The following is a 57671-nucleotide window of genomic DNA, read 5'->3' as shown; positions in this document are numbered from 1 at the left end:
TATCGCCGGCCCCCCTCAAGCCACGGCAGGAGGAATGAACTCCAACCATGGCCTGCAACCGAGCGATCTAGCGACCCGCGCCCAGAGCATCGCGGGTCAAGCGCAACGCCAATGCCTGCAACTCGGCTTCACGCGACTGCTTCAACGATTTGGCCTCGGCCAGGTACTCCAGGTCGGTCAGCCCGTCCCTGCGGTCGTCGAGTGCCGACATCTGATCGTCCGAGGGTTCTTCGATGGCCGCAAACTGTGCAGGCTCGGTTGTTCGCAAGTAATCGAGCCAGAAGTCGCGTTCGCTGATGAATTGGGCCAGCTCGTCACTGGCCTCGGCTTCACGTACCCGTGCCGCCGCGGCATCGAGATCCGCGCGGGTCACGCCGGCAATCGTCTCGAACTGCAGGCTCCGAGCCTGACCGGGAAGGTCCAGGTCGCGGGCCAACCCCACCCGATAGGCCAGACTCACCTCGACCTCATCGACCCCGGCCCCATCCGCGACTCGCTGCATCATGTCGGCACGGGCGTACTGCTCGACCCTGTCGAGACGAAACAGCCTGCGCCCCAGCATCAGTCGGGTACTTTGCGCTTGCGCTGCGGGCACATCGCGCAAACCGCTGGCAACGAACGCCCGGACCTGCAGGGCGCTGAAGCAGGAAGCCACGCTGTCGACGCAAGTGGTAGGGTTTGCTGCAAGGTTGAAGATGTCTTCACGCAGTTGCGTATCGCCCTGTATCGCGTCCAGCAGCGTCCAGACACGCTGTTCGAGGTTGGTTCGGGCCAAGCGGAAGTCGCTGCTCTGCACCAAACGCCCGAGCAACGCGAACAGTTCCTCACTGCCGTCCTCCTCGAGCAGCCGGTCCCACTGTGCCGCGCGACGCTCACGCTCGGTATCCTCGAAGTGTTCAAGCCAGAGCGTGCGAGCATCCAGAGCCGACGCCCCGGCCTGGCTCTGTGCTCCCAATAGAAGTTGGGAGTAATCGTCGGGCAAGGGGTTGCCTTCAAGCCGCAAAGCCTGGCGCAGCACAGTGGGCGCTTGCAGCACGCCATCGGGGAGTGCGCTGATTTCGTTGTCACGCAAATCGGCACTCTCCAGCAATTCGGCCTGCTCCAGCCCCGCAGGAAACACCGTCAGCTGGGTCGCACGCAGATCGAGCTCGTGAAGCCGCTGCAAGGAGCGCAGCGACAGGGCGAACGACCCTAGCGGATTACGGCTGAGGTCCAGGACGCGCAGATGCCGCAGCCCCCCCAGCGCCCCGTACGCCGACGCCCCCAACCGCAAGTTGTTGCGTGACAGGTTGAGAATGCGCAAGCTGCTCAAACGCTCCAACTCCCCCGGCAGACTGGAGAGTGAATTGTTAGCGAGGTTGAGGCTGCGCAGTCGGCCAAAATACCTGAGGAACCCTGCAGGCAATGAAGAGAGTCGCAGGTTGACCAGGTCCAACTCCTGGACATGCCGGAAATTGGTATTCACTGGTAAGGTCGGCAGCTCACCGACCGGTACTCCAACCAGGCTCAAACGCATGCCTGCATCGCCCCCGTGGTGTACGACCGGGCCTTCTGTACGCCAGATCCGCAGCAGCTCATCGGCTACCACCTGTCGTGCCGCCCTCGCCGGGGCCAGCCCCGGGACTTGAATCCAGGTTCGCAAGGCTCGGTCCAAGCGTCGAAACTCCAGCTCCTCGCCAAGCAGGGTTGCGAATGCGGAACCCTGGCCCTCGAGCAGCTCGGCATAGGTTTCAACCTGCTGGTCGCTGAAGCCCGGATACAGTGCCCGTATACGGGTGCGCAAGGTTCGCGCCGCCGGCGAGCCAGCGCTGCCGCGACCACTGAGCGGATAACCAAAACGACCATCCGGCATGCGTCTGCCAGGACGAAACCTGGGACGAATAGCCGTCATTCCCAACAGGGTCGCCACCTCGTCATGCGAGGCAGGCAACCAGCCGAGCAGATCGGTGCGCATGACTGTGGTCCCGGTCTCGCCAGACCATCCCAGGCGCTCGAGGTGCTCGCCGGGCAGGAAGGCCAGGAGGCTGGCAAACAGATCGCTGGGCGGCTCAGGTGCCCCGTCCGCGTCGATGCCATCCTGGTAGACACGCAGCGTCCCCTCTTTCCAGACCAGCGTCCTCAGTTCACCCGTCGCAGCGGAGGGAAACAGGCGACTGGTCAAGCGGCCGAAGGCGCTGCCCTCACGCACTTCGAAGTTGATCTGCATAGGCCACCCTGCATGGCGACGCAGCAGGCCAAACACCAGCTCAGGCAAATCATCGCTGTAGCTGTTGCCGAGCACCAGTGCCTCGATCGCCCGGGCAATACGTGCCGACTGCAAGGCTTCACGCGCCTGCTCGGCGAGAGCCAGCGGAATGCGCTTGCGGCTGTTCATCTGCTCGACGAGCGCGGCATTTTCCTGAGACAGCAGATCGAGCGCATAGGCCTCGGGCAATCCGGGAAAGTCACGTCGGATCAGGCTCAGGTCTGCACCGTCCGGCAACGCTGGCGTAGACAGGTGCGTCATCAGCGCCTGACGCAGCCGCGGCGCATCGTCGATCATCTGTCCAGCATGTTTCTCGACGTCCAGCGCCGGATCCGCCAATTGCTCCAGGCAGTAGTCGAACAACGACGTGTCCGCGCCGTGTGCGACATCTTGCTCGAGCGCATTGAAGAACGTATCGATGCGTGCACTGGCCGTGAAGCGCAGCAACGTATCGCGAAGCACAGCGGGCAGAGGTCGCCGCTCCACGGCGAACCCTCGCAAAGCGGCCTCGTCGATACCGCAGATCCGCAGAACCTGCGCGGTCTTCAGGTCATCGAGCTCCACTGCCCAAGGCCACAAGTGCGTCAGCAGGGTGCGCGCCCCCTGCCACTCTCTTGGTCGTTGCCAAGCCAGGTGCCAGGCGCCTTTGCCATTACCGAACAGCGAAGGTGCAAAACCCGCATGACCATCGATACGGCGCAGTTGCCACTCACCGAGCGTTTCGGGCTGATGCACTGAATGGAAGTATCCCTCCTGCTGCCACCAGTGATTCACCCCATCGCTGTACAGACCGTTCTCGCCCAGCACCGCCCCGGCGGGTAACGTCTGCACTCGAAAAGGTGACAGATCTTCATGCCACAGGCGGTGGGTGCCCGCCTGGGTAGACACCGGCACCAGCTCATCGACGAAAGCGCTGCGGCTGAAGGTCCGCGCGACGTAATGCCCCGCACCCGCCAGCGCGGCATTGACCGCCACGCTTTCGACCACCCCGAACAGGTGCTCCAGTGCCTCATGCTGGTGACCGCGTGTCCAGTCATCGACACCTTCGAACACCTCCTCGAGCACTTGCACCACCAGTGCGCCGATCAACACCGCATTGAGCGCCGGAACCAACAACCCCGCCAACTGCACAAAGGTTTCACCCACGCGCTCCAGGGCTCGGAGCTTGGCCCATTTGCGATCGTCATTGACGTGCTGGGTCGGAACCGCAAGATAGCGCGCATCGCTGCGCAGCCTGTTCACCTGCGCGTCGGCCAGGGCGACGAAGACATTGCCTGTCAGTAGCTCGCCCTTGGGCTCCAGGTCGGGTTTGGCATCTTTCAGACGGACACTCAGGCGTTGCTGACAACTCGCCCGATCCTTGAGGGCCATGCGTTCGATGAGCTTCGCCTGGATCGTGGGGCTCTGCAGGCGCGTCACCAGTGCATCCTGCAATGCACGCCAAGAGTCGAATCGGCATAGCGGCTGGTCTGGCAGGTACAGCAACACAGCCTCGACGCGCAAGCTCGCCGGCACCACCCGTGGCGGCCAGACGTTGCCCAATTCGACGGTCAAGGCTCCCTCCAGCGGGTAGCCGAGCAATGCCAATTGCCGCACCTTGACGATGTCGTAGCTGACGTGAAAAACGGGCTTGCCGGCACTGACCAAGCGCAGTAGATCCAGGTCGGCTCGCACCAATGATTTTTTCAACGCGGCAATTTCGATGGCGAGGTCGAAGCGCTGGCGCTTGTCTTCGACCAACAGCGCAAGGGTGGACGGGTCGAACACCTCCGTCAGGTGGGCCTGATAGCGTTTGCCGATGTCCAAGCGGTTGCAAGCCTGAGCCACTCCCTTGGCGTCAGCGAACAACAGCGGGACATTGCGGTCGTCGGACTGCTTGGCGACGAACCCACTGCCCTCGCCAAACTCGGCATCGTCGGGAAAATTCTGCAACAAGTGGTAGAGGGCCGGGTGATGAGACTGGTAGGTATCGAACGCCTGGTTTCCCGGCAACGAAAACTTGGTCCAACGCTCACGCCACAACACCGACAGCAGGTCGATCTTCAGGCCCAGATCGCGCTCCAGTGCCTGCTGCAGCAATGGCAGGGCAAACGCTTGCAGAGGCACCAGGCGCTGCAAGGCTGTTGCCAGGCCTTGCTCGGTTCGACGATGGGCGGCGAAACCCTCTCGCAGAGCCGTGATCCGCGCCGGCGGCGCCTTGCTTAGCCATTCGGGCAGGTTTTCGCCGATGAACTCATCGACAGGGTCTGCTTTGGGTGCCGCCAGAGGGGTGGTCATCGAAGGTGTCCTCATGTTGGGAACCTCCACCTTGGTGCAGGCGACACCCGGTATTCAGCCGGAATCCTTGCCTTGTACCTGCGCGCCCCCCAATACGAAGGCTCGATACCCGCCAGGATTGCAGCCAAACCATTTACGAAACGCGCGATAGAACGAACTGGCGTCGGCAAACCCCAGGCGTTCGGCAATATCGCTCATCGCCAGCGAGCCCTCGCTCAGCCAGTCGATCGCCAGCTGTCGGCGTACGCTATCCTTGAGCCCCTGATAAGTCTGCCCTTCCTCTGCCAAACGACGGCGTAAGGTCGATAACGACAGGCACAAGTCGCGGGCCATGCGTTCGGCGTCGGGCCACTGGCCGGGGTCGAGCTGGCCCAGGATGCGACGCACGCGCCGGGCGAGGCTTTCAGGGTCACGGTATTTGACCAGGATGTTGCCCGGAGCCTCGGCGAGAAACTTCTGCAATTCCTCGGGCGTGCGCCTGAGGGGCAGGTCAAGGCAATCGGCGGCAATGATCATGCGCGTGCGCGGGCGCTCGAACTGCAGGTTCTCGGAAAACATCACCCGATAGTCGTCGCAGAACGGCGGCTCGGCACAGCGCAGGTCGATGGCGAGGATGGGGATGCGGCGGCCCGCCAGCCAGCAGGCGACGCCATGGACGATCATCCAGAACGTGAAATAGGTGAAGGCACGCCGGGGCTCATCGCGCGGTTCGTTGATCGCGATCTCGGCCAGGCTCTGCTGGCGCACCAACCCCGGCTGCAGGTCTTCGAGCATCAACGAGAGAAACCCCAAGGCAGTCTCCAGCCCGGCGCCGAGCGTGGGCTGCGCCATGCTTGCCCGACAGAGGAAGGCCAGGCTGCCGCTGCGCAGGCCACGCGGGTCCATGGCGAAGAACTCATCGTTGCAGCGCCGCGCCAGCAGGCGCCACAGGCGCGCATAGGCGTCGGCACCGACCCGAGCATGAGGCTGGTCGAGTTGCTGCGGGTCGATGCCAGCACGCGCCAGCAACACAGGATCGCCCATGCCCTGCGGGCAGGTCTGCAAGAGTGCTTCGCGCACCAGTTGCATGGAGATGGTGTCTTTCTCGGTCATCAGTTGTCCCGGGCTCGCCCAGCGGCCATCTTAGGCCGCCAGGCGAAAAACGCCAGTGCCGGGCGCCACTCAGTTTGCCAGCCGGGCCAGAGCCTCGCGGGTCAGGCGCTTGGCCTCGCCGATCACGACCTGCTCACGCTCGCTCGCAAGCTTGCTGACATTCGTCAGGTACGTCTGGTCGTCCATGGTACTTCGCTGGGCATCCAGCGCTTCCATGCGCTCCCAGAACGGCGTCTCGAGCGCGTCGAAGCTATCGCTATGTTGCTGGCGCAGATAGCGGGACCAGAAGTCCCGTTCACTGATGTAGGTGATCAGCGCCTCGCCTGCCTCGGACTCCTGGACCGCCGCACGTGCAGCAGCCAGATCGCTCTCTGACACTCCAGCGACCGTTTCGAACTGCATACTGCTCGGCTGTCCCGGCAGATCCAACGCACTCGCCAGGCCAACCCGGTAGGCAAGGCTGACCTCCACCTCATCGACATCGCGCCCATCGTTGCGGCGGCGCTGCATATCTTCGCGGGCATAGGCCTCGACGCGGTCCAGACGAAACAGGCGGCGAGCCAGACTCAACAATTGCGCCTCGCCAACGTTGGTCATATCACTCACGGCCGTGGAGGACAGTGCAAGCACTTCCAAGGCCCCGAACGAGGAAATGACGCTGTCGACGCAGGAGCGCGGCAGGCTTGCCAATTCGAACAACTCCCTTCGTAGCGCTGTGTTCTGCTCCAGCGCATCGAACACCGACCAGACCCTCTCCTGCAGATTCGAGCGCGCCACGCGAAAATCACTGGTACGCGCCAAATCATGCAGCAACTGGAAAAAATCGCCGCTGCCCGGCTCGTCGCTCAATCTGTCCCACTGTATGGCGCGAGACACACGCTCAGGCCCCAAGAGTCCATCCTGCCAGACCTGCATCGAGCCAGGCTCGCCCTCCAGGCTCGCATCGCTTTCAGAGGGGGTCTGGATTCCCAACCAACGCTGCTGGTAGTCCAGCGGCAATGGATTGCCATGCAAGGCAAGCCCACGACGCAACGAAATACGGGAGTCGCCCAGCCCTTGTGGCAAGGTATCGATCAAGTTGTCGCGTAGATCGACATAGTCTAACGAGACCCCCAGGCCCAGCGATTCGGGGATCTCAGTCAACGAGGTGTCGCGCAAGCCAAGCTGACGCAGGCGCGGCAGGCCTGCCAGGCCGAGAGAGAACGTCGACAACGGGTTGTTGCCAAGGTCCAGGACGCGCAACTGCTGCAGGCCGGCCAGCGTCGTGTAGTCATCCGCAGTGAGTTGCAAGCGGTTGCCGGCCATGGTCAGTTCACGCAGTTGTCCCAGATGCGCAAGCCCGCTCGGCAAGGTCGTCAGGTTGTTGTTGTCCAGGTTCAAGGTCAATAGCTCGCCAAACGGTCGTAGGAACTCGGCAGGCACCGTCTGCAACTGCATGTTCACCAGCGTCATTTCGGTTATATGGAGAAAACCCATCTGTGTCGCCAGCGCAGGGAGCTCCCGCACGCCGAGGCCGGTCAGCACCAGCGCCATACCTGGCTGGCCATCTGCACGGTTGCGAGCCACCACACCCTGCCTGCGCCAACAACGACGCAGTTCATCGGCAACGACGCGACGAATCGGCCTTTGCACCGCACTGCTCGCTGCCTCGGACCAGATATTCAGTGTCTGGTCGAGCTGGCGAAAGCTTTCCTCCTCACGCAGCAAAGCACTGAACGTCGAACCGGGCTGACGCTCCAGCGAGCTCAAGTGAGCCATGAGCTGTTGGGCATCGAAGCCTGGGTACAAGCTGCGCAAACGGTCCTGTAGCGTGCGCTCGACAAGACGGCTGGCATCGCCCCGGCCACTGAGCAGATAACCGAAGCGCCCCCCTGACACGCGCCGCGGCGCTGTGAAACGGGGCTTCGTGGTGCTGATACCCATCATCGCCAGCAGGTGGCCGCGGCCTTCTGGCAGGCGGGCCTGCAGATCGGCGCGCATCTTGGCGATGGCCTCGCTGCCGGTCCAGCCCAAGCGCTCGCATTCGGTTTTGGGAAGGAAGTGCAGCAAGGTCTCCAGCAGGCCGCCAGGCGCCGGCTGCCCGTCGGTGAACAGACGACGGCCACCCTCGTACACCTGCATCTGGCCAAGGTGGTGGACCAGAACCTTAGGCGGGTAGGCAGGGTCGAGGGTGTGCATGCGACTGAGCACATGCCCGCTCAGCGAGTCGCGGCGCACTTCGAAATTGGTCCGCGACGGCCATGTCGTGACACGTCGCAATAACGCGAACACCAGATCCGGCAAGTGGTCGGAATAGGCATTCTTCAGATACAGGCCCTGCAGCATTCGGCAAACACGCGACGTTACCAGCGCTTGTCGCGCCTGCTCGGACAATGCCAGCGGCAAGGCGAGCTTCAACGCCATGTGTTGCCGCTGGTCGACGCTTGCCTGCTGCACGATGTCGTGGGCATAGACATCGGGCAACCGCGGGAAATCCTTGGTCACGATCACCATCAAGGCGTCGCGCTGCAGATAATCGCCAGAAAGCTTGTCCATCACCCAGGCACGCAACTCGTGCTCCCGGTCCAGAATGGACTGCCGACGACGTGCAGCCACTCGGTCCTCGGCAGGCAGCTGATCGATACACGCCTGCATCAGCGCTTCGTCACCTGCCGGCTGATTCTTGTGCAGGGCCGCGAAGAAGGTGTCTATACGTTTATCCAGCACATAGCGCTCGAGGGTATCGCGTAGCGCCACCGGGAGCCGCTGCTGCTGCGCGACACGCTCGTACAAGCCGTCCTCGTCGATGTCGGCGATGGTCAGGACCTGTGAACACTGTTGTGCATCCAACTCCGAGGCTTGAGGCCACAGGTGCTCCAGCAGCACCCGCGCGCCCTGCCATTGCTGCGGCTTTTGCCAGGCAAGCCGCCAGCCACACTCGCCATTCCACTGCAGGCCAGGGTTGAACCTGCGGTTGCCGGCACGGTGCACCATATGCCACTGCGCGCGCTGAGGATCGTTGCGCACTTCATAATCGTGGTTCTGATACCGCCACCACGCACGGTCACCATGGCGATACAGACCGTCGTGACCGCACTTGGTGTTCGCCGGTTTGTCTGTACTGCGATAGGGCTCCAGATCCTGTACCCAAAGACGCCCACCGGCGCTGGTTTGAACAGGCACCATCGCTTCAACGAAGGCGCTGCGCTTGAAACCCTGTGCCACTGCCTTACCGCCAGCGACGAGGACGGCGTTGACCGCCACCGTCTCGGCGACCCCGAGCAAGTGCTCGAGCGCTTCGTGCTGATGCCCCCGATGCCAATCCGTGACGCCTTCATAGGCCTCCGTCAGGGTTTCGACCACCATCTGCGCCAGCAGCAATTCGTTGAGTCCAGGCACGAAGAAGCTGGCCATTTGCAGCAAGCTGCTACCCACCGACTCCAAGGTATCCAAGCGCGACCGCTTGTTGTTTTCATCCGCAGTAGCGTTCGATACCAGCAGGTACGCCGAATCGGCCCGTAACTGTGCGATATGCAATGAGGTCAGGTCGTTGAACAACCCATTGCTCAGGGCATGGCCTGTCACTTCGAGGTCGGGCTTGGGATCTTTCAGACGTTTGCGCAACAAGGTCAGGAAGGAGGCACGATCCTTCATCTGAAGGCTGTACAGTATCTGTGTCAGGCCCTGTGGGTCTGCCAGCAATTGTTGGCAGTAGGTATTGAGGTCGCCCCACGAGGCGAACCGCTGCAGGGGCCGATGGGCCAAGTACAGAATGATGCCAACGGTGCGCGTAGCATCGGCAGGCAAACTGCCCGGCGGGGTGCCTAGCAACTCGAACGTCACGCCCGTGGCCAAGCTGCAACCCAGTATCCGCAAGCGTTTCACACTTACTGAAGCGCTGTCGGGATGGGAAGGTGACACACCAGCCAGCACCTGGCGCAGCATGGCCACGTCTGCGGCGCTCAACTGTTTCTTGACGACGGCAAGCGCCACTGCAAGCGCCAACCGTTGGCGCTTTTCTTCGCGCAGTTCCAGGCTGAGCGCACCGTCCACGACCTTGTCGAGGAGTGCCTGGTAGTGTTTGCCAACGTCTACGCTGCGGCAAATACCTGACAGGATCTTGCTGTCGATCAACAATGGCGCCGTGTCAAGGGGCTGACCCGGCGCGGCGTGGATCAGTCCGCTGTGGCCATCGAAGGATTGATTCTCGACGAAATTCTGCATCAGGTGATCAAGCGCCGGTTCGAAGCTGTGGTGAACGATCAGTTCCTCACCGCCCAGAAGGCTGTAGTTCTGCCAGCGCTCCCGCCACAGCGCATGGTCCAGATCTAGCGTCTTTCCGGTACGCTCCCTGATTGCATCCTGCAGCAACGTCTTGGCGAATGTATGGGGTGGCTGCACATCGGCAAAGGACTGGACCAGCAACTCTTCGCTGGCCCGGTGCTCTGCGTAGGCTGCGCGCAGCGCAGTGATCTCCTCCACAGACGCCTTGCTTAGCCAATCAGGAAGGTTTTCCGCGATGAATTCGTCGAGCATATCGACGCTCTGTTCAGCAGCAGGCATGGGCATGACTCCTTGGATAATGGCCATACCATCGACAAGACGCCACTCAAGGTTCAGCAGGAAAAGCTACCGCAAATGCTCGTCCTCAAATCGCTACGGCCAATCCTAGAAATGCCTGAATCAGGCGCAACTCACGGCGACGCTCCAGACAGCCGATCATGTGCCGGTTGAGCAGTCCCTCGCCAAGCATGGGCCGCGCCACCACCCGTGGATCGTGCGCCACTTCCACCGACGAAACGATACCGATGCCCAGTTCGGCCGCCACAGCCTCGGTCACAGCCTCTCGGCTGTCCAGCTCCAGCAGCACGCGCGGCTGCACCCCGGCCTGGGCACACGCCTGGTCGAAGGTTTGCCGCGTGATCGACGAAGGCTCACGCAGCACCATGATCTGCTTGTCCAGGGCACTCAGCGCCAGCTCCCCCGGCTCGGCGGCCCAGGGATGACCGACCGGCAGCAAGGCGCACAGACGCGACTCGCCCAGGCTCTGCAGATACAGGCCCTTGCGCGGCTCCACCTCGGTCAGCACCGCCACATCGGCATGCTCGGACAGCAACGCCGCCAGGGTTTCCTGAGCATTGCCCAGGCGCAGGTTGACGGTGATGCCAGGGTAGCGGTCGCGCAATAGCGCCAGCATCGGCATGACCCGGTGCGGCCCGTCTGCTGCGACCTCCAGACGCCCGGTCAGCAACTGACGATTCGCTTCGAGCATCGCCTGGGCCTCTTCGGCCAGGCCGAACATGGCCCGGGTAATGGCCGCCAGACGCGTACCCTCCTCGGTCAGCTCGACACGCCGTGCGGTGCGGCGCAGCAGGGTGATCTGATAATGCTCCTCGAGCGCCTTGACGTGCCCGGTCACCGCCGGCTGGCTGATGAACAGGCGCGCCGCAGCACGGGTGAAGCTGCCCTCGCGGGCAACGGCATCGAAGGCACGGAGTTGGAACAGGTTCATTTATCGGCCTGACTTATGGTTGGCATAACAACAAACAATTTGATTGATGACTGAGCGAATTGCAACCTAGCCCCGTCGTTTCAGCCCACTGCCTGCGAGGAAGCCCCGCAATGACCAGCGCCCCGATTCTGCTGACCCCCGGCCCACTGACCACTTCGATCCGCACCCGCCAGGCCATGCTGGTGGACTGGGGCTCCTGGGACCGTGACTTCAACCAACTGACCGCCAGCGTCTGCGAGCAATTGCTGGCGATTCTGGACGCCAGCGCCAGCCACCACTGTGTGCCCCTGCAAGGCAGCGGCACCTTTGCCGTGGAAGCGGCCATCGGCACCCTCGTGCCGCGTGATGGCAAGGTCCTGGTACTGATCAACGGTGCGTATGGCCAGCGCCTGGCGAAGATCTGCAAGGTGCTGGGCCGCAACTACAGCACCTTCGAAACCGCCGAAGACCAACCGACCACCGCCGCCGACGTCGATCGCCTGCTCGCCGCCGACCCGGCCGTGACCCACGTGGCACTGATTCACTGTGAAACCAGCACCGGCATTCTCAATCCGCTCGACCAAATCGCCCAGGTCGTCAAGCACCACGGCAAACGCCTGATCATCGATGCCATGAGTTCCTTCGGCGCGCTACCCATCGATGCCCGTGAAGTGCCGTTCGAAGCACTGATCGCCGCCTCCGGCAAATGCCTGGAGGGTGTGCCCGGGATGGGCTTCGTCTTCGCCGAGAAAAATGCCCTGGCCGCTGCCGAAGGCAACGCCCACTCGCTGGCCATGGACCTTCACGACCAGCACACCTACATGGCCAAGACCGGCCAGTGGCGCTTCACCCCGCCGACCCACGTGGTCGCGGCACTGCACGAAGCACTGCAACAGTACGCTGAAGAAGGCGGCCTGCCAGCGCGCCATCAACGCTACGCCAACAACTGCCGGACCCTGCTCGACGGCATGGCCAGGATCGGCCTGCGCAGCTTCCTGCCCACCGACATCCAGGCACCGATCATCGTCACCTTCCACGCCCCCACGGACGCCCGTTACCAGTTCAAGGACTTCTACGAGCGGGTCAAGGCCAAGGGTTTCATTCTCTATCCCGGCAAGCTGACCCAGGTCGAGACCTTCCGCGTCGGCTGCATCGGTGTGGTCGGTGCGGCGGGCATGCAGGCCGCCGTCGATGCCGTGGCACAGGTGCTGCGGGAAATGGAAGTGCTGGATATCTGACCCCTTTGCCCACCTCATTGAAGGAAATCGCGCACATGAACTACAGCAACCCCACCCAGCTGCAAGCCGCCATCCTCGATTGGGCCGGCACCGTCGTCGACTTCGGCTCCTTCGCCCCGACCCAGATCTTCGTCGAGGCCTTTGCCGAATTCGATGTCGAGGTATCCATCGATGAGGCCCGCGGGCCGATGGGCATGGGCAAGTGGGACCATATCCGCACTCTGTGCGATGTGCCGGAAATCGCCGAGCGTTACCGCAAGGTATTTGGCCGTACCCCGACCGATGATGACGTCACGGCCATCTACGAACGTTTCATGCCCCTGCAGATCGAGAAGATCGCCGTGCATTCGGCGCTGATTCCCGGTGCACTGGACACTCTCACCGGGCTGCGCAACGAGGGCCTGAAGATCGGCTCGTGTTCGGGCTACCCGAAAGTGGTGATGGACAAGGTGGTAGAGCTGGCAGCACGCAATGGCTATGTCGCCGATCACGTGGTGGCCACCGACGAAACGCCCAACGGTCGCCCATGGCCGGCCCAGGCCCTGGCCAACGTCATTGCCCTGGGCATCGACGATGTCGCCGCGTGCGTGAAGGTGGACGACACCGTACCGGGCATTCTGGAAGGCCGTCGTGCCGGGATGTGGACAGTGGCGCTGGTGTGCTCGGGCAATGCGCTGGGGCTGACTTGGGAGCAATACCAGGCGCTGAGCGCCGAGCAACTGGAGCAGGAGCGCAAGCGCATTCATACGCTGTTCGAGGGTTCGCGACCGCACTACCTGATCGACACCATCAACAAGCTACCGGAGGTGGTTGCCGATATCAATCGGCGGCTGGCCAAGGGGGAAATGCCGCAAGGCGTGTGATGGATGGGCAATGACGCATTCGCGGGCACGTCGCAGCGGCGAACAGCCACTGCGACTTGCCCGCGAAAAGGATAACGAGCGCTATCAGACCGCCCGATTCAGCTTCACCCACGCGGCAAACCGGTCAATGAATGCCTGCAGGAACGGCCGAGTCTTGTCGCTGAGCTTGCCCGCCTCGTCGAACAGTGTCTCCGCGCCTCCGATGTAGGCTTCGGGCATCTGCATGCAGGGCATGTCGAGAAAGACCAGCGATTGGCGCAATGCATGGTTGGCACCAAAGCCACCGATCGCCCCCGGCGACACACTGGCCACCGCCGTCGGCTTGCCGCCCCAGGCACTCTGCCCGTAAGGTCGCGAGCCAACATCGATGGCGTTCTTCAACGCCCCCGGCACCGAGCGGTTGTACTCCGGGGTGACGAACAGCACTGCATCGCTGCGGCGGATCTCGTCGCGAAAACGCTGCCAGGGTGCCGGCACGCCCGCGGCCTCGACATCCTCGTTGTACAACGGCAGATCACCGATCTCGATGATTTTCAACCTAAGGCTGGACGGCGCCAGCTCCGAAAGGGCGCGGGCCACCTTGCGGTTGTAGGAGTCCTTGCGCAAGCTGCCGACAACGACCGCTACCGAATAGACCTGGCTCATGGCGATTTGCATCCTCTGCTGGGAAAGGGGAACTGTGTAGTTATAGATGACCCTTCTTCACCCTCGAGGTTTTTTTCCGTAACAAGAAAACTTCCCGCCCCCTTCGCTGGTCTATGTCTGCAGATATTTCTCCATATTTCAGAGGTTTCAACCTACATGGCAGCAGTACTGGTCGGCCAATTCCACGCCCGCGACGCCGAAGGCCGCATCTACCCGGTGCATGAATTCCAGGAGTCGACCTTGCAGGCGGACGGCAGCACCCTTGGCGCGCCGATCACCACCTATCGCCTGGCCATCGGCGACCGGGTCAATTACCTGGGTGAAGACCGCTTCGAACTGGCCCAGAGCGGCGTCGAGATCATCCGCATTCCGTGAGGCAATCCACCGTGTAGGGCCCCTCGCCTTCATGCTGCAGGCCATGGACATCGGCAACGAAGCCGGGAAAGCCCCTGTCGAAGGCTCGGGCGAAGGCCAGGTAGTCGAGGATCGAACGGGTCGCCTCGGTGAAGCGTTCGCCCGGCATGATCAGCGGAATACCTGGCGGATAAGGCACCAGCATCACCGCCGAGATGCGCCCGAGCAATTGCTCGATCGGCACCGCTTCGACCTCCCCCTTGACCATCCGGTCGTACGCCTGCCCCGGGCTCATGGCCACTTCCGGCAAGCGGGTGAACAGGCGCTTGAGCTGCTTGGCCGTGGCATTGGCACGGTAGCAGTCGTGCAATTGCTCGCACAGGTCGCGCAGGCCCAGCCGCTGATATCGTAACGGTGCGACGGCCACGACGCTGGGCAGGCACAGCTGCAGGGCCGTATTGGCGTCATAGTGGCGCTTGAATTCGAGCAATTCGGTCAGCAGCGTGCTCCACTTGCCCTTGGTGATCCCCATGGAGAACAGCACCAGGAAACTGTACAGCCCGGTCTTCTCTACCACCAACCCACGTTCCCAGAGGAACTTGCTCACCACCGCCGCTGGAATCCCATGCTCGCCGAGCACGCCCTCGGCGGTCAGCCCTGGCATCACCAGGGTCACCTTGAGCGGATCGAGCAGCACATAGTCCTGTGCCACGTCGCCAAAGCCGTGCCACTGGGCGCCGGGCTCCAGCAACCAGTCCTGCGCGTCCAGGCGCTGGATACCTTCGGCCGCCGGCGGCTGCCAGATGCTGAACCACCAATCATCGGTCGCAATGTGCGCGCGCAGGTTGGCCAGCGCGCGACGAAAGCTCAGGGCCTCGTCGAACATCTCCTGCAACAGTGATCGCCCGGCCGGGCCTTCCATCATTGTCGAGGCAACATCCAGCGATGCCAGGATGCTGTACTGGGGCGAGGTCGATATATGCATCATGAACGCCTCGTTGAAGCGATCGCGGTCAAGCTGGCGAAGGGCGCCGTCCTGCACGTGGATCATCGAGGCCTGGCTGAAGGCAGCCAGTAGCTTGTGGGTAGAGTGCGTGCTGAACAGCAGCGGGCTGTCGGCCTCGCGGGCGGTGCCCATGGCATAGCGCCCGCTGAAGAAATCGTGGAAAGCAGCGTAGGCGAACCAGGCCTCGTCGAAATGCAGTATTTCGACACTCGCACCCAGGGCCTGCTTGATCTGGCCGGCGTGGTAGCACAGACCGTCATAGGTGGAATTGGTCACCACCGCCAGGCGGATGCGCGGCGCACGACCACGGGTCAGGGGGTTGGCCTGAATCTTGGCCGCGATCGACTCGCGGCTGAACTCGCTGAGCGGGATCGGCCCGATGATGCCCAGTTCGTTGCGCTCCGGGCACAGGTACAACGGGATGGCACCGGTCATGATGATCGCATGCACCACCGATTTGTGGCAGTTGCGGTCCACCAGCACCAGGTCGTCACGCGCGACCATGGCGTGCCAGACGATCTTGTTGGCGGTCGAGGTGCCATTGATGACGAAGAACGTATGATCGGCACCAAAATTGCGCGCAGCCCTGGCCTCGGCTTCGGCCAGCGGCCCGGTGTGATCGAGCAACGACCCCAGCTCCGGCACCGAGACCGAGAGATCCGAACGCAGGGTGTTTTCGCCGAAGAACTGGTGAAAGGCCTGGCCCACCGGGCTTTTGCGATACGCCACGCCACCACCGTGGCCGGGCGTGTGCCAGGAATAGTTCGATTGCGCAGTGTGCTGCACCAGCGCCTTGAAGAAAGGGGGCAGCAGGCCGTCGAGGTAATTGTGCGCAGCCCGCGCCACCTGTCGGGCCAGGAACGGCACAGTGTCTTCGAACAGGTAGAGGATGCCACGCAACTGGTTCAGCTCGCTCATCGCCTCGGCAGGTGCATTTTCCAGGGTAACCTGCTCGCCCAGGGCAAAGATCGGCAGATCCGGTGCACGCAGCCGCGCCAGGTGGATCAGCTCGGCCATATTCTGCAGCAGATGGATATTGTCACCGACGCCTTCGGCGGCGATCAGCATGCAGGCCAGGCCGTGGTGGGTGGCGGCGACCAGACGCGCTTCGGCATGGTCGGCGGCGGCGAGGATGGCGAAGCCATCCTGCTTGAGCTCCTCGGCGATACCCCGTATGCGCTCACCGGCGACACTGTCGGCCTTGATCGCACGGTGGACGATGAGGATGGGGAACTTGAGGTCCTTGTACATCAGGCTGCTACCTCCGAAGGACGCGTGTCCATTTCAGGGTAGTCGAGCCTCAGGGCAACTGTATGGGCAGTGTCAGCCTGCTGGCGTTTCGGTCAGTGCCTGCCACATTGCCGGTGCCCCTGCCGACTTGGCGATCGCCGCCAGACGCTCGGAATGTGCCTCGAGCTCCTCTTCGCTGGCCATGATCACCCGCCCCGGCTGACGCCCGACGATACGGCGGATCTCGCTACCATTGCCGCCCTGCCCTTCGTTGTCTTCAGCGCCCTGGCCGGCCAGCGACAGGCTGGTCTGGCCACCGGTCATCGCCAGGTAGACGTCGGCCAGCAGTTCCGAGTCGAGCAGCGCGCCGTGCAGGTCGCGGCCTGAGTTGTCGATGCCGTAGCGTTTGCACAGCGCATCGAGGCTGTTGCGCTGGCCCGGATGGCGCGAGCGCGCCATCATCAGGGTGTCGAGGATGGTGCAGTGCTGGGAGATGTCGGCGCGGTCTTGCCGGCCCATCAAGGCAAATTCGTTGTTGATGAAGCCAACGTCGAACGCCGCGTTGTGGATGACCAGTTGCGCGCCCTGGATGTACTCGAAGAATTCTTCGGCGACATCGGCGAAGCGCGGCTTGTCGAGCAGGAAGGCGTCGGTGATGCCGTGAACGCCAATGGCGCCCTCGTCGCTCTCGCGGTCCGGCTGCAGGTAGACGTGGAAGTTGCGCCCGGTCAGGCGCCGGCCGATGACCTCGACGCAACCGATCTCGATGATCCGGTGGCCTTCGCTGACCGGCATACCGGTGGTTTCGGTATCGAGGACGATCAGTCGGGTGTTCTGCTGCTCCACGCGGGGGCTCCAAGCGACTTCTGGGAAAGGGGACGAGTATACATCAAACGGGTTTCAGACTTTCCAGCGCGCGGGATGCGTTCAAGGTGAGGCTGCATCACCCCTGCGCGCGCAACTCATCGACCCCGCGGTTGGCCAGCTGATCGGCCCGCTCGTTACCCGGATGCCCGATATGCCCGCGCACCCACTTCCAGGTCACCTTGTGCCGGTTGACCTGTTCATCGAGCAACTTCCACAGGTCGGCATTCTTCACCGGTTCCTTCGCGGCGGTCTTCCAGCCACGTTTCTTCCAGTTGCCCATCCATTCGGTGATGCCTTTCATCACGTACTGCGAGTCGGTGGTCAACACCACGTCGCATTCGCGCTTGAGCGCCATCAGCGCGCAGATCGCGGCCATGAGCTCCATGCGATTGTTGGTGGTGTCGCGCTCGCCGCCCCACAGTTCCTTCTCGACGCCCTTATAGACGATCAGGGCGCCCCAGCCACCCAGGCCAGGATTGCCCTTGCAGGCACCATCGGTGTAGATCTCGACGCTATCGCTCATGTACCGCCTTCGTTCGCTTGCAGGTTATCGATCGCGGACGGCGTGGTCAGGGCTCGCTGTGACGACGATTGACCTTGGCCAGCGGCAGGGGCAACAGCTTGCCCATCGGCTCGCGACGCTCCATGGGCAGAGGTCGCAGGCCTACTACCATCTTGCGCGCCACCAGCAGGTAAACACCCCCGCCTGCGGTCTGCCATCCCCCGGCCATCCGCTCCCACCCCGCCAGGCGCTGTTGCCAGACAGGGGAGGAAAGCGGCGGACGATAGCACCCGAAGCGGCGTTTCTCCAGCGCGAACCCCAGCAGGTTGAGCCAGTCGCCAACCCGCGACGGCGAGATGCAGCGCGCCTTGCGTAGCGCTCCACGGCCGAAAAAGTGCCGCGCGCCCCAGGCGCTCCAAGGATTGATGCCAACGATCAACAGGTGCCCACCCGGGCGTACTGCGCTGGCAGCCTGGCGCAACAGACCGTGGGGCGAGAGGCTGAAATCCAGGCCATGCTGCAGCACCACCACATCGGCCGCATGCTCGGACAGCGGCCAGGCCTGTTCCTCGCAGACGATCTCCACTCCGGGCAATGGCGCGCCGAGGCGTACCGTGCGTTGCACCTGCGGGGCACTGGGCGGCGTCTCGGCGCTCGGCCCATAGTGCACGAGAAACCCACCGAAGAAGCGGCCCAGCTCCTCTTCGAGCAGTTTCTCTTCTTCCTTGAGCATCAGTTGCCCGATGGGCCCGGCGAACCAGTCGCGGGCCAGGCTGATCAGCTCCAACCACTCGGGGTCGGCCTGGGCAAAGGCTTGGTCGGTCATTGCATTCTCCCTCGAAGGTTTCTCCGGCCACGCCATCGCGGCTAAGATGCCTTCATGTCCCACGCCAGATGATTCGGATCCGCGCCATGATACAGATCGATGCCCTTCCCGCTTTCTCCGACAACTACATCTGGTTGTTACAGGATACTGCCAAACGCCAGTGCGCGGTGGTCGACCCCGGCGACGCCGGCCCGGTGCTGCAATGGCTCGAGGCCCATGCCGGCTGGACGCTCACCGATATCCTCATCACTCACCACCATAACGACCATGTCGGCGGCGTCGAGAAGCTCAAGCAGGCGACCGGCGCCAAAGTCTACGGGCCGGCCAACGAACGCATTCCGGCCCGTGACGTGGCGCTGGACGACGGCGACAGCGTGACGGCACTGGGCTTGACCTTCGAGGTGCTCGCCGTACCTGGCCACACCCTCGGCCACATCGCCTATTACAGCGCACAGAATCCGACCCCGCTGCTGTTCAGCGGCGACACCCTGTTCGCCGCCGGCTGCGGGCGAATGTTCGAAGGCACACCCGAACAGATGCAACCTGCCCTGCAGCGCCTGGCCGAGCTGCCGGAGGCGACCGAGGTGTACTGCGCCCACGAATACACCCTGAGCAACCTGCGTTTTGCCAAGGCCGTAGAGCCGGAGAACCAGGATGTTCTCCAGCGTTTCAACGAGGTTACCCGCCTGCGTGCCGACAATCGCATCACCCTGCCCTCGACCATCGGCCTGGAGCGGCAGACCAATCCGTTTCTTCGCACAACTGAAACATCCGTTAAACAAAAAGCAGACGAATGGAAGGGACATTCAAACGAATCCCAACCCGCTGTTTTTGCTGCCTTGAGGTCTTGGAAAGACGGCTTCTGATAACCTCACGATATATCGCAGGAGGACATCCAAGGTTGACCCAACCGGATGCGGTTTCTAGAATCGCCGAAATTTTTTGCCCGGAAAACCGTGTCCGCCGATGTCTTCCCGTAGCCGCCGCACCGCTCATTCCGCCGCCCTGACGCGCCTGGCCCAGGTCAGCGCACTCGCTTTGGCCGCCACCCTCGTGGGCTGCCAGAGCACCCGTCAGGTCGACGAATCCGACAGCGTTCGCGCGCACAACTACCAGGCCCGGATCAAGCACAAACCGGCGCCGCTGATGATCAAGCCGGCCGAGCAGAAAGCCCCCGAGGATGTCTGGGAACGCATGCGCCAGGGCTTTGCCCTGCAAGATGGCATCGACGTCAATCCGCGCATCGAGCAACAGCGCCTGTGGTTCGCCAGCAACCCGAGCTTCCTCGAGAACGCCGGCGAGCGTGGCAGCCTCTACCTGCACTACATCGTCGAGCGCCTCGAAGAACGCGACATGCCGCTTGAGCTGGCCCTGCTGCCGGCCATTGAAAGCGCCTACAACCCGATGGCCTACTCCCGCGCCCACGCGGCGGGCATGTGGCAATTCATCCCGTCCACCGGGCGCCACTTCAACCTGCGCCAGACCAACTTCTACGACGGCCGTCGCGACATCACCGCCTCCACCAACGCCGCGCTGGACTATCTGACCCGCCTGCACGACATGTTCAATGGCGACTGGCTGCTTGCCCTGGCCGCGTACAACGCCGGTGAAGGTACCGTCAGCCGGGCGATCGAGCGCAACGAGCGCCTCGGCCTGCCGACCGACTACTGGAACCTGCCGCTGCCTCAGGAAACCCGCGACTACGTGCCCAAGCTGCTGGCGCTGTCGCAGGTGGTCCTGACACCGCAGGCCTATGGCGTCAACCTCAGCCCCATCGCCAACGAACCCTACTTCGAAGCCGTCGCCATCAACGATCGCCTCGACCTGACCCGCGTCGCCGCCTTCGCCAACATCGACGAAGACGAACTCATCCAGCTCAACCCCGCGTTCAAGAAACGCATGACGGTCGATGGCCCGCAGCAACTGCTCGTCCCCACCGCCAAGGCGCAACTGCTGACCAGCAGCCTGTCCAATCTCAAGCCCGAGCAACTGGTCAGCTTGCAACCGAACAAGGCCGTGTTCCAGGCTGCCCTCGCCGAAGCCAAGGCACCGGCCGCGACCAGCAGTTACCGGGTCAAGCGCGGCGACAACCTGGGCGCCATCGCCAAGGCCAACCGTGTGTCGGTCAAAGACATCCAGCGCTGGAACCGTCTCTCGGGCAGCAGCCTGAAAGTCGGTCAGGTCCTGGCCCTGCGCGGTGGCAATGCCCCGAGCGCCGCGGCCAACCGTGTCGCGGCAGCCAAGCAGCGCTCTACCCAGTACAAGGTGCGCAAGGGCGACTCGTACTATCTGGTTGCCAAACGTTTCAATGTCGAGATGAAACACCTCAAGCGCTGGAACCCGCGCAGCGGCCAGGCACTCAAGCCCGGCCAGACCCTCACCGTCTACCTGACGCGCTGACTGTGTAGGCGCGGGCTTGGGAGGGCGGCGAACCGCCGCGAACACCGGCAGAGCAGGCGCCATGCATTGCGGTGTACTTTTCGCGGGCGAGCCCTCTCCCACAACCGCCCCCGCCCCACCCTTTTTCCATCCCAGACAAGCTGTTACTGTACGCCGGACCAAGCCCAACGCCGCCTTGACCGGATCCCAGACTTGATAAGACCCCTCCTCCTGTCACTGAGCCTGGCCTTGAGCTTCCCCGCAGCCGCCACCGTGACCGAAAGCCACGGTTATGCGCAGTTCGGCACGCTCAAGTACCCGGCCACGTTCACCCATTTCGACTGGGTCAATCCGCAGGCGCCCAAGGGCGGAACCTTGCGGGCCATGGCATTCGGCACCTTCGACACGCTCAACCCCTACACTTTCAAGGGCACCAGCCCTGTTTCGACGCCGAACTTCCAGCAGTACGGCGTCAACGAGCTGAACGAGACCCTGATGGTCGGCACCGGCCAGTACGATCCTTCAGGCGACGAACCGACCTCCAGCTACGGCCTGATCGCCCGCTCGGTGGAATACAGCGAAGACCGCAGTTGGGTGGTGTTCAACCTGCGTCCCGAGGCGCGTTTCCATGACGGACACCCCATCACCTCGGCCGACGTGGCCTTCTCCTACCGCACCCTGCTCAAGGAAGGTCACCCGCTGTACCGCACCAACCTGCAGGAAGTGCAGCGCGTCGACATTCTGGGGCCTCTGCGTATCCGCTTCGTCTTCAAGCGCGCCGGCAACCCGCTGCTGATCCTGCGCCTGGGCGAAATGCCAGTGCTGCCCAAGCACTACTGGCAAGACCGTGACTTCAAGGCCACCACCTTCGAGCCTCCGCTGGGCAGCGGCCCGTATCGCATCACCGAAGTGCAGCCCGGTCGGCGCCTGGTGTTCAGCCGGGTGAAGAACTACTGGGGCAAGGATTTGCCGGTCAACCGCGGCAAGTACAACTTCAACCGCGTGGAGTTCGAGTTCTACCGTGACGCTACCGTGGCCTTCGAAGCCTTCAAGGCTGGCGAGTTCGATATCTACATCGAACACCAGGCCAAGAACTGGGCCAATGGCTACAACTTCCCGGCAATCCGCCGTGGCGATGTGATCAAGGCGCAAATCCCGCACCGGATCCCGACCCAGACCCAGGGTCTGTTCATGAACACCCGACGCGAGGCCTTCGCCGACCCGAAGGTGCGCCAGGCCCTGGGGCTGATGCTCGATTTCGAGTGGACCAACCGCGCCCTGTTCAGCAGCGCCTACCGTCGCTCGACCAGCTACTACCCCAACAGTGAATTCACCGCCAGCGGGCTGCCCACCGGCAAGGAATGGCTGCTGCTCTCACCGTTTCGCGAACAGTTGCCCGCCAAGCTCTTCACCGAGCCCTACCAGGTCAGCCAGACCGACGGGCGCGGCATCGACCGCCAGACCTTGCGCACAGCCCTGGGCCTGCTCGGCGAAGCCGGCTGGAAGCTCGACGGGCAGCGCCTGGTCGATGCAAAAGGCCGCCAGTTGCGCCTGGAGTTGCTGCTGGTAAACCCGAATCTGGAACGCATTCTGCAACCTTATGTCGAAAATCTGTCCAGCATCGGCATCGACGCGCGCTTGCGCACGGTAGACCGAGCCCAGTACAAACAACGGCTGGACCAATTCGACTTCGACATGATCCTGATGACCCTGAACCAGACCCTCAGCCCCGGACTCGAGCAGTGGCAGTACTTCCACTCAAGCCAGGCCACCGTCAAGGGCAGCAAGAACTACGCGGGCATCAAGGACCCTGTGGTCGATCACCTGCTCGATACGCTCATGGCCGCCCGCACCCGCGATGACCAGGTCGCCGCTGCACGCGCGCTTGACCGGGTGCTGTCGTGGCACTACTACATGATTCCCAACTGGTACCTGGACAACCATCGCCTGGCCTACCGCAACCGGTTCGCCTTCGTCACCACACCGCCCTACACCCTGGGCCTGAACAGCTGGTGGCTCAAGACTTCGGAGAAAGCCAAATGATGCCGACGCCTCGCCTGCGCCTGGCCTGCAGCCTGTTGCTCGCCTGCCTGAGCCTACCTGCGCTGGCCGCCCCGCAACACGCCCTGACGCTCTACGACGAACCGCCCAAGTACCCCGCCGACTTCAAGCATTTCGACTACGTCAATCCCGATGCCCCCAAGGGCGGGACCTTCCGCCAGTCCAGCTTCGGCGGTTTCGACAGCCTCAACCCCTTCATCAACAAGGGTGTATCGGCCGACAACATCAGCATCATCTACGACACCCTGATGCGCCAGAGCCAGGACGAGCCCTTCACCGAGTACGGGCTGGTCGCCGGCAAGATCGAAAAGGCCCCCGACAACAGCTGGGTACGCTTCTACCTGCGACCTGAAGCACGCTTCCATGACGGCCATCCCATCCGCGCCGAAGATGTCGTGTTCAGCTTCAACGCCCTCACCCAGCAGGGTGCGCCGTTGTACCGCCAGTACTACGGTGATGTCTCGGAAGTAATCGTCGAGGACCCGCTGCGTGTCTTGTTCAAGTTCAAGCACAGCAACAACCGTGAGCTGCCGCTGATCCTGGGCCAGTTGCCGGTGCTGCCCAAGCATTGGTACGAGACCCGCGACTTCACCCGCGGCAACCTCGAGATCCCCCTGGGCAGTGGCCCGTACAAGGTCGCCGAGGTCAAGGCCGGACGCTCGATCCGTTACGAGCGGGTCAAGGACTACTGGGCCAAGGACCTGCCGATCAACCGCGGCATGTTCAACTTCGACGCCATGACCTTCGACTCCTACCGCGACACCGCCGTCGCCCTCGAAGCGCTCAAGGCCGGGCAGTTCGACTATGCCCTGGAAGTCAGCGCGAAGAACTGGGCCACCGCCTACAACGTCCCGGCGGTGCGCGACGGGCGCCTGATCAAGGAAGAGTTGCCCAACGGCAACCCGGTCGGCATGCAGGGCTTCATCTTCAACCTGCGCAAACCCGTGTTCCAGGACATCCGCGTGCGCCAGGCCCTGAGCCTGCTGCTCGATTACGAATGGACCAACAAGCAGCTGTTCAACGGCGCCTATACCCGCACCGGCAGCTACTTCGAAAACTCCGAGATGGCCGCTACGGGCCTGCCCTCCGCCGACGAGCTGAAGATCCTCGAACCGCTGCGCGGCAAGATTCCCGAGCAGGTCTTCACCGAGGTGTTCCACAACCCCGTCACCGACGGCAGTGGCATGATTCGCGAGCAGCAACGCAAGGCCTACCAGTTGCTGATGGACGCCGGCTGGAAGATCGAGAACGACAAGATGGTCGATGCCCAGGGCAAGCCGGTGTCGATCGAGTTTCTCCTGGCACAGACCGAGTTCGAGCGCATCCTGCTGCCGTTCAAGCGCAACCTGGCCGACCTGGGTATCGACCTGACCATCCGCCGCGTCGATGTCTCGCAATACATCACGCGCCTGCGCTCGCGCGACTTCGACATGATCGTCGGCGGCTTCCCGCAATCCAACTCGCCGGGCAACGAACAACGCGAATACTGGACCAGCGCCGCCGCCGACCGCTCGGGCAGCCGCAACACCATCGGCCTGCGTGACCCGGCCATCGACCAACTGGTCGAAGACCTGATCAACGCCGACTCGCGCCAGAGCCTGGTCGCCCACACGCGTGCGCTGGACCGTGTGCTGCTGTGGGGTTACTACGTCATCCCCAACTGGCACATCAAGACCTGGCGCGTCGCCTACTGGAACCACCTTGGCCATCCGAAGGTGTCACCCAAATACGATATCGGCATCGACACCTGGTGGATCAAGCCCGACGTGACCCCAGCCATCAGCGAAGCACGCGTGCCACTCGTGGACGAGGCAAACTGACATGCTTGCCTACATTCTGCGCCGCCTACTGCTGATCATCCCGACCCTGTTCGGCATCCTCATCATCAACTTCATCATCGTCCAGGCCGCCCCCGGCGGCCCAGTCGAGCAGATGATCGCCAAGCTCGAGGGTTTCGATGGCGCCACCAGCCGCATCGCCGGTGGCGGCGCCGAAGTGTCGGTGGCCGGCTCCAACTACCGAGGGGCCCAAGGCCTGGACCCGGCGCTGGTCGCTGAAATCGAACGTATGTACGGTTTCGACAAATCAGCCCCCGAGCGGTTGTGGATCATGGTCAAGAACTACGCCCAGCTCGACTTCGGCGACAGCTTCTTCCGCGATGCCAAGGTCATCGACCTGATCGCCGAGAAGATGCCCGTGTCGATTTCGCTGGGGCTGTGGAGCACATTGATCATGTACCTGGTGTCGATCCCGCTGGGGATTGCCAAGGCAGTGCGCCACGGCAGCCACTTCGACGTCTGGACCAGCTCGGCGATCATCGTCGGCTACGCCATCCCCGCGTTCCTCTTCGCCATCCTGCTGATCGTGCTGTTCGCCGGTGGCAGCTATTTCGACTGGTTCCCGCTCCGGGGCCTGACCTCGAACAACTTCGACGAACTGTCCACTGCCGGTAAGGTGATGGACTACTTCTGGCACCTGGTGCTGCCGATCACCGCGCTGGTGATCGGAAACTTCGCCACCATGACCCTGCTGACCAAGAACAGCTTCCTCGACGAGATCAACAAGCAGTACGTGATCACCGCCAAGGCCAAGGGCCTGAGCCGTAACCGCGTGCTCTACGGCCATGTATTCCGCAACGCCATGCTGCTGGTGATTGCCGGCTTCCCCTCAGCGTTCATCGGCATCTTCTTCACCGGTTCCCTGCTGATCGAGGTGATTTTCTCCCTCGACGGCCTGGGCCTGATGAGTTTCGAAGCGGCCATCAACCGCGACTACCCGGTGGTGTTCGGCACCCTGTTCATCTTCACCCTGCTGGGGCTGGTGGTGAAACTGATCGGCGACCTCACCTATACCCTGGTCGATCCGCGCATCGACTTCGCCAGCCGGGAGCACTGACATGGCCCTCTCTCCCCTGAACCGCCGGCGCTTCGAGCGCTTCAAGGCCAACCGTCGCGGCTGGTGGTCGCTGTGGCTGTTCCTGATCCTGTTCGGCCTGAGCCTGGGTGCCGAGTTGATCGCCAACGACAAGCCCATCGCCGTGCGCTACGACGGCGAGTGGTATTTCCCGGCGTTCAAACGCTACCCGGAAACCACCTTCGGCGGCGAATTCCCGCTTGAAGCCAACTACAAGAGCCCCTATATCCGCGAACTGCTGGAAAAGAAGGACAGCTTCGTGCTGTGGGCGCCAATCCCGTTCAGCTACCAGAGCATCAACTACGACCTGAAGGTCCCTGCCCCCGCGCCGCCCTCGACCGACAACCTGCTCGGTACCGACGATCAGGGTCGCGACGTGCTCGCCCGGGTGATCTACGGATTCCGCATCTCGGTGCTGTTCGCCCTGACGCTGACCATCGCCAGCTCCATCGTCGGCGTCATCGCCGGGGCCCTGCAGGGCTTCTATGGCGGCTGGGTGGACCTGGCTGGCCAGCGTTTCCTGGAAATCTGGTCGGGCCTGCCGGTGCTCTACCTGTTGATCATCCTCGCAAGCTTCGTACAGCCCAACTTCTGGTGGTTGCTCGGCATCATGCTGCTGTTCTCGTGGATGAGCCTGGTGGACGTGGTGCGCGCCGAATTCCTGCGCGGGCGCAACCTCGAGTACGTGCGCGCCGCACGCGCACTGGGCATGCGCAACGGCCCGATCATGTTCCGGCACATCCTGCCCAATGCCATGATCTCGACCATGACCTTCATGCCATTCATCCTCACCGGCGCCATCGGCACCCTCACCGCCCTCGATTTCCTGGGCTTCGGTCTGCCTGCCGGCTCCCCGTCGCTGGGCGAACTGGTCGCCCAGGGCAAGTCCAACCTGCAGGCCCCATGGCTGGGTATCAGCGCCTTCGCCGTGCTTGCAGTGATGCTGAGCCTGCTGGTGTTCATCGGCGAGTCCGCCCGCGATGCCTTCGACCCAAGGAAATGACATGAGCCAAGACACCCTGATCGAAGTGCGCGACCTGGCGGTGGAGTTCGTCACCGGCGAACAGGTCAATCGTGTGGTCGATGGCATCAGTTTCGACATCCGCAAGGGCGAGACCCTCGCCCTGGTCGGCGAGAGCGGCTCGGGCAAATCGGTCACCGCTCACTCGATCCTGCGCCTGCTGCCCTACCCGCTCGCCCGCCACCCCGGCGGCACCATCCACTATGGCGGCAAGGATCTCCTGCACCTGGGCGAAAAGCCCATGCAGCGCATCCGCGGCAACCGCATCGCGATGATCTTCCAGGAACCGATGACCTCGCTGAACCCGCTGCATTGCATCGAGAAGCAGATCAACGAGATCCTCCTGCTGCACAAAGGCCTCACCGGCAAGCAGGCCACCGCCCGCACCCTGGAGCTGCTCGAACTGGTCGGCATTCCCGACCCGAAGAAGCGCCTCAAGGCCCTGCCCCACGAGCTCTCCGGCGGCCAGCGCCAGCGCGTGATGATCGCCATGGCCCTGGCCAACGAACCCGAACTGCTGATCGCCGACGAGCCCACCACCGCGCTCGACGTCACCGTGCAGCTCAAGATCCTCGATTTGCTCAAATCCCTGCAGGCACGCCTGGGCATGGCGCTGCTGCTGATCAGCCACGACCTCAACCTGGTGCGGCGTATCGCCCACCGCGTGTGCGTGATGCAGTGCGGCAAGATCGTCGAGCAGGCCGACTGCGAGACGCTGTTCAAGGCCCCGCAACACCCCTATACGCAGATGCTGATCAATGCCGAGCCCAGCGGCGGCCCGGCAGCGAACGCGGTCGGCAAACCGCTGCTGGAGGTCAACGACCTGAAGGTGTGGTTCCCGATCAAGAAGGGCCTGCTGCGTCGCACTGTCGATCATGTGAAAGCCGTCGATGGGATCAATTTCAGCCTTCCGCAGGGGCAAACCCTGGGGATCGTCGGCGAGAGCGGATCCGGTAAATCAACGCTGGGGCTGGCGATCTTGCGCTTGATCGCAAGCCAGGGTGGGATTCGCTTCCACGGGCAGTCGCTGGAAGGGATGAACCAGCAGGAAGTGCGGCCGCTGCGGCGCGAGATGCAGGTGGTGTTCCAGGACCCGTTCGGCAGCCTGAGCCCGCGCATGTGCGTGGCCGATATCGTTGGCGAGGGCTTGCGGATTCACAAGATCGGCACCCCCGCCGAGCAGGAAGCCGCAATCATTGCGGCGCTGGAGGAAGTGGGGCTGGATCCGCGCACACGGCACCGGTATCCACACGAGTTCTCTGGCGGGCAGCGCCAGCGGATCGCGATCGCCCGGGCGCTGGTGTTGAAGCCGGCCTTGATCCTGCTGGACGAGCCAACCTCGGCGCTGGACCGGACCGTACAGCGGCAGGTCGTGGAACTGCTGCGCAACCTGCAGTTGAAGTACAACCTGACGTACCTGTTCATCAGCCATGACCTCGCGGTGGTGAAGGCGTTGAGTCACCAGTTGATGGTGATCAAGCACGGGCACGTGGTGGAACAAGGCGATGCGCAGGAGATCTTCCATGCGCCGCAGCATCCGTATACGCGTCAGTTGCTGGAGGCAGCGTTTCTGGAGGCGACGAACAGTTAATGCCTTTGTGCAATGACAAAGAGCGACTAACTCGTTCAAAACCCAAGAGCCCGCTCAGCCCTGGTAGGAGTGAGCAGGCTCAAGTCGGCTAGAGCTCAGGCTTCGGCGGCGCGGGCAGTCACTGCCTCGCCTTCGAGCACCATCCCCTCGCGCATCTTCTGCGCGTCGCGCACAAAGCACCGCGACGCCGCCAGCAGAAACACCAGGGTCAACATCAGCGCCACCGGGATCAGGTACATCGCGTCATGCAGCCCCTGGGCCTTGAACGCCTCGCTCATCACCCCCTGCCCCGCCGCCTCCATGGCCGACACGGCAAAATGATCCGACAACCCGCCGACCACCACCGGGCCCAGGCCACCGCCGAGCAGGTAGAGCCCGGCGAAGTACAACGCCATGGCAGTCGCACGCAGGCGTGGCTGCACCACATCCTGAATCGCCGTGTACACGCAGGTGTAGAAGTTGTATGAGAACAGCCAGCCGACACCGAACACCGCGACGAACAGCCCCAGCTCGATACGCCCGGCGTGCAGTGCCCAGGCGGTGGCAAGGGTGGCCACCAACATGCTCAGCGCGGCGAACAACAGGCGTCCATTGGCAAAGCGCTGATGCACCTTGTCGGCCACCCAGCCACCCAGCGTGAGGCCCACCAGGCCACTCAGACCGACAATCATCCCCGTTGCCACGGCCGCATCGTGCAAGGGCAAGGCGAAGTAGCGCTGCAGCATCGGCACCATGAACGAGTTGCAGGCGTACGAGGCGAAGTTGAAGGTCAACCCCGCCAGTACCAGCCAGGCGAACGTGGGTACGCTCAGCACCCGCCGCAGCGGACGATCAACCGGTGCCTGGGAGATGGCCACGGTTTCCGCAGCGCCGCGCGCAGGTTCGCGGATCATGAAGATGAACAGCGCCAGTAGCAGGCCGGGCACCGCCGCGATGAAGAACGGCGCGCGCCAGCTGTCGAACGCCTGGACCATGGCACCGATGGTGAAGAACGCCAGCAACAAGCCCAGCGGCAGGCCGAGCATGAAGATGCCCATCGCACGCGAGCGCCGCTCGGCCGGGAACAGGTCGCCGATCAGCGAGTTGGCGGCGGGTGCATAGCTGGCCTCGCCGATGCCCACGCCCATGCGCACCAGCAGAAAGCTCCAGAAGCTGCCGACCATGCCGTTGACTGCCGTCAACCCGCTCCAGGCCGCCAGCCCCCAGCCCATTAGCTTGGCGCGCGAACCGGTATCGGCCATCCGCGCCAGCGGCAGGCCGGCGATGGCGTACACCAAGGTGAAGGCTGTGCCGATCAGGCCGATCTGGAAGTCGCTCAGGTGCCACTCCAGACGGATCGGCTCGATGATGATCGCGGGGATGGTGCGGTCGAAGAAATTGAACAGGTTGGCCAGGAACAGCAGGAACAAGATGCGCCAGGCGTTGGACGCTTGGGGGGCGGTGGTCATGGTCGGGTCCCTCGTTATCGTTATTCAGGGCTTCCAGCACGCCTGACGAAATCTAGAGGGTAAGGTGCAAGACGTCTGCCACCATTGACCGGGCTTATATCCCTCGATGGGCTGCGGCCTGATGCATCGCCCGCAACATTTAAACCGATGGCGGCGCCACCAACCGATACCCCACCCCCGCCTCGGTGATGATGTACCGCGGGGCGGTCGGATCGTCACCCAGCTTGTGCCGCAGATGCCCCACCACGATACGCAGGTAGTGGGTGTCGTCGACATGGGTCGGGCCCCAGATATCCTTGAGCAACTGCTGCTGGGTGATCACCCGCCCCGGATGTCCGGCCAGTTGCGCCAGCAGCGCATACTCCTTGCGCGTCAATGCCACCTCGACGCCGTCGAGGGTGACCTTGCGATAGGCGAAATCGACCACCAGCGCACCGAAGCTGGCACTGGCCGGTTGCCCGGAGCCCGCCTGGGGCTTGTGCCGCAACAGCGCGCGCACCCGGGCAAGGAACTCCTGGATACCGAACGGCTTGGTCACGTAGTCGTTGGCGCCGCCATCCAATGCATCGACCTTCTGCACCTCGCTGGCACGCACCGAGAGCACCATCACCGGCACGCTGCTCCACTCGCGCAGGTCACGCAGTACCTGCTGGCCGTCCATGTCCGGCAAGCCGAGATCGAGCACCACAAGGTCAGGCTTGCTCAGTGCCGCCTGGGCCAGGCCTTCGCCACCGGTCGCAGCCTCGATCACCTTGTAGCCCTGGGACACGAGACTGATGCGCAGGAACTTGCGGATCTGCGGTTCGTCGTCGATGACCAGAAGGGTGGCGGCTTGGCTCATGGGGCTTCACTGTCGCTGTCGGGTTGAGGGGGCAATGGCAAGCATAGAGTGATGCAGGTGCCCTGGCCATCGATGCCCTCGCCGACCAGGATGCTGCCGCCATGGGCGCCGATCATGCCCTGGCAGATCGCAAGCCCCAGGCCCGTGCCCTGCCCGCCGCGGTCGCCACGGGCAGCGGTGTAGAACATGTCGAAGATCTTCTCGCGCTCGGCCACCGGGATGCCCGGGCCCTGGTCAGCAACCGAGAAGCACAGGCGCTCGTCCCGCACCGCCACCCGCAGCGCCAGGCGACCATTGGCCGGCGAGAAACGCGCCGCGTTCTCCAGGACGTTGACCAGCGCCTGCTCGATCAGCGCTGCATGCACGAACAGCAGTGGCAGCTCGGCGGGCACCTCGGTGACCACGCGCAGCGGTGCAAGCACCGCGCGCAGGCGGTTGAGGGCACTGCCGACGATATCGCCGGGCGACACCCAGTCACGCGCAAGCTTCAGGCCGCCATGGCCCAGTCGGGTCATGTCGAGCAGGTTCTGGATGTAACGATCCAGGCGCTCGGCTTCGTTGCGGGTGCCTTCGAGCAGCTCACGACGATCATCCGGCGGGATCGCATCGCCCAGCGCCAACAAGCTGTCGATGCTGCCGCGCATGGCGGTCAGCGGGGTGCGCAGGTCATGGGACACCGAGGCAAGCAAGGCGCTGCGCAACTGCTCGGTTTCGCCATGCAGGCGCGCAGCTTCGAGCTGCTCGGCCAGGCGTGCGCGGGCCAGGGCCTGGGCCAGCGGCTCGGCCAGCGCCGTCAGCAGGCGTCGGCGCTGAGCGCTCAAGGGCTCGCCCGCGGCGGGCTGCACACCCAGCAAGGCCATGGGAGACTCGTCGACCGCCAGCGGCCACCACCACCAGCGACCATGGGGCAAGGTATCGCTGCCATGCCCTGCCGCCTGGCCATGTTGCCAGGCCCATTCGGCAGCGGCGCGCTCGTTGTCGGTAAAAGCCTGCGGCCCGCCGCTGGCGACCTGCAACAAACCCTCGGTATCGCGTTCGAGCAGGCAGATCTGGATATCCTGCCAATCGTCCAGGTGCTGGCCAGCGGCACTGAACACCGCCTGGCGATCCGTGGCCACGGTCAGGCGGCGCGACAGGTCGAGCAGTTGCCGGGTCTCGCCCTGGGTTTCGCGCAGCGCCTGCAACTGACGGCGCTGGCGAGCGGCGAGGTTGCCGGTCAGGGCGGCCATGAGCAGGAAGAACACCAGGGTCAGCACATCCTCTTCACGCTGGATGCTGAACGAGAAGTTCGGCGGGATGAACAGGAAGTCATAGGTCAGGAACGACAGCGCCGCACAGGCCAGCGCAGGCCCCAGGCTGCTGCGCACCGCGACCAGCAGCACCGCCGCGAGGAACACCAGCGAGATGTTCGGCAATGCCAGCACGCTGGACACGGCCCAGGCCAGCCCCGCCGCCAGTACGGTCGCCAGCAGCGCCAGCCAATAGTGGCGCCAGACCCAGGCGCGCTTGACCACCGCCCGTGTCGCTGCGGGTTGAGCGTCGCGGTCGAGCACGTTGATCTCCAACCCCCGGCTGTCGCGCAGCAAGCGTGCGGCGACGCCCGCACCGAACAGGCGACGGCGCAGACGATCGCGAGACTGGCCGACCAGCACCAGGCTCGCCCGCCGTTCCAGCGCATGCTGGATGAGCGTGCGCGCCACCTCCCCGGCCCTGAGCACGACGACTTCGCCACCCAGGCGCTCGGCCAACTGCTGCGCAGCCTGCAGGCGCTGACGCGCGCCCTCGTCACGCAGCCTGCCGTTGTCGACATGCACCAGGCTCCACGGCAGATGCCGACGCTGGGCGACGCGGCTGGCATGGCGCACCAGGCGCTCGGCCTGCTCATCGCCATCGACCCCGACCAGCAGGCGCCCTCGCAAGGTCGGCGCCTGCTCGCCGCGCTGGCGGTAGCCATGGGCAAGGTCGGCATCGACCTGGGCCGCGGCGGTCTGCATGGCCAGCTCGCGCAAGGCAGTGAGGTTGGTCTGGGAGAAGAACGCATCGATCGCCGCCCGTGCCTGCTCAGGCACGTAGACCTTGCCTTCGCGCAAGCGCTCGAGCAGTTCACGGGGCGGCAGGTCGATCAGCACCAGCTCGAAGGCTTCCTGCAGCACCCAGTCGGGCAGGGTTTCGCGCACCTGCACGCCCGTGATGTCGCGAACCTTGTCGTTGAGGCTTTCCAGGTGCTGGACATTGACCGTGGTATACACATCGATACCGGCAGCGAGCAGTTCCTGAACATCCTGCCAACGCTTGGCGTGGCGGCTACCTGGGGCGTTGGTATGCGCCAGCTCGTCGACCAACGCCAGGGGCGGTGCAGCCTTGAGCAGGCCGTCGAGATCCATTTCTTCGAGGGTGACGCCACGGTACTCGCTGCGCAGCAGAGGCTGCTGCGCCAAGCCACCGAGCAGCGCCTCGGTTTCAGCACGACCATGGGTCTCCACCACCGCCGCCAGCACCTTCACCCCCTGGCGCTGCTGGGCATGGGCGGCCTGGAGCATGGCGAAGGTCTTGCCCACGCCGGGAGCGGCGCCCAGAAATACTTTAAGCCTGCCGCGACCGTTGCGGGGCAGGCTCGCCAACAGCGCATCGGCGCGGGCGGAATCACTCATGCTTGATCCTTTGGTAAGGGGCCGGGGCCTGCTTCGCAGGCCATCGCGGGACAAGCCCGCTCCCACAGGTACTGCGCCGTTCTCGTGAACACCGGTGAACCTGTAGGAGCGGGCTTGCCCCGCGATGGCCGCGACATGGTCTGGATATCAGCGATCAGTAACAGGCGCCAACCGCTCCAGCGCCTGGTTCAAGGCCAGCACATTGACCACGGGCGGGCCGACCAATGGCCGCAGAGTGGCCTCATCCACCAGCGCTTGCAAGCGCTCGATAGGGATCTGCCGGGCCGCCGCCACACGCGGCAGCTGGTAGGCAATCGCCTCCGGCGGCAACTGCGGGTCGAGCCCGCTGCCGGAGGTGGTCAGCAGGGCCTGCGGCACCGGCCCCAGCTCAGGCTGGTAGAGCGCGCTCGCATCGGTCTTGACCCGCTCGGCCAGCGCCGGGTTGCTTGGCGCCAGGTTACTCGCGCTGCTGGAGACGGTAGCGAAGGCGCCGGCCGAAGGACGCGACTGGAACCAGCCGTCGCCCTTGAACTCCTGGGCGATCAACGCCGAGCCGCGCACCTGCCCCTGCTCATCGCGCACCAGGCTGCCATTGGCCTGATCGGGGAAGGCGACCTGGGCGATACCGGTCACCGCCAGCGGGTACAACGCGCCGGTGACCAGGGTCATCAGCAGGACCAGGCTCACGGCCGGGCGTACGTAGGTGCTCATGTTCGTCTCTCCTTCAGACCAGGTGCAGGGCAGTGAGCAGCATGTCGATCAGCTTGATCCCGGCGAACGGCACCAGGATGCCACCCACGCCGTAGATCAACAGGTTGCGCCGCAGCAGGTGCGCGGCACTTGCCGCCTGCACGCGCACGCCGCGCAAGGCCAGGGGGATCAGCACGATGATGATCAACGCGTTGAAGACGATCGCCGAAAGGATTGCGCTTTGCGGGCTGCTCAGGCGCATCAGGTTGAGCACACCCAGTTGCGGGTAGATCGAGGCGAACAGCGCCGGCAGGATGGCGAAGTACTTGGCCACGTCGTTGGCGATGGAGAACGTGGTCAGTGCACCACGGGTCACCAGCAGTTCCTTGCCGACCTGGACCACATCCAGCAGCTTGGTCGGATCGCTGTCCAGGTCGACCATGTTGGCCGCCTCGCGCGCCGCCTGAGTACCGTCGTTCATGGCCATGCCGACATCCGCCTGGGCCAGGGCCGGAGCATCGTTGGCACCATCGCCGCACATGGCGACCAGGCGGCCGTCATTCTGCTCCTGGCGAATGCGCGCCAGCTTCTTCTCGGGGGTGGCCTCGGCAAGCACGTCATCGACACCGGCCTCGGCGGCGATGGCTGCGGCGGTCAGTGGGTTGTCACCGGTCACCATCACGGTGCGGATACCCAGCTTGCGCAACTCGGCGAAACGCTCACGGATGCCGGGCTTGACCACGTCCTTGAGGTGGATCACCCCCAGCAGGTGGCGGTCGACGCATACCAGCAAGGGTGTGCCGCCACTCTGGGCGATGCGCTCGACTTCACGGGCCAACGAAGCCGGCATTTCCAGGCGTTGCAGGCCGACGAACGCCAGCACCGCGTCCACCGCGCCCTTACGGTAGTGGCGCTGCCCGAAGTCGATACCCGAAAGACGCGTCTCGGCGCTGAACGCAATGGCGCTGTACTGCGCGGCAGCGGGTTCGTCGAAATCGTGCAACTGGCGCAGGTAATCGACGATGGACTTGCCCTCGGCCGTATCGTCGGCCAGCGAGGCAAGCAAGGCTCCCTCCCCCAGCTCCTTGGCGGTAACACCGGGCGCTGCGTGCAGGGCGCTGCAGCGGCGGTTACCGAAGGTGATGGTGCCGGTCTTGTCGAGCATCAACGTGTGCACGTCGCCCGCAGCCTCCACCGCACGCCCGGAGCGGGCGATGACGTTAAGGCGCACCAGGCGATCCATACCCGCGATACCGATGGCCGACAGCAGGCCACCAATGGTCGTCGGAATCAGCGTCACCAGCAGCGCGGCGAGGAAGATCAGTGGCAGGCTGCCACCCACGAAATGGGCGAACGGCTGCAAGGTCACCACTACGATCAGGAAAATCAGGGTCAGGCCGATCAGCAGGATATCCAGGGCAATCTCGTTGGGGGTCTTCTGGCGCTTGGCGCCTTCGACCAGGGCGATCATGCGGTCCAGGGTCGACTCACCAGGGTTGCTGGTGATGCGGATCAGCAGCCAGTCGGAAACCAGCCGGGTATTGCCGGTCACCGCCGAACGGTCGCCACCGGACTCGCGGATCACCGGCGCAGACTCGCCGGTGATCGCCGCCTCGTTGACGGCGGCGATGCCTTCGAGCACCTCGCCATCACCCGGGATCAGCTCACCGGCCACCACCCGCACCACATCGTCCTTGCGCAATGCGGTGGCAGCGACGGTTTCGAAGCTGCCATTGGCCAGACGGCGCTGGGCCATCAGGCCCTGGCTGCCGGCCTTGAGGCTGTCGGCACGGGCCTTGCCGCGGCCTTCCGCCAAGGCTTCGGCAAAGTTGGCGAAGAGCACGGTGAACCACAGCCACAGGGCGATCTGTACTGCAACGCCAGTGCTCACACCGCTACCAGGCACCAGGCACAGGACCGTGGTCAGCACCGCCGTCAGGGCGACCACCAGCATGACAGGCGAGCGCTTGAGCTGGCGCGGATCGAGCTTGACGAAGGCCTGTACCAGGGCCGGGCGCCAGAGCGCGGCGAAGCGGGTCTGGTCGACGGCGCGGGTAGCTTTCACTTCAGAAATGGGCATGTTCATGTTCGGATCCTCAGAAACCCAGGCTCAGCTGTTCGGCGATCGGCCCCAGGGCCAGGGTCGGCAGGAAGGTCAGCCCACCGACCAGCAGGATGGTCACCAACAACAGGCCGGCGAACAGCGGGCCATGGGTGGGGAAGCTGTTCTGGCCCTGCGGCGCGCTTTTCTTGGCGGCCAGGCTGCCCGCCAGTGCCAGCACCGGCAAGATGTAGCCGAAGCGCCCGATCAGCATGGCCAGGCCGATCATCAGGTTGTGGAACACGGTGTTGGCACCGAAGCCGCCGAAGGCCGAACCGTTGTTGGCGGTGCCGGAGGTGTAGGCATACAGCAACTGGCTGAAGCCATGCGCCCCCGGGTTGCTCACCGCGCCTGCAGGCCCCGGCAGGCTGGCGGCGATGGCGCCGAGCACCAGCACGCCAACCGGCATCACCAGCAGTGTCGCGACCAACAATTGCACTTCACGGGCCTGCAACTTCTTGCCCAGGTATTCGGGTGTGCGACCGATCATCAACCCGGCCAGGAACACCGCGATCAGCACGAACAGCAGCATGCCGTAGAGGCCCGAGCCGACGCCGCCGAAGATCACCTCGCCAACCATCATGTTGACCATCGCCACCATGCTGGTCAGCGGATTGAGGCTGTCGTGCATGGCGTTGACCGAACCGTTGGAGGCGGAGGTCGTCGTCACGGTCCACAGCACGCTAGCGGTGGTGCCAAAGCGGCTTTCCTTGCCTTCCATCGGCGCGCCCTGCTGCACCTGAGCGCTGTCCAGGGCCGGGTTGGGCTGGTACTCGGCCCACAGGCCGACCGCACCGCCGATCAGGAACAGGCCCAACATGCAGGCCAGGATCGCGCGGCTCTGACGCAGGTCCTTGACGTAGTGGCCGAAAGTGAACACCAGTGCCACCGGAATCAGAATGATCGAAGCCACCTCGAACAGATTGCTCCAGGCCGTGGGGTTCTCGAACGGATGCGCCGAGTTGACGCCGAAGAAGCCGCCGCCGTTGGTGCCCAGTTGCTTGATCGCGATCTGGCTGGCGGCAGGGCCCAGCGGGATGCTCTGGTCGGCACCTTGCAGGGTGACGGCGTGGGCGTAGTCGGCGAAGGTCTGTGGCACACCCTGCCACACCAGCAGCAACGCCAGCACGATGCACAGTGGCAGCAGGCCGTAGAGGGTGGCACGGGTCATGTCGACCCAGAAGTTGCCAAGGTTGTGGGTCGAGCGCCGGCCGATACCACGGCACAGGGCGACCAGCACGGCAAGGCCGGTGGCAGCGCTGACGAAGTTCTGCACGGTCAGGCCGATCATCTGGCTCAGGTAGCTGAGCGAAGCCTCACCGCTGTAGGCCTGCCAGTTGGTGTTGGTCATGAAGCTGACGGCGGTGTTGAATGCCAGCGACCACTCCTGGCCCGGCAGATGCTGCGGGTTGAGCGGCAACGAACCCTGCAGCAGGAGCACGGCGAACAGCACCAGGAAGCCCATCAGGTTGAAGGCCAACAGCGCCAGGGTGTATTGCTTCCAGTTCTGCTCCTGTTCGGCGCGTACCCCGGACAACCGGTAACAACCCTGCTCTACCGGGCCGAGGATCGGCGACAGCCAGGTACGCTGGCCCTCCATGACCTTGTAGTAGAACCGCCCAAGCCAGGGTGCTGGCAGCAGCACCAGGGCCAGGAACGCCAGCAGCAATGCGAAGTCGTAGCTGTGCATGGCCGCTCCCTAGCTGCGATCGGCGCGCAGCAGCGCCACCAGCAGGTAAATGGACAACACCACTGCCAGCAGCAGTGACACTCCGTCGAGCATGTTCATCTGTGAATCTCCCCGTCTTGCGGCGTCGGCCGCTTTGGAGGAATTGTCGGAGGGAGGGGCGTAAAGAGACGAGATCGGGGGGCGGGTCAGGGCATAAAGAATGCGTAAAGATCAGGTTTCGGACTGCCTGTCGCGGCCTTTTCGCGGCGCCCCGGACTTGCCCGCGAAGAGACCGCAACAGCTTACGGTTTGACCTGCCCCGAATGCCGGCTCCAGTCCAGCAACAGGCTGTAACCGACGGCCAGCAAGGTCGGTCCGATGAACAAGCCGATGAAGCCAAACGCGATCAACCCGCCAAACACGCCGAGCAGCACGATCACCAGCGGCAGGTTCCCACCGCGGCTGATCAGGTACGGTTTGAGCACGTTGTCCACGCCACTGATGATGAAGGTGCCCCATATCCCGAGGAACACCGCCATCCCGTACTCGCCCTTCCACACCAGCCAGCCTGTGGCCGGAATCCAGGCCAGTGGCGGGCCCATCGGGATCAGGCTGAGCATGAAGGTCACAAGGCCCAGCACGATCGCCCCGGGCACGCCGGCGATGAGAAAGCCGATCAGAGCCAGCAGCCCTTGCGCCGCGGCGGTACCGATTACGCCGTTGACCACCCGCTGCACGGTGCCGGCCACCAGGTCGATGTAGTACTCGGCACGCTCGCCGACCAGGCGCTGCAGCAAGCGCTGCACGAACGCGGCCAGGCGTGGACCGTCGCGGTAGAAGAAGAACACGAAGACGATACTGAGCGTGAGTTCCAGCACGCCGCTGCCGATCTGCGCGCTACGCGCCAGGAACCAATTGCCAACCTGGCCGAAGTACGGTTTGGCCGACGCGATCAAGGCCGCGCCCTGCTGGTCGAGGGACTCCCACCAGTTGACCAGGCGCTCGCCGATGAAGGGAATGCCACGCACCCAGTCCGGCGCATCCGGCAAACCCTCCACCTGTACGTCACGCACGAAGTTGGTGGCGTCGCGCACATGGTCGGCCAGGTTGAAGCCCAGCCACACCAGCGGCAGCGCGACCACCAGGATCCACACCGTCGTGAGGATGCTGGCCGCGAGGGTTTCGCGCCCGCCCAGCCAACGCGTCAGCAAGCGCATCAGCGGCCAGCTGGCAAAGGCCAGGATCGCCCCCCAGAGTAACGCCGAGATGAACGGCGCCATGACCCACAGGGCGGCGCCCAACAGCGCCAGCAACAGAATCTGGATCAGCAGACGGTCATTGTTGGCCATGATGGCCCTCGTTCAACGAATCAGTTCCAGATGCAGACCATCGGTAGGCGCCGTACCCACTTCGAGACGGGCACTGCGTACACCGGCCTTGACCAGTTGCTCGCGCCAGGCTTCCGCCGCCTGGCCGCTGAGGCTGGCGCGCAGGGTGCTGTCCAGGTTCAGGCTGCGGGCCAACAGCGAAACCCAGGCAGGCTGTGGCGCGCTCAGGTCAGGGTAGTCGAGCTTGCCGGTATCGCGCATCTCGCGCAGCACCGTGGCGGCCGTCGGCAGTACTTCGCCCAGCGGGCTGTCAGCGACGAACTCTTCGACATGCAGGTAGGCGCGGCGGTTGCCGCGGGTGACGCTGTACAGGGCGACCAGCGTGTCGGCCTCTTCGGCCGAGCGGCGCAAAAGAATGAAGGCCTGCTGCTCGTCGCCGCCATTGAGGAGGGAATTGTTGAACACAACGTTGGCCCAGATGCTGGCCTCGCCGCAGTCACGGCCCTGGCACCAGAACAGGGGATAACCACCGTCGCGCTGCAGCTCTTCACGGGCGCTGGTAAAGGCCTCGCGGGCAGTGCGCTCCACCGGCAGTTCATAGGTGACCGAACTGACCTGGCCACGGCTTTCGACCTTGCCCTCGACTCGCAGGCGGCCGCTGATCTTGCGCATCGGTCCCATCGGGTAGACCCGTTCCTGCTCAACGGCAGGGCGCTGGTCGACCACCTTGGCGTCAGCCGGCACCGGCAGGCTGCCGGCCCACAACAGCGGGCTGGCGAGTGTGAAGCAGGCGGCGATGGCGCTGCGGAGGAAAAACGGCGCGCTCATCGGCCATCCTTGCGGCGCCGGGCGCCGTGGCGAAGATCGTGAATGTCTGGCATGTATGGTTGTCTCCCTGTTCAACCCGCCAAGCCTCGACACTTGTCCGGTGCAAGTCAAGCAAAGCCAAAGAAGCGATTGAAACAGTCTGCGACAAGGGCCGCGCCCTGCTCGTCATTCAAGTGCAGGTGGTGGCCACCGGGCAAGGTCACCTGCTCGAAGGGTAGCTGCTCCAGCAGGCTTGTGTGGCGCGCCAACATGCCATCCCCCGCGACGACCAGGCAGGCCGGGCAGCTCGCCCGCCGTACGAACGCCATGGCCTGGGCTTCGTTCAGGCGCACCGGAGACGGCAAGGTCAGACGGCTGTCGCTGCGCCAGCTGTAACCACCCGGCACTGGCATGAGCCCACGCTGGGCCAGCAGTTCGGCAGCTTCGCGACTGACCGCAACCATGCCTTTCATTCGCGCCTGCACCCCCGCCTCCAGGGTCGGGTACACCGACTTGCGCTTGCCCTCCAGGCGCAACTGCGCCTGCAGCGCCATGCCCAGGCGCTCGGCGGCATCCTGCTCGGCGACCGTGGGCGGGATGACGCCATCGATCAACGCCAGATGGCTGATCCGTTCGGGCAGTGCGCCAGCCAACTGCACCGAGATGATCGCCCCCAGCGAATGCCCGAGCAGGCCAAAGCGCTCCCAGCCCAGTTGCTCGGCAACCCGCAGCACATCATGGGCATAATCGGCCAGGTTGTAGCTCGCCCCGGCCGGACGATGCTGTGAGTAGCCATGCCCGGCCAGGTCGAGCGCGACAATGCGCAGGCCTTTCAGGCGCGGGGCCAGGTGGGCGAAGCTGTTGGCATTGTCGAGCCAGCCGTGCAGAGCGATCACCGGCAGGCCGTCGGCAGGACCGAACAGGTGTGCGGCCAGTTCGATATGGCCCAGACTCAGACGAATCTCCTCGACCTGCGCGCTCATGCCTGGCTCCAGCGATCAAACAGGCCCTTGATCAGACTGGCAGTATCGGTGGGCCGCTCCAGCGGAAACATATGCCCGCCCGGGACGCTGTGATATTCCCCCCGTGGCATCGCCCGCACCGCCAGGGCATGGTGCTTGCGGATCACCCGGCTGCGATCGCCACGCACCATGGCCAGCGGTACTTGCAACTGGCGCGCAGGGGCCGGACTGACATGGGGAATGCTGCGGTAGATGCGCATTTCGGTGCTGGGGTCGAAGCGCAAACGCACCCCCTCATCCACTGTTTGCAAACCGTGCTCGAGATAGGCTTCGAGGCAATCGGGATCGAACTGGCGGAACAGCGCCTTGCTGGCGAAGTAACTGCGCGCGCTGTCGCGATCAGGAAACGCCTCGCGCCGTCCTTCGGTTCGCCCGGCCGGCGTGATGCGGTCGATGAAACCGAAGCGTTTGGCAGTGCGGATCAGCCATTGGTCGGCGCGGGTGAGCACGGGCGAGTCGAGCATCACCACACCGCGGTAGAGCTCGGGTCGGCGCAGGGCGGCATGCAGGTGCAGCACACCACCGAGGGAATGACCGACACCCCAGACCGGGGCCGGCTGCTGCGCCAGATGATGCAGCAGCTCGTCGACCAGGTTCTGCCAGTTGTCATCCACCGGAAAACGCGGGTCGTGGGCGTGCTGCTCCAGGTGGCAGACCTGGTAGTCCGGGGCCAGGGCCGCGAACAGCTTGCCGTAGGTGGCCGAAGGAAAACCGTTGGCATGGGCGAAGAAGATCTGCTGCGACATGACCGCCTGGTCCGACTGGAGAGTGATAGCCCATTGTCAGCAACCTGCCGGTTGGCGGCAACGTTCGGAAAGGTCATCGGCGAGGGCAATCAGGTCAAGGCGACGCAACACCCCGCTGAGCCAGAGCAATACCTGGTATTTCTGTCAGTTTCACTCGTTTCCTGCCTCGTTCACACTGCGCCATGAACCCCTGGAAACCTGAGGAGTCGACGATGTCAACCGCTGAGGACGAGCAGCAACTGCATGCACAAGGCCTGGTCTCGAAGCCTTTGACTTTCAAGGTCACACGCAGGGCTGAGACAGATTACCCCGCACCTTCCGTACTGCAGGCAACGGACGACAGGCTCGACCCCATCGACGCGCTCAACGGCGCTACCGTAAGAGCACAGTATCCGGCCATGCTGCCCAGCGACACTCTGGCGGCAGACTGGTCCGGGAGCACTGCTGCGGACAGTTGGCAGAGCGACCAACAACCCGGAAGCCTCTTTGGTTATGTCGATTTCCAGGCGCCTGTCAGCGTGGTGGCTGCCAGCCAGGGCAAGACGGTCACCCTCCGCTACGCAGTAGCACGCAGTGGCCAGGCTGCAAGATTATCCTTGCCAATGCTGCTGGCGGTGGGAACCCTGGCGCAAAGCGATTTGCCTGCCCCTGTGATTCCCCAGGCCAACGCGACCACCAGGGTACTCGACCTCAACAACTTCACCGGCAATGCACAGGTCAAGGTTGAACCATGGCCATTGATAGCGGCGGGTCAACGGGTGTGGATCCGTGTGGACGGGACCCTCGAAAATGGCTCGGCCCATACGGTCTACCTGGCCCGAGGCGCAGAGGTCGTCCCTGAACAGGTAACAGCAGGGCTGGACCTGGTCTTGCCGCGCACCGAGCTGGAGAAGCTCAGCAGCGGCTCCAGCCTCACGGCGAAAGTTTCGGTAGCATTCGACGCCACCAGTAACGAGGGGCAGGCCCGAGTATTCCCAAACGCGCTCTACACGCTCGAGAAGATCATTGTGGTCAGGCCCACTATCGTTTCCGTAAAAGACGACAAGGGAACAGAGGTGCCAAACGGCAGTTCGACAACCTCGCCAAGCCTGGTGTTGAGCGGTCAGGCATCAGCCAACCAGCAGGTCGAGGTACTTGATGGCGCCAGCGTGATAAGTACCGAGCCTGTCGCAGCGAACGGCAGCTGGACAAGCACTCGGACAAACTTGAGCGTGAAAACCTACGATTTCAAAGTCCGAGGGCGCTACGCAGACAATCCTGAATCCGATGTATGGACTGTACACAGGGTCCAGGAGCTGGTCCTTGCAAAACCGGTGATTCCCCTGGCACCAGGCGATGTACTACCACCTGGAGATGTCCCGTCCACCGGCCTGCCCGTCCTGGTCGAGGTCTACGGCGGTATGGCCATCGGTGATGTGGTGTCGGTGACTTTTGCGGGAATCGCTGGCTCCCCACAGACTGTCGGCAGCGTAAGTCGGCTCACGTTTTCTGTTCCCAAGACTCAGGTAGACGCCAATGCTGGCAGAACGGTAACCGTGCAGTACCTGGTCACCCGAGGCTCGAGAGGGGCTGCGGTCCCCTCGCCTGTCGTGAACCTGCGGATCAACGCACTGACGCCGCCCCTGACCATCGATACCTCACCGGCAACACTCAATGGCGTGATCCACCGCAACAGCAACCCGGTGACCCACCCCCCCGCCAACGCTTTCGTGCAGCGCACCGCCAGCGGCGGCCAACCGCCCTACACCTACTCGACGAGCAACGGCAACGTGATCGAGGTCAACCCTTCCACTGGGCGAGCGGTGTCTTATGGCAGCGGGACGGCCAATGTGATCGTGACCGATACCGCTGGTGCCAGTGCCAGCTATCCGGTGACCGTATCCAATGTCAGGCGGGTTGAAGGCCTGGGCTCGTTCAATGTGTGGTATTGGTGCCGAGATCGGGCCGCAGAGAGAGGCGGAGCATTACCTACGCTTGGAGAATGGGATGCAATGCGCGCGAGCTACAACAACAACCCAGGCATCGGTGATCGGGCGTGGAGTGCGGACTCGGCGGGAACAGGTAGACGCTATGCGATAGACGTTGCCAACGGCAACAGGGTTTCCTTGCGTGCAACGAATATCGGTGGAGATACGGCTGTGGGCTGGGGAATATTCAATCGCTGAGGCGCAGCTGATCCATGCCTGCATACTCGGATGGCCGATTGCATCATTGCTATCGGCCTCCCACCACGCAAGCGCAAGACCTGCAGATAAACTCAGGGGTTGAAGCTCGCGCTCAGTAATGTCATCACACCGAAAGGTGACAACGCCCCTTCAAGTTCTGCCAGGTCCGCAGTGCTCATCCGTGCCGGCTGCTGCAGATGCCCATGCTCCAGCATTCCCACCAACGCCCCCACCAGCGGCTGATGGCTGACCAGCAGCACATGCTCCAGCCCCAGACGCTCGATTTCGCCGATCACCTGCCGAACATTGCTCTCGGGGGTCAACCACGGCACGGTGCGCACCGGTTCGGCAAAGCCAAGGGTGTCGTGCACCAGGGCGGCGGTCTGCTGGGCGCGCACATAGGGGCTGGCGATGATCGCCTGCAGCGGCTGGCCCAGCAGATGTGCAGCACTGTGCAGCACTTGCTCGCGACCATGGGCCGTGAGACGACGCTCGGCATCGGTATTGGCCCGCGGCTCCGCTTCGCCGTGGCGCAGAATCCACAGCTTCACAGTTTCGGCTCCTCGTCACGCACCGGGTGCGGCGCCGCAGCCACTGTGTGGGGCGCTTCGCCCTCAGGCGCGCGGGGCGTCGGCCAGTCGGCAAACGGCCAGGGTTTCTGGTCGGTGTGAAAGGTGCCGAAGCGACCGATCTGCGCCAGATACTGGCTGAGGCTGTCGCCGAAGTTCATCAGGCTGGCACTCGGCGCGCCATACACCAGGCGGTAGATCAGTTGCACCAGCACCAGCCCGCCAAGCAGTAGCTCGGCCAGTTGCCAGACCACCAGGAACACCAGCATCCACAGCACCCGCAGGATGATCGACTCGCGCTGGGCGCGCTCGGGCGTATCGTTCATGTGTCGCTCCTTGCTCTGATTTGGAGCCGGTGACGGCTCAGTTGAAACCGCTGGTGGAAATGAAATCGACGTCGGTCTTGGGCTCGGCACGCATCAGGTGCTCGATCACCTGGGCCAGGGTTCGGCCTTCGAACAGGATCGCGTGCAGCCCGGCCACCAACGGCATGTAGACCTGCACTTCCTGGGCCTTGGCCTTGAGTACTTTCAAGGTGTTCACCCCTTCGGCCACTTCGCCCAGGCGGCTGACCGCCTCTTCCAGGCTCAACCCCTGCCCCAGGGCGTGCCCGACCTGGTAGTTGCGGCTCTTGGGCGAGGAGCAGGTGACGATCAGGTCGCCCACCCCTGCCAGACCCAGGAAGGTCATGGGGTTGGCGCCCTGGCTCACGGCGAAACGGGTCATCTCGGCCAGCGCCCGGGTGATCAGCATGCTCTTGGTGTTCTCGCCCATCTCCAGCGCCACGGCCATGCCGGCGATGATCGCATAGACGTTCTTCAGCGCGCCCCCAAGCTCCACACCGAATCGGTCGGCGCTGGCATAGACGCGGAAGGTACGCCCGTGCAAGACATCCTGCACGCGCTGGCACAGCGCCTCGTCCTCACTGGCAACCACAGTAGCGGTCAACGCATGCTCGGCGATCTCACGGGCCAGGTTCGGCCCGGACAGTACGCCGATACGCGCCTGGGGGGCGATCTCTTCGAGAATCTGGCTCATCAGCTTGAATGTCTGCGCCTCGATACCCTTGGTCAGGCTGACCAGGCACTTGCCGCGCAGCAACTCGGCATGCGGCGCCAGTACGCTGCGCAAGGCGCTCGACGGTAGCGCAACGAAGACCAGGTCGCTCGATTGCAGGGTCGCCAGCAGGTCATTGACCGGCTCGACAGCGTCATGCAGGCGAATGCCTTTGAGATAGCGAGGATTCTCGCGGTTGGTGCGCATGGCCTCGGCCTGCTCGGGATCGCGCATCCATTGACGTACTGGATTGCCGTTTTCCGCCAGCAGGTTCGCCACGGCGGTGCCGAAGCTCCCGCCTCCCAGAACTGCAACAGGTTGCTGTTCAGTCATATTCAATCCGTTAAAGCCATTAAGTTGAGTGGCGACGGGGGCATTATACGGCTCGTCTGCGACAGAACCAGTGTCAGCACCGGCCTCTTCACGGGTAAACCCGCCGGCATGACGCACGAACGTATGCCCCGCAAGAGGGGATTCATCCGAGAAGAGGGCGGCAAATCCAGCGCAGATCACTGGAAAAACCCCCACGGTCGGTTACCATGCCTGGTTTATCCCGCAAACAAGGCCGTCACGTGTTCCCAGGCACGCCTCCTGCCCCTCGCCTGCTCTTGCTGACCGTCCTGCTCGGTGGTTCGGCCATGGCCGATGACCTGTTCATCGACAACCAGAACCTGCCGCAGGTTCTGACCGCCACACGCCTGAAACAATCCCCGGCGGCAGTGCCCGGCAGCATGACCGTGCTCGACAGCGAACTGATCCGCGCCAGCGGTGCACGAGACATCCCCGAGCTTTTGCGCCTGGTGCCCGGCATGATGATCGGCTACGGCGCCGGTAACCAGCCGACCGTCAACTACCACGGCAGTAACGTCAACGACGCCCGGCGCATGCAGGTGCTGATCGACGGCCGTTCGGTGTATCGAGCAGGCCTCGCCACCGTGGACTGGAGCGATATCCCGCTGGCGATCGAGGATATCGAACGCATCGAAGTGTTCCGCGGCCCCAATACCGTCAGCTATGGTGCCAACGCCCTGATGGCCGTGGTCAACATCCTCACCCGCAGCCCCGCCGACAGCCACGGCACGCGACTGAAGATCACCCAGGGCCAGGATGGCATCAATGATTTCTACGCCAGCCAGGGCCTCGGCTGGGAAGGCGGCGATCTGCGCCTGTCGATGTCCGGCATGCAGGACGATGGCTTCGACAAGAACCAATACGGCCAGGACTACCGCGACAGCCGTCGGCTGACGCGCTTCAACCTCAGCGCCAGCCACACCCTGGCGCCCGACCAGACCCTCGAATGGCAACTGGCGGCCAAGGAAGGCAGCAACCAACGCCCCTACACCTATACCCCGGTGTTCCCCTTCGTCACCGGGCGCGGCGACAACGCCGACCTCAACGCCAAGGACTACGCAGGCTCAGTGCGCTGGAACATCGATTTCAGCCCCGAACACAGCCTGTACGTACAGGGCTCGGCGCAACAGTTCGACCGCCAGCAAGTATGGCGTGCCTGCGATGCGACGCTGGCCTTCAGCCCCGAGCTGACCCGGCTGTGGCAGCTCAACCCGGACTACGCCGAACAGGTCGCGCGCAACGCCAACAATCCGCCCAACAACAGCGACCCAGTGCTGCAGGGCTTGCGCAACCAGATCAAGAGTCAATGGGACAGCGGCGGTAACCGTGAGGTCTGCGGTGATGTCGACCAGAGCACCCGCGAAACCCGCTACGACCTGGAAATCCAGGATACCCTCAGCCTCACCGATACCCTGCGCCTGCTCAGCGGCTTCAACTACCGCTATGACCGCGCCGACTCGCAGACCTACTTCAACGGCAGCCTCGACGACCGCACCTGGCGCCTGTTCGGGCAGCTCGAATGGCGCGCCGACGAACACTGGATCCTCCAGGGTGGGGCCATGTTCGAGGACAGCGAGCTGTCCGGCAGCTCGCTGACCCCGCGTGTGGCGGTCAACTACCTGATCACCCCGCGCCACGGCCTGCGCGCGGTGTACTCCGAGGCCGTACGTTCGCCTGACATGTTCGAGAACAACGTCAACTGGAGCTACACGGTCAAGAACCTCACGCCCAACGTGCTGGGTTTGCACAATGGTGAATACTTCGTCAAGACCCGTGGCCCGGGCAACCTCGACCAGGAGCGCATGCGTTCACGCGAGTTGGGCTACAACGGCTACTTCGCCGACCTCGACCTGAGCCTGGACGTCAAACTGTTCTACGACGAAATCACCGGGATGATCAGCGAGCCACTGAAAAACAACCAGTACATCGCCAGCAACGCCAACAAGGCCCGCTTCAGCGGCACCGAGACGCAACTGGACTGGCGCCTGGGCATGCGCGACCGCCTGCGCCTGACCTATGCCTACGTCGACGCCTGGGCCAGCAACCCCGACGACCGCCGCCTCAGCGCTCGCAACAGTGGCTCGGCCGGGTGGATGCGCGACTGGGGCCAGGGATGGTCGAGTGCCCTCTTCTATTATGGCGACGACGCCCTCAACCAGTATCGCTACGAGCGTGTCGACCTGCGCGTGGCCAAGCGCCTGCGGGTGTATGGCAGCTCGCTGGAGCTGGCGGCGCTGTGGCAGCAACGCCTGGATGACCAGCCCACCACCGTCGAGCAGAACCGCTACGACAGCCGCCACCGCCTGAGTTTCAGCGCGGAGCTGGAGTTCTGATGTTGCGCCTGTTGCGCCTGCTGCTGCTGCTGTGCCTGTGGCCGATGGGCGCGCTTTCGGCCAGCGAAATTCTGCTGGTGGGTGCCGAAGACCAGCCCGGTGTGCGCAGTTTCGTTGCCGCACTGGAGGCCCGTCGCCCTCACGACCATGTGCGCTTCCAGACCGTGGCGCAACTGCCCCGCCCTGCGTTGGTCAAACCCGACACCCGACTGATCCTGCTGGACAACGCCGCACTCGACTGGCGCATGGGCGAAACCGCAGGTCCCGCGGCGCTGGCCATGCGGGTCAGTCGCGTTCAGGCCGAGCAGCGCCTGGGAAAGTCGCGCCCCTCCTACCTGAGCCTGCTGTGGAGCGACCCGCCGCTACCACGGCAACTGCGCCTGACCCGCTACCTGCTGCCGCAAGCGCGACGCATTGGCGTACTGTACGGCCCCGGCAGCCGCTTTCTGATCGACGAATTGCGCCAGGCTGCGCGTGGCCTGGGCCTGGAGATCGTCGCCCAGGACTGGGCCGACCTGCGTGACAGTCGCCCGCTGCAGCACCTGCTGGGCAGCAGCGACGTCCTGTTGGGAATCGATGACCCCGACCTGTACAACTCCAAGACCGCCAAGAACGTCCTGCTCAGCAGCTATGGTCGACAGATGGCGCTGATTGGCCCCAACGCCGGCTTCGTTCGCGCTGGCGCCCTTGCCAGCACCTACAGCGATCAGGACGACTGGCTGGCGGTGCTCGACGACTTGCTCGACCAGCCGCCGACACACTGGCCCCGCAGCCTCTACCCCAAACACTACGGGGTCAGCGGCAACCAGCAGGTAGCCCGCGCCCTGGGCCTGGAACCCATCGATCCGAACGCCGCCGCCCTGGCCCTGGCCGAAGGAGAATCCACCCCATGACCAAGCGCCTGAGTTGGGATATCCACACACGCACCCAGATCATCAGCCTGGGCCCCGCGCTGCTGCTGACCCTGCTGCTGATCAGCTTCTTCACCTTCGTGCGTATCCAGGACTTGCGGCAGGAGCTCAACCACACCGGTCAACTGATCGCCAACCAACTGGCGCCAGCCTCCGAATACGGGGTGATCTCAGGCAACAACGAGGTGCTCGAAAGCTTGATGCGGGCGACCCTGAGCATCCCGCACGTGCGTTTTCTCGAGGTGCAGGACAGCCGCAACCACATCCTGGTCTACGTCGAGCAGCCGGGTGAAAGCATCAACCGCGCCCAGCGCGTCGAAGTGTTCCAGGCGCCCATTCGCCTGCAACAGATCCGCCTGGACAACGACTTCCTGCAGGAAGGCAAGACGCCACCCAGCATTGGCGACGATTACCTGGGGCGAGTGATCGTCGGCATGTCCGACGACGCCTTCAGCGAACGCCAGCAGGAGATCGTGATCAAGGCCGGCATTCTCGCCCTGTTCGCCTTGCTGTTTACCTTCCTCCTCGCCCGGCGCCTGGCCAGAAGCCTGTCCAAGCCGATCAGTGACATGGGCCATGCGGTCGAAGCCATCCAGCAGGGTGAATTCAACGCGCCATTGCCGGTGGTCGACGACAGCGAACTGGGTCACCTGGCACGGCACATCAACAACCTTGCCAGCGCCCTTGACCAGGCCAGCCACGAGCAGAAACAGGCCATCGCCCAGTTGACTCAGGCTCGTGAAGAGGCCGAGCAGGCCAACCGCGCCAAGTCGGACTTCCTGGCGATGATGAGCCACGAGCTGCGGACCCCGATGAACGGCGTACTCGGCATGCTGCAGCTGCTGGAAACCACTACACTGACCGACGAACAGGCCGAATACACGGCGGTGGCCAGCGAGTCCACCGGCCACCTGCTCAAGGTGATCAACGACATCCTCGACTTCTCGCGCATCGAACGCACCAGCCTGGAACTGGAGCACATCGATTTCAACCTTGGCGAGCTGATTGCCAGCAGCGTGCAGTCGTTCCAGCACAGCGCCCAACAGCGCAACCTGGCCCTGCGCCTGCACCTGCCGCCAGGCATGGACCGCCTGCAGGTGATCGGCGATCCGACACGCATTCGGCAGATCCTGTTGAACCTGGTGGGCAACGCGCTGAAGTTCACCGAGCGCGGCGAAGTGGAGATCGAGAGCCGCTGGCAAATGCTCGACCGCCAACTGCTCTGGCTGACCTGCGCAGTGCGCGATACCGGCATCGGAATCGACAGCGATCGCCTGGAAACGATGTTCGTCGCCTTCCAGCAAGCCGACAGTTCTATTTCAAGGCGTTACGGTGGCACCGGGTTGGGCTTGTCCATCGCCCGTACCCTGGCCGAGCGCATGGGCGGCAAGTTGCGCGGCGAAAGCCGCGAGGGCATGGGTTCGACCTTCACCCTGGAAGTTCCTCTGATGCTGTCGAGCAAGCCAGCAGCGCGCCTGCTCGGTCACGAGCATGACGCACTGCCGGGTGGCGAAGGCCAGCGGATCCTGCTGGTGGAAGACAACCCGGTCAATCAGAGCGTCATCGAAGCCATGCTGCGCAGTCTGGGCTTCGAGGTCAGCGTGGCACTGGACGGCGCGCAGGCGGTGGAAATGGCGGGCCAGCAAAGTTTTGCGGCAATCCTCATGGATTGTCGCCTGCCGCAGATGGACGGCTACGAAGCCACACGCCGCATCCGCCAGCACGGCGCACAACTGCCGATCATCGCCTTGACCGCCAATGCCCTGCAGGGCGATCGTGAACGCTGCCTGGCGGCAGGAATGAACGATTACCTGAGCAAACCGTTCAAACGCACCGATCTGCAACGTATTCTGCAGCGCTGGTTGCCCGGGCGGACAGCCGCGACTGGCGATTAATGATAAAGTGCGGCAGTCTTAAAGACTGGACAGGGCCGTCGTTGGCCTTGAGAATAAAACTTTCAGTGCACACCTGTACTTCTTTTGCCAGGTGCGCTGTGACTTTCACCACAACGCAATAGTCTACCTGTAGGCTGCTGCCCTGGAATCTGTAGGATTTCGGGTCGGCCGGGAAGATTCATCCCCTGCCACAGGGGGTTATTGAGGAGCTCGCATGACCAAACAACACGCCTTTACTCGGGAAGACCTGCTGCGCTGCAGTCGCGGTGAGCTGTTCGGCCCCGGTAATGCGCAACTGCCCGCCCCGAACATGCTGATGGTAGACCGCATCACCCACATCAGTGAGGAAGGCGGCAAGTTCGGCAAAGGTGAATTGGTCGCCGAGCTGGATATCACTCCAGACCTGTGGTTCTTCGCCTGCCACTTCGAAGGCGATCCGGTGATGCCGGGCTGCCTGGGCCTTGACGCCATGTGGCAGCTGGTTGGCTTTTTCCTCGGCTGGCAGGGCCTGCCGGGCCGCGGTCGCGCACTGGGTTCGGGCGAAGTGAAGTTCTTCGGCCAGGTGCTGCCTACCGCCAAGAAAGTCACCTATAACATCCACATCAAGCGCGTCCTGAAGGGCAAGCTGAACATGGCCATCGCCGATGGCTCGGTCAGCGTCGACGGTCGCGAGATCTACACCGCCGAAGGCCTGCGGGTCGGCGTGTTCACCTCCACTGACAATTTCTAAGGGTTATTCGCATGCGCCGCGTCGTTATCACTGGTCTGGGCATCGTTTCGTGCCTGGGCAATGACAAAGCTACCGTCACCGAAAACCTGCGCAACAGCCGTCCGGGTATCCGTTACAACCCGGAATACAAGGAAATGGGGCTGCGTAGCCAGGTTTCCGGCTCCATCGACCTGAACCTGGAGGAGCTGATCGACCGCAAGGTCTATCGCTTCGTCGGTCACGCCGCCGCCTACGCCTACCTGGCGATGCAAGACGCGATAAAGGACGCAGGCCTGACCGAAGAGCAGGTGTCCAACCCGCGCACCGGCCTGGTTGCAGGTTCCGGCGGCGCTTCGACCCTGAACCAGATGGAAGCACTGGACACCCTGCGCGAGAAAGGCGTCAAGCGTGTCGGCCCATACCGTGTCACCCGCACCATGGGCAGCACCGTATCGGCGTGCCTGGCCACCCCGTTCAAGATCAAGGGCATCAACTACTCGATCTCGTCGGCCTGCGCCACCTCCGCACACTGCATCGGCACCGCGCTGGAGCAGATCCAGTGGGGCAAGCAGGACATCGTCTTCGCCGGCGGCGGTGAAGAAGAGCACTGGAGCCAGTCGTTCCTGTTCGATGCCATGGGCGCCCTGTCGACCAAGCGCAACGAAACCCCTGAGCTGGCCTCGCGCGCCTACGACGCCGACCGTGATGGCTTCGTCATCGCCGGCGGTGGCGGCATGGTGGTGGTCGAGGAGCTGGAGCACGCTCTGGCCCGTGGCGCCAAGATCTACGCCGAAATCGTCGGCTACGGCGCGACTTCCGATGGTTACGACATGGTCGCTCCAAGCGGCGAAGGCGCGATCCGCTGCATGCAGCAGGCGCTGTCCACCGTCGACACCCCGATCGACTACCTGAACACCCACGGCACCTCGACGCCGGTCGGCGACGTCGCTGAAATGAAAGGCGTGCGCGAAGTGTTCGGCGACAAGGCACCCAAGATCAGCTCGACCAAGAGCCTGTCTGGCCACTCGCTGGGCGCCGCTGGCGTGCACGAAGCGATCTACTGCCTGCTGATGATGGAAAACAACTTCATCGCCGGCTCCGCCAACATCGACGAACTGGACCCAGAGGTCGCTGACCTGCCGGTACTGCGTAAAACCGAAGAAAACGCCAAGATCGATACGGTCATGAGCAACAGCTTCGGCTTCGGCGGCACCAATGCCACCCTGGTGCTCAAGCGCTGGACTGGCAAGTAAGACGCTGCTGCGACAACGAAAACGCCCCGACTGGTTCGGGGCGTTTTCATTTGTGTTGCCCGCGAAAAAGCCGGTAGCTCAACGCTGCTTGGGCAGTACCGCAAGGAAATTATCCCGCGCCACCTTGCGCGCAACCGCCTCAGGCAACGCGTCCAGAAACGGCTCGAATCCGTGCATCTGCTCACCGACACTGCCGAACTTGCCGACCACATCCGAACCCAGCATGAACCGCTCCGGGAAGCGCTCGACCAACGCCAGCCACGCCTTGCGCGGGGCGCCTCGCTCATCCAGCAGGTAAGGCTGCAGCACACTCCACGAGAGGTCGATATACAGGTTCGGATAAGCTTCGAGCATGCGCTCCAGCGTTGGCAGGATGAAGTCCATCTGCGTCTGGTGACGATGAATCTCCATGCTGGTACCGGCATGGGCCCAGATGAAACGCGTATGCGGGTGATTGCGCAGCGGCTCTTCGATCTCCGCCAGGTACAGCGGGTTACGCTCGCGCTTGGAGGTGATGTTCGAATGCACCAGCACCGGCAAGTCTCGCTCGGCCGCCAGATGGTAAATGCGCGCCATTGCTTCGTTGTTGGCCCGCGGCGTGTCACCGCTGGTCAGCGCCGTGAGGTCATCATGCCGGGTGAACACCTCACCGATGCCCTGCCAGAACCCTGGGTGCAATTCGAGCATCCGCTCGATGTGGCTGACCGCGTTCTTGTCCACCGGGTTGAAACCCGACAGGAACGGATGAAAGCGTTTCTGCTGCTCGGCCGGCAACTTCTGCACCGCTGCCACTACATGGATATCGGTAGCACTGAACCAGTAGGCATCAGCGTCGTCACCCGCGTAATAGCGTGGGCGCTTGGGTTCATCCTCATGCCATTTCTTCGCCACCGGAATACCGGAAATCATCGCGTGCTCGACGCCGGCTTCATCCATGGCTTTCAGCAGTGCAGGCATGCCTTCGGTTTCCTGGAAGAAGTCGACGTAATGCAGATGGGCGTCACTGTAGCGATAGTCGCGCGCTTGCGCCGCCTGGCACAGGCACCCGGATAACACAATGCAGGCCAGCACTCTGGCAATCATGGAGCAGCTTCCTTGTTCCAGTCAGGAACAGGGTAGACCCGCGCGCCTGCAAGACGGTTCAGCATGCCGCCGCGACCCGCTATGCTAGGCGCACCCCCTGCCCGTCCGGAGCCCGACCATGAGCAGCCCCCTGATCATCCGCCCACGCGCCGAATCGGTGGAGGGCCAACCGATCCTGCGCCCGCTACCCTCGGCTCAGTGCCGCAGCGTCGGCCCCTTCGTATTCTTCGACCACATGCTGGATACTGACTTTGCCCCCGGCAGCGGCATGGACATCCGCCAGCACCCGCATATCGGCTTGTCGACCCTGACCTACCTGTTCGAAGGCGAGATCCTGCACAAGGACAGCCTGGGCTCCGATCAGCGCGTGCTACCCGGTGACGTCAGCTGGATGACTGCTGGGCGCGGCGTCGCACATGTGGAACGTACGCCGGCACAAGCCTTCGCCAAAGGCTCGCGACTGCACGGCCTGCAGGTCTGGCTGGCATCACCCAAGACCCACGAACAGGGCGATCCCAGCTACAGCCACCACCCCGCAAGCAGCTTGCCGGTAAGTGACAACCTCGGGGTACGCATCCGCCTGATCGCCGGCACCGGATTCTGTCTGGAGTCGCCAGTACCGGTGCTCTCTCCTACCCTCTACGCCCAGGTGCAGATGCAGGCGGCAACCTCGTTGATCGTGCCGAACGAGCACGCACAACGGGCACTGTACCTGCTCGATGGCGAGCTGGTGCTCGATGGTAAGGAGGTGGAGGCGTGCAGCCTGGTCGTGTTGCCGGAGGGCGAAGAAGTGGAGCTGTATGCCGAAGGCGAGTGCCAGCTGGTGCTGATAGGCGGCGCACCGCTGGACGGACCTCGGCGGATGAACTGGAACTTCGTTGCCAGCGATCCGCAGCTGATCGAACAGGCCCGGGCACGCTGGGCGGCAGGTGACTGGCCACAGGTGCCGGGGGAGACCTCCCGGATCGAGCTACCTCGATAGGTTGAGCCGCTTTGCGGCCGTTCGCGGGCAAGCCCCCACAAGGATGGAGCAACCCTGACAAGCAGCGCCGCACCCGTGGGAGCGGGCTTGCCCGCGAAGGGCTGCATAGCAGCCCCAATACGCTGTCAGTGTGTAAACACTTCTTCCAGCAGATTGTGCATCGCGCGGAAGGCCCGCTCCGAGGTACGACGGTCGTACTGCATCTTGCCCGGCACGTTGGCATTCGGGTCGGTAAACGAATGCACCGCGCCGCCATAGCTCAACAGTTGCCAATCGACCTTGGCCGCGTTCATTTCAGCCTCGAACGCCGGCAATTGCTCTCGGGGCACCAGCGGGTCGGAAGCACCGTGGAGCACCAGCACCGAGCCCTTGATGCGCTTGGCGTCTTCAGGGTTCGGCGTGTCCAGGGTGCCGTGGAACGACACCGCCGCCTTCAGGTCGGCGCCAGTACGCGCCAGCTCCAGGGCGCAGCAGCCACCGAAGCAGAAACCGAAAGTACCGACCTTGCCCGGCGCCAACAGCGCCTTGGACTGCCCGAGCAGTTGCGCCAGGGCCTCCTGCATGCGCTTGCGCAGCTCGGCCCGGTCATTCTTCAACGGCATCATCGCCGCACCTGCCTCATCGGCGTTCGACGGACGCACGCCCTGGCCGTACAGATCAGCGATCAGCACCACATAGCCCTTCTCGGCCACTTCCTTGGCGATTCGCTCGGCGCCCTCACCGATGCCCATCCAATTCGGCGCCATCACCAGCCCCGGCCGCCCCAGCGCCCCCGGCTCATAAACCAGACGGCTTTCATAGCCCTTGCCGGAAACGTGATAGACCAGCGACTCGACGATTACCTTGCTCATCAAACTCCTCCTGAACCTGGAACTGTTCGGTATCACGACCCTAGTGTGTACGGACCCCGGTGCAAAAGGCTAGCCGATGCTGACGATCTTCATGATTGCCAGAAAGGTCACATTAGAAAAAAGCGATCCTGCAATTGATAAGTGTGAACGGGCACAAAAAAACCCGCCGAAGCGGGTTTTTTCATGAAGCTCGAACTCAGGCCGACAGCTCGACCAGCAGCTTGTTCAAGCGACGTACATAGGCCGCTGGATCCTTCAGGCTGTCACCGGCAGCCAAGGCCGCCTGGTCGAACAGGATGTGCGACAGCTCCGAGAAGCGGTCCTCGCTCTGCTCGTTGTCGAGCTTCTCGATCAGCGGGTGAGTCGGGTTGAACTCGAAGATCGGCTTGGAATCCGGCACCTTCTGCCCGCTGGCCTCGAGGATCTGGCGCATCTGCAAGCCCAGGTCCTGCTCGCCAATGGCCAGGATCGCCGGCGAGTCGGTCAGGCGGTGGGAAACGCGGACTTCAGCCACGCTGTCACCTAGCGCACTCTTCAGACGCTCGACCAGCCCTTCCTTGTCCTTGGCGACTTCTTCCTGGGCCTTCTTGTCCTCTTCGGAATCCAGCTTGCCCAGGTCCAGGTCGCCACGAGCGACGTCAACGAAGCCCTTGCCTTCGAACTCGCTCAGGTAGCTCATCAGCCACTCGTCGATGCGATCGGTCAGCAGCAGCACTTCGATGCCTTTCTTGCGGAAGACTTCCAGGTGCGGGCTGTTCTTCACCTGCGCATACGACTCACCGGTGAGGTAGTAGATCTTGTCCTGGCCTTCCTTGGCGCGGGCCAGGTAGTCCGCCAGGCTGACGCTCTGTTCGCCGCTGTCGTCGTGGGTGGAGGCAAAGCGCAGCAGACCTGCGATCTTCTCCTTGTTGGCGAAGTCTTCTGCCGGGCCTTCCTTCAGCACCTGGCCGAAGTTCTTCCAGAAGCCTTTGTACTGCTCGGGCTCGTTCTTGGCCAGCTTCTCCAGCATGTCCAATACACGCTTGGTCAGGGCCGACTTCATCGAGTCGATGATCGGGTCTTTCTGCAGGATTTCGCGCGACACGTTCAGCGAAAGGTCGTTGGAGTCGACCACACCCTTGATGAAGCGCAGGTACAGCGGCAGGAACGACTCGGCCTGGTCCATGATGAACACGCGCTGCACATACAGTTTCAGGCCGCGCGGCGCTTCGCGCTGGTACAGGTCGAAGGGGGCGCGGGCCGGTACGTACAGCAGCGAGTTGTACTCAAGCTTGCCTTCGACCTTGTTGTGGCTCCAGGCCAGCGGGTTCTCGAAGTCATGGCCGATGTGCTTGTAGAACTCCTGGTATTCCTCGTCCTTGATCTCGGTACGCGAACGGGTCCACAGGGCGCTGGCGCGGTTGACGGTTTCCCATTCCTCGGCCGGCTGTTCTTCGCCTTCGGCGGCAGCAGCCTGCTCCTTGGGCAACTGGATCGGCAGGGCAATGTGGTCGGAGTACTTCTTGACCACGTTGCGCAGACGCCAGCCGTCGGCGAACTCCTGCTCGTCCTTCTTCAAGTGCAGGACGATGCGAGTGCCGCGCTGCGGCTTGTCGATGGTGGCGACTTCGAAGTCGCCCTCGCCTTTGGA

43 protein-coding genes are annotated in these 57671 nt (G+C 63.6%); 17 read left to right on the top strand and 26 right to left on the bottom strand.

Features of this window, described 5'->3' with window-relative positions; translation table 11 throughout:
- Nucleotides 1-67: 67 nt before the first annotated feature.
- The 4 genes from ACPZMI_RS17080 to ACPZMI_RS17065 all read right to left on the bottom strand — a co-directional run bounded on the left by ACPZMI_RS17080 (nucleotide 68) and on the right by ACPZMI_RS17065 (nucleotide 11105).
- Nucleotides 68-4522 carry an NEL-type E3 ubiquitin ligase domain-containing protein gene (locus ACPZMI_RS17080; protein WP_426352709.1) on the bottom strand — a complete coding sequence of 1485 codons (4455 nt, stop codon included), beginning with the start codon at nucleotides 4520-4522 and terminating at the stop codon, nucleotides 68-70.
- 54 nt (nucleotides 4523-4576) lie between these two features.
- A complete protein-coding gene (locus ACPZMI_RS17075; RefSeq protein ID WP_426352708.1) occupies nucleotides 4577-5614 on the bottom strand; it encodes an AraC family transcriptional regulator in 1038 nt (345 codons plus the stop codon).
- A gap of 69 nt (nucleotides 5615-5683) precedes the next feature.
- Nucleotides 5684-10156 (bottom strand): NEL-type E3 ubiquitin ligase domain-containing protein, encoded by a 4473-nt coding sequence (locus ACPZMI_RS17070; protein WP_426352707.1) that lies wholly within the window; start codon nucleotides 10154-10156, stop codon nucleotides 5684-5686.
- A gap of 85 nt (nucleotides 10157-10241) precedes the next feature.
- Nucleotides 10242-11105 carry a LysR substrate-binding domain-containing protein gene (locus ACPZMI_RS17065; RefSeq protein ID WP_186708018.1) on the bottom strand — a complete coding sequence of 288 codons (864 nt, stop codon included), beginning with the start codon at nucleotides 11103-11105 and terminating at the stop codon, nucleotides 10242-10244.
- A 110-nt stretch (nucleotides 11106-11215) separates the two neighbouring features.
- Between ACPZMI_RS17065 and ACPZMI_RS17060 the strand changes: the two genes are divergently transcribed.
- On the top strand, nucleotides 11216-12322 hold the full coding sequence (locus ACPZMI_RS17060; protein WP_186666168.1) for a 2-aminoethylphosphonate--pyruvate transaminase: 1107 nt from the start codon (nucleotides 11216-11218) through the stop codon (nucleotides 12320-12322).
- A gap of 35 nt (nucleotides 12323-12357) precedes the next feature.
- Complete coding sequence (phnX, locus tag ACPZMI_RS17055) at nucleotides 12358-13185, top strand: phosphonoacetaldehyde hydrolase (RefSeq protein ID WP_426352706.1); 828 nt, start codon at nucleotides 12358-12360, stop codon at nucleotides 13183-13185.
- An 84-nt stretch (nucleotides 13186-13269) separates the two neighbouring features.
- On the opposite strand, the gene ACPZMI_RS17050 is transcribed toward phnX, so the two are convergent.
- On the bottom strand, nucleotides 13270-13830 hold the full coding sequence (locus tag ACPZMI_RS17050; RefSeq protein WP_288375965.1) for an NADPH-dependent FMN reductase: 561 nt from the start codon (nucleotides 13828-13830) through the stop codon (nucleotides 13270-13272).
- Nucleotides 13831-13986: 156 nt separating this feature from the next.
- Here ACPZMI_RS17050 and ACPZMI_RS17045 point away from each other — a divergent pair, with 156 nt between their 5' ends.
- A complete protein-coding gene (locus tag ACPZMI_RS17045; protein WP_054894341.1) occupies nucleotides 13987-14205 on the top strand; it encodes a hypothetical protein in 219 nt (72 codons plus the stop codon).
- Here the strand turns inward: ACPZMI_RS17045 and ACPZMI_RS17040 are convergent.
- From ACPZMI_RS17040 to ACPZMI_RS17025, 4 genes are all read right to left on the bottom strand, one after another.
- The gene (locus ACPZMI_RS17040) at nucleotides 14189-16441 is read right to left on the bottom strand and encodes an Orn/Lys/Arg family decarboxylase (RefSeq protein ID WP_411382917.1); all 2253 of its coding nucleotides are present in this window, start codon (nucleotides 16439-16441) and stop codon (nucleotides 14189-14191) included. The genes ACPZMI_RS17045 and ACPZMI_RS17040 overlap by 17 nt on opposite strands.
- Before the next feature lie 72 nt (nucleotides 16442-16513).
- Nucleotides 16514-17266 (bottom strand): DNA polymerase III subunit epsilon, encoded by a 753-nt coding sequence (gene dnaQ / locus ACPZMI_RS17035; protein ID WP_288375970.1) that lies wholly within the window; start codon nucleotides 17264-17266, stop codon nucleotides 16514-16516.
- 97 nt (nucleotides 17267-17363) lie between these two features.
- Nucleotides 17364-17810 carry a ribonuclease HI gene (gene rnhA, locus ACPZMI_RS17030; protein ID WP_186666174.1) on the bottom strand — a complete coding sequence of 149 codons (447 nt, stop codon included), beginning with the start codon at nucleotides 17808-17810 and terminating at the stop codon, nucleotides 17364-17366.
- A 46-nt stretch (nucleotides 17811-17856) separates the two neighbouring features.
- Entirely contained in the window at nucleotides 17857-18615 is a 759-nt protein-coding gene (locus ACPZMI_RS17025) for a class I SAM-dependent methyltransferase (protein WP_186666175.1), read from the bottom strand.
- A gap of 86 nt (nucleotides 18616-18701) precedes the next feature.
- Here ACPZMI_RS17025 and gloB point away from each other — a divergent pair, with 86 nt between their 5' ends.
- The 7 genes from gloB (at nucleotide 18702) to ACPZMI_RS16990 (ending at nucleotide 28580) form a co-directional block, all read left to right on the top strand.
- Complete coding sequence (gene gloB / locus ACPZMI_RS17020) at nucleotides 18702-19481, top strand: hydroxyacylglutathione hydrolase (RefSeq protein WP_186666176.1); 780 nt, start codon at nucleotides 18702-18704, stop codon at nucleotides 19479-19481.
- A 100-nt stretch (nucleotides 19482-19581) separates the two neighbouring features.
- Nucleotides 19582-21015 (top strand): lytic transglycosylase domain-containing protein, encoded by a 1434-nt coding sequence (locus ACPZMI_RS17015; RefSeq protein ID WP_186708008.1) that lies wholly within the window; start codon nucleotides 19582-19584, stop codon nucleotides 21013-21015.
- 192 nt (nucleotides 21016-21207) lie between these two features.
- Nucleotides 21208-23037 carry an extracellular solute-binding protein gene (locus ACPZMI_RS17010; protein ID WP_186708006.1) on the top strand — a complete coding sequence of 610 codons (1830 nt, stop codon included), beginning with the start codon at nucleotides 21208-21210 and terminating at the stop codon, nucleotides 23035-23037.
- Entirely contained in the window at nucleotides 23034-24875 is a 1842-nt protein-coding gene (locus ACPZMI_RS17005) for an extracellular solute-binding protein (protein ID WP_288375975.1), read from the top strand. Before ACPZMI_RS17010 ends, ACPZMI_RS17005 begins: the two co-directional genes overlap by 4 nt.
- A gap of 1 nt (nucleotide 24876) precedes the next feature.
- Nucleotides 24877-25950 carry a microcin C ABC transporter permease YejB gene (locus ACPZMI_RS17000; protein ID WP_186666183.1) on the top strand — a complete coding sequence of 358 codons (1074 nt, stop codon included), beginning with the start codon at nucleotides 24877-24879 and terminating at the stop codon, nucleotides 25948-25950.
- A gap of 1 nt (nucleotide 25951) precedes the next feature.
- Entirely contained in the window at nucleotides 25952-26971 is a 1020-nt protein-coding gene (locus ACPZMI_RS16995; RefSeq protein ID WP_186666185.1) for an ABC transporter permease, read from the top strand.
- 1 nt (nucleotide 26972) lies between these two features.
- A complete protein-coding gene (locus ACPZMI_RS16990) occupies nucleotides 26973-28580 on the top strand; it encodes an ABC transporter ATP-binding protein (RefSeq protein ID WP_426352705.1) in 1608 nt (535 codons plus the stop codon).
- Between the two features lie 95 nt (nucleotides 28581-28675).
- On the opposite strand, the gene ACPZMI_RS16985 is transcribed toward ACPZMI_RS16990, so the two are convergent.
- The 11 genes from ACPZMI_RS16985 to ACPZMI_RS16935 form a co-directional block, all read right to left on the bottom strand.
- Nucleotides 28676-30028 carry a spinster family MFS transporter gene (locus tag ACPZMI_RS16985; protein ID WP_426352704.1) on the bottom strand — a complete coding sequence of 451 codons (1353 nt, stop codon included), beginning with the start codon at nucleotides 30026-30028 and terminating at the stop codon, nucleotides 28676-28678.
- A 139-nt stretch (nucleotides 30029-30167) separates the two neighbouring features.
- A complete protein-coding gene (locus ACPZMI_RS16980) occupies nucleotides 30168-30869 on the bottom strand; it encodes a response regulator (RefSeq protein WP_426352703.1) in 702 nt (233 codons plus the stop codon).
- Nucleotides 30866-33520, bottom strand: a complete 2655-nt coding sequence (locus ACPZMI_RS16975) for a DUF4118 domain-containing protein (protein ID WP_426352702.1) — start codon at nucleotides 33518-33520, stop codon at nucleotides 30866-30868. Before ACPZMI_RS16975 ends, ACPZMI_RS16980 begins: the two co-directional genes overlap by 4 nt.
- A gap of 147 nt (nucleotides 33521-33667) precedes the next feature.
- A complete protein-coding gene (gene kdpC, locus ACPZMI_RS16970) occupies nucleotides 33668-34231 on the bottom strand; it encodes a potassium-transporting ATPase subunit KdpC (protein WP_186666198.1) in 564 nt (187 codons plus the stop codon).
- Between the two features lie 13 nt (nucleotides 34232-34244).
- Nucleotides 34245-36296, bottom strand: coding sequence for a potassium-transporting ATPase subunit KdpB (kdpB, locus tag ACPZMI_RS16965; RefSeq protein ID WP_426352701.1), 2052 nt, complete (start codon nucleotides 36294-36296; stop codon nucleotides 34245-34247).
- Nucleotides 36297-36306: 10 nt separating this feature from the next.
- Complete coding sequence (gene kdpA, locus ACPZMI_RS16960; protein WP_426352700.1) at nucleotides 36307-38001, bottom strand: potassium-transporting ATPase subunit KdpA; 1695 nt, start codon at nucleotides 37999-38001, stop codon at nucleotides 36307-36309.
- A gap of 9 nt (nucleotides 38002-38010) precedes the next feature.
- Entirely contained in the window at nucleotides 38011-38100 is a 90-nt protein-coding gene (kdpF, locus tag ACPZMI_RS16955) for a K(+)-transporting ATPase subunit F (RefSeq protein WP_426352699.1), read from the bottom strand.
- Nucleotides 38101-38282: 182 nt separating this feature from the next.
- On the bottom strand, nucleotides 38283-39329 hold the full coding sequence (locus ACPZMI_RS16950) for an AI-2E family transporter (protein ID WP_186666204.1): 1047 nt from the start codon (nucleotides 39327-39329) through the stop codon (nucleotides 38283-38285).
- A gap of 12 nt (nucleotides 39330-39341) precedes the next feature.
- Nucleotides 39342-40136: a DUF4892 domain-containing protein gene (locus tag ACPZMI_RS16945; protein WP_426352698.1), complete on the bottom strand. Its 795-nt coding sequence runs from the start codon at nucleotides 40134-40136 to the stop codon at nucleotides 39342-39344.
- 107 nt (nucleotides 40137-40243) lie between these two features.
- Nucleotides 40244-41098 carry an alpha/beta fold hydrolase gene (locus ACPZMI_RS16940; RefSeq protein ID WP_186666208.1) on the bottom strand — a complete coding sequence of 285 codons (855 nt, stop codon included), beginning with the start codon at nucleotides 41096-41098 and terminating at the stop codon, nucleotides 40244-40246.
- Nucleotides 41095-41883, bottom strand: coding sequence for an alpha/beta fold hydrolase (locus ACPZMI_RS16935; RefSeq protein ID WP_186666210.1), 789 nt, complete (start codon nucleotides 41881-41883; stop codon nucleotides 41095-41097). Before ACPZMI_RS16935 ends, ACPZMI_RS16940 begins: the two co-directional genes overlap by 4 nt.
- 212 nt (nucleotides 41884-42095) lie before the next feature.
- On the opposite strand from ACPZMI_RS16935, the gene ACPZMI_RS16930 reads away from it, so the two are divergent.
- Entirely contained in the window at nucleotides 42096-44048 is a 1953-nt protein-coding gene (locus tag ACPZMI_RS16930; RefSeq protein WP_426352697.1) for a hypothetical protein, read from the top strand.
- A gap of 92 nt (nucleotides 44049-44140) precedes the next feature.
- Here the strand turns inward: ACPZMI_RS16930 and sixA are convergent, their stop codons facing one another.
- From sixA to ACPZMI_RS16915, 3 genes are read right to left on the bottom strand one after another with little or no spacing between them, the layout of a single operon-like run.
- Nucleotides 44141-44599: a phosphohistidine phosphatase SixA gene (gene sixA, locus ACPZMI_RS16925; protein WP_426352696.1), complete on the bottom strand. Its 459-nt coding sequence runs from the start codon at nucleotides 44597-44599 to the stop codon at nucleotides 44141-44143.
- Nucleotides 44596-44943, bottom strand: coding sequence for a DUF4389 domain-containing protein (locus tag ACPZMI_RS16920; RefSeq protein ID WP_411382926.1), 348 nt, complete (start codon nucleotides 44941-44943; stop codon nucleotides 44596-44598). The genes sixA and ACPZMI_RS16920 overlap by 4 nt, the downstream gene beginning before the upstream one ends.
- A gap of 37 nt (nucleotides 44944-44980) precedes the next feature.
- Nucleotides 44981-46006: an NAD(P)H-dependent glycerol-3-phosphate dehydrogenase gene (locus ACPZMI_RS16915; RefSeq protein WP_186666218.1), complete on the bottom strand. Its 1026-nt coding sequence runs from the start codon at nucleotides 46004-46006 to the stop codon at nucleotides 44981-44983.
- Between the two features lie 239 nt (nucleotides 46007-46245).
- Between ACPZMI_RS16915 and ACPZMI_RS16910 the strand changes: the two genes are divergently transcribed.
- The 5 genes from ACPZMI_RS16910 to fabB all read left to right on the top strand — a co-directional run bounded on the left by ACPZMI_RS16910 (nucleotide 46246) and on the right by fabB (nucleotide 53125).
- Complete coding sequence (locus ACPZMI_RS16910; protein WP_186666665.1) at nucleotides 46246-48357, top strand: TonB-dependent receptor plug domain-containing protein; 2112 nt, start codon at nucleotides 46246-46248, stop codon at nucleotides 48355-48357.
- The gene (locus ACPZMI_RS16905; protein ID WP_426352695.1) at nucleotides 48357-49250 is read left to right on the top strand and encodes an ABC transporter substrate-binding protein; all 894 of its coding nucleotides are present in this window, start codon (nucleotides 48357-48359) and stop codon (nucleotides 49248-49250) included. Before ACPZMI_RS16910 ends, ACPZMI_RS16905 begins: the two co-directional genes overlap by 1 nt.
- A complete protein-coding gene (locus tag ACPZMI_RS16900) occupies nucleotides 49247-51163 on the top strand; it encodes a response regulator (protein WP_426352694.1) in 1917 nt (638 codons plus the stop codon). The genes ACPZMI_RS16905 and ACPZMI_RS16900 overlap by 4 nt, the downstream gene beginning before the upstream one ends.
- 214 nt (nucleotides 51164-51377) lie before the next feature.
- Nucleotides 51378-51893: a 3-hydroxyacyl-[acyl-carrier-protein] dehydratase FabA gene (gene fabA, locus ACPZMI_RS16895; protein ID WP_054894238.1), complete on the top strand. Its 516-nt coding sequence runs from the start codon at nucleotides 51378-51380 to the stop codon at nucleotides 51891-51893.
- Between the two features lie 11 nt (nucleotides 51894-51904).
- Nucleotides 51905-53125 (top strand): beta-ketoacyl-ACP synthase I, encoded by a 1221-nt coding sequence (fabB, locus tag ACPZMI_RS16890; RefSeq protein WP_028690472.1) that lies wholly within the window; start codon nucleotides 51905-51907, stop codon nucleotides 53123-53125.
- Nucleotides 53126-53203: 78 nt separating this feature from the next.
- Here fabB and ACPZMI_RS16885 read toward each other — a convergent pair whose 3' ends face one another.
- Nucleotides 53204-54208 (bottom strand): amidohydrolase family protein, encoded by a 1005-nt coding sequence (locus tag ACPZMI_RS16885; RefSeq protein ID WP_426352693.1) that lies wholly within the window; start codon nucleotides 54206-54208, stop codon nucleotides 53204-53206.
- Between the two features lie 118 nt (nucleotides 54209-54326).
- Between ACPZMI_RS16885 and ACPZMI_RS16880 the strand changes: the two genes are divergently transcribed.
- Nucleotides 54327-55190, top strand: a complete 864-nt coding sequence (locus ACPZMI_RS16880; protein WP_186707985.1) for a pirin family protein — start codon at nucleotides 54327-54329, stop codon at nucleotides 55188-55190.
- Between the two features lie 125 nt (nucleotides 55191-55315).
- Here ACPZMI_RS16880 and ACPZMI_RS16875 read toward each other — a convergent pair whose 3' ends face one another.
- Both ACPZMI_RS16875 and htpG read right to left on the bottom strand, forming a co-directional pair.
- Nucleotides 55316-56041 carry a dienelactone hydrolase family protein gene (locus ACPZMI_RS16875; protein WP_151925645.1) on the bottom strand — a complete coding sequence of 242 codons (726 nt, stop codon included), beginning with the start codon at nucleotides 56039-56041 and terminating at the stop codon, nucleotides 55316-55318.
- 196 nt (nucleotides 56042-56237) lie between these two features.
- On the bottom strand, nucleotides 56238-57671 hold a 1434-nt coding region (gene htpG, locus ACPZMI_RS16870; RefSeq protein ID WP_426352692.1), incomplete at its 5' end, for a molecular chaperone HtpG.

This window comes from Pseudomonas wayambapalatensis (assembly GCF_049942315.1).
GTDB lineage: Bacteria > Pseudomonadota > Gammaproteobacteria > Pseudomonadales > Pseudomonadaceae > Aquipseudomonas > Aquipseudomonas wayambapalatensis.
This window is presented reverse-complemented; position numbering and strand designations above follow the sequence as displayed.

Bases quoted from the DNA above. Each gene is read 5' to 3' on its own strand.
- ACPZMI_RS16990 (WP_426352705.1), top strand. From the start codon at position 26,973: ATGAGCCAAGACACCCTGATCGAAGTGCGCGACCTGGCGGTGGAGTTC.
- kdpF (WP_426352699.1), bottom strand. From the start codon at position 38,100: ATGAACATGCTCGACGGAGTGTCACTGCTGCTGGCAGTGGTGTTGTCC.
- ACPZMI_RS17075 (WP_426352708.1), bottom strand. From the start codon at position 5,614: ATGACCGAGAAAGACACCATCTCCATGCAACTGGTGCGCGAAGCACTC.
- ACPZMI_RS16975 (WP_426352702.1), bottom strand. From the start codon at position 33,520: ATGAGTGATTCCGCCCGCGCCGATGCGCTGTTGGCGAGCCTGCCCCGC.
- gloB (WP_186666176.1), top strand. From the start codon at position 18,702: ATGATACAGATCGATGCCCTTCCCGCTTTCTCCGACAACTACATCTGG.
- ACPZMI_RS16995 (WP_186666185.1), top strand. From the start codon at position 25,952: ATGGCCCTCTCTCCCCTGAACCGCCGGCGCTTCGAGCGCTTCAAGGCC.
- ACPZMI_RS17025 (WP_186666175.1), bottom strand. From the start codon at position 18,615: ATGACCGACCAAGCCTTTGCCCAGGCCGACCCCGAGTGGTTGGAGCTG.
- ACPZMI_RS17000 (WP_186666183.1), top strand. From the start codon at position 24,877: ATGCTTGCCTACATTCTGCGCCGCCTACTGCTGATCATCCCGACCCTG.
- fabA (WP_054894238.1), top strand. From the start codon at position 51,378: ATGACCAAACAACACGCCTTTACTCGGGAAGACCTGCTGCGCTGCAGT.
- ACPZMI_RS17065 (WP_186708018.1), bottom strand. From the start codon at position 11,105: ATGAACCTGTTCCAACTCCGTGCCTTCGATGCCGTTGCCCGCGAGGGC.
- ACPZMI_RS16985 (WP_426352704.1), bottom strand. From the start codon at position 30,028: ATGACCACCGCCCCCCAAGCGTCCAACGCCTGGCGCATCTTGTTCCTG.
- ACPZMI_RS16920 (WP_411382926.1), bottom strand. From the start codon at position 44,943: ATGAACGATACGCCCGAGCGCGCCCAGCGCGAGTCGATCATCCTGCGG.
- ACPZMI_RS16915 (WP_186666218.1), bottom strand. From the start codon at position 46,006: ATGACTGAACAGCAACCTGTTGCAGTTCTGGGAGGCGGGAGCTTCGGC.
- ACPZMI_RS17050 (WP_288375965.1), bottom strand. From the start codon at position 13,830: ATGAGCCAGGTCTATTCGGTAGCGGTCGTTGTCGGCAGCTTGCGCAAG.
- ACPZMI_RS17015 (WP_186708008.1), top strand. From the start codon at position 19,582: ATGTCTTCCCGTAGCCGCCGCACCGCTCATTCCGCCGCCCTGACGCGC.
- ACPZMI_RS16980 (WP_426352703.1), bottom strand. From the start codon at position 30,869: ATGAGCCAAGCCGCCACCCTTCTGGTCATCGACGACGAACCGCAGATC.
- ACPZMI_RS17005 (WP_288375975.1), top strand. From the start codon at position 23,034: ATGATGCCGACGCCTCGCCTGCGCCTGGCCTGCAGCCTGTTGCTCGCC.
- phnX (WP_426352706.1), top strand. From the start codon at position 12,358: ATGAACTACAGCAACCCCACCCAGCTGCAAGCCGCCATCCTCGATTGG.
- ACPZMI_RS16940 (WP_186666208.1), bottom strand. From the start codon at position 41,098: ATGAGCGCGCAGGTCGAGGAGATTCGTCTGAGTCTGGGCCATATCGAA.
- ACPZMI_RS17080 (WP_426352709.1), bottom strand. From the start codon at position 4,522: ATGACCACCCCTCTGGCGGCACCCAAAGCAGACCCTGTCGATGAGTTC.
- ACPZMI_RS16935 (WP_186666210.1), bottom strand. From the start codon at position 41,883: ATGTCGCAGCAGATCTTCTTCGCCCATGCCAACGGTTTTCCTTCGGCC.
- ACPZMI_RS16905 (WP_426352695.1), top strand. From the start codon at position 48,357: ATGTTGCGCCTGTTGCGCCTGCTGCTGCTGCTGTGCCTGTGGCCGATG.
- ACPZMI_RS17060 (WP_186666168.1), top strand. From the start codon at position 11,216: ATGACCAGCGCCCCGATTCTGCTGACCCCCGGCCCACTGACCACTTCG.
- ACPZMI_RS17070 (WP_426352707.1), bottom strand. From the start codon at position 10,156: ATGCCTGCTGCTGAACAGAGCGTCGATATGCTCGACGAATTCATCGCG.
- ACPZMI_RS16885 (WP_426352693.1), bottom strand. From the start codon at position 54,208: ATGATTGCCAGAGTGCTGGCCTGCATTGTGTTATCCGGGTGCCTGTGC.
- ACPZMI_RS16875 (WP_151925645.1), bottom strand. From the start codon at position 56,041: ATGAGCAAGGTAATCGTCGAGTCGCTGGTCTATCACGTTTCCGGCAAG.
- rnhA (WP_186666174.1), bottom strand. From the start codon at position 17,810: ATGAGCGATAGCGTCGAGATCTACACCGATGGTGCCTGCAAGGGCAAT.
- ACPZMI_RS17045 (WP_054894341.1), top strand. From the start codon at position 13,987: ATGGCAGCAGTACTGGTCGGCCAATTCCACGCCCGCGACGCCGAAGGC.
- kdpA (WP_426352700.1), bottom strand. From the start codon at position 38,001: ATGCACAGCTACGACTTCGCATTGCTGCTGGCGTTCCTGGCCCTGGTG.
- fabB (WP_028690472.1), top strand. From the start codon at position 51,905: ATGCGCCGCGTCGTTATCACTGGTCTGGGCATCGTTTCGTGCCTGGGC.
- kdpB (WP_426352701.1), bottom strand. From the start codon at position 36,296: ATGAACATGCCCATTTCTGAAGTGAAAGCTACCCGCGCCGTCGACCAG.
- ACPZMI_RS16945 (WP_426352698.1), bottom strand. From the start codon at position 40,136: ATGAGCGCGCCGTTTTTCCTCCGCAGCGCCATCGCCGCCTGCTTCACA.
- ACPZMI_RS16880 (WP_186707985.1), top strand. From the start codon at position 54,327: ATGAGCAGCCCCCTGATCATCCGCCCACGCGCCGAATCGGTGGAGGGC.
- ACPZMI_RS16950 (WP_186666204.1), bottom strand. From the start codon at position 39,329: ATGGCCAACAATGACCGTCTGCTGATCCAGATTCTGTTGCTGGCGCTG.
- ACPZMI_RS17040 (WP_411382917.1), bottom strand. From the start codon at position 16,441: ATGTACAAGGACCTCAAGTTCCCCATCCTCATCGTCCACCGTGCGATC.
- ACPZMI_RS16930 (WP_426352697.1), top strand. From the start codon at position 42,096: ATGTCAACCGCTGAGGACGAGCAGCAACTGCATGCACAAGGCCTGGTC.
- ACPZMI_RS16900 (WP_426352694.1), top strand. From the start codon at position 49,247: ATGACCAAGCGCCTGAGTTGGGATATCCACACACGCACCCAGATCATC.
- kdpC (WP_186666198.1), bottom strand. From the start codon at position 34,231: ATGAGCACCTACGTACGCCCGGCCGTGAGCCTGGTCCTGCTGATGACC.